The organism is Desulfobacter sp. (genome assembly GCA_028768525.1).
GTDB lineage: Bacteria > Desulfobacterota > Desulfobacteria > Desulfobacterales > Desulfobacteraceae > Desulfobacter.
The window spans coordinates 3,072,399-3,130,069 of the sequence record CP054837.1 but is presented as its reverse complement, the minus strand read 5'-3'; the positions used below and the strand labels follow the sequence as shown (position 1 = coordinate 3,130,069).

42 protein-coding genes and 1 riboswitch (2 of these 43 cut by a window edge) are annotated in these 57,671 nt (G+C 43.0%); of the genes, 35 read left to right on the top strand and 7 right to left on the bottom strand.

Annotation, left to right across the window (positions count from 1 at the left end; genetic code table 11):
* The 27 genes from HUN04_14085 to HUN04_13955 form a co-directional block, all read left to right on the top strand.
* On the top strand, nt 1–113 hold the 3' portion of the coding sequence (locus tag HUN04_14085; GenBank protein WDP90766.1) for a glycosyltransferase. 1,066 nt of this gene lie to the left of the window's left edge; only the last 113 of its 1,179 coding nucleotides appear in the window; its start codon lies beyond the left edge, outside the window; its stop codon occupies nt 111–113.
* A gap of 110 nt (nt 114–223) precedes the next feature.
* The gene (locus HUN04_14080) at nt 224–817 is read left to right on the top strand and encodes a hypothetical protein (protein ID WDP90765.1); all 594 of its coding nucleotides are present in this window, start codon (nt 224–226) and stop codon (nt 815–817) included.
* A 63-nt stretch (nt 818–880) separates the two neighbouring features.
* Nucleotides 881–3,526, top strand: a complete 2,646-nt coding sequence (locus tag HUN04_14075; GenBank protein WDP90764.1) for a hypothetical protein — start codon at nt 881–883, stop codon at nt 3,524–3,526.
* Between the two features lie 25 nt (nt 3,527–3,551).
* On the top strand, nt 3,552–4,121 hold the full coding sequence (locus HUN04_14070; protein ID WDP90763.1) for an acyltransferase: 570 nt from the start codon (nt 3,552–3,554) through the stop codon (nt 4,119–4,121).
* Between the two features lie 14 nt (nt 4,122–4,135).
* The gene (locus tag HUN04_14065; GenBank protein WDP90762.1) at nt 4,136–5,104 is read left to right on the top strand and encodes a glycosyltransferase; all 969 of its coding nucleotides are present in this window, start codon (nt 4,136–4,138) and stop codon (nt 5,102–5,104) included.
* Nucleotides 5,105–5,157: 53 nt separating this feature from the next.
* Nucleotides 5,158–7,020, top strand: a complete 1,863-nt coding sequence (locus tag HUN04_14060; protein ID WDP90761.1) for a hypothetical protein — start codon at nt 5,158–5,160, stop codon at nt 7,018–7,020.
* A gap of 40 nt (nt 7,021–7,060) precedes the next feature.
* Nucleotides 7,061–8,191 carry a glycosyltransferase gene (locus HUN04_14055; protein ID WDP90760.1) on the top strand — a complete coding sequence of 377 codons (1,131 nt, stop codon included), beginning with the start codon at nt 7,061–7,063 and terminating at the stop codon, nt 8,189–8,191.
* 22 nt (nt 8,192–8,213) lie between these two features.
* Nucleotides 8,214–9,143 (top strand): glycosyltransferase family 2 protein, encoded by a 930-nt coding sequence (locus tag HUN04_14050; protein WDP90759.1) that lies wholly within the window; start codon nt 8,214–8,216, stop codon nt 9,141–9,143.
* 115 nt (nt 9,144–9,258) lie between these two features.
* Nucleotides 9,259–10,380 carry a glycosyltransferase family 4 protein gene (locus tag HUN04_14045; GenBank protein ID WDP90758.1) on the top strand — a complete coding sequence of 374 codons (1,122 nt, stop codon included), beginning with the start codon at nt 9,259–9,261 and terminating at the stop codon, nt 10,378–10,380.
* A complete protein-coding gene (locus HUN04_14040; GenBank protein WDP90757.1) occupies nt 10,377–11,564 on the top strand; it encodes a glycosyltransferase family 4 protein in 1,188 nt (395 codons plus the stop codon). Before HUN04_14045 ends, HUN04_14040 begins: the two co-directional genes overlap by 4 nt.
* Nucleotides 11,565–11,635: 71 nt before the next feature.
* Nucleotides 11,636–12,934 carry an O-antigen ligase family protein gene (locus tag HUN04_14035; GenBank protein WDP90756.1) on the top strand — a complete coding sequence of 433 codons (1,299 nt, stop codon included), beginning with the start codon at nt 11,636–11,638 and terminating at the stop codon, nt 12,932–12,934.
* A 161-nt stretch (nt 12,935–13,095) separates the two neighbouring features.
* Nucleotides 13,096–14,586, top strand: a complete 1,491-nt coding sequence (locus tag HUN04_14030; protein ID WDP90755.1) for a lipopolysaccharide biosynthesis protein — start codon at nt 13,096–13,098, stop codon at nt 14,584–14,586.
* A gap of 286 nt (nt 14,587–14,872) precedes the next feature.
* Nucleotides 14,873–16,138, top strand: a complete 1,266-nt coding sequence (locus HUN04_14025) for a hypothetical protein (GenBank protein WDP90754.1) — start codon at nt 14,873–14,875, stop codon at nt 16,136–16,138.
* A gap of 66 nt (nt 16,139–16,204) precedes the next feature.
* Nucleotides 16,205–18,610, top strand: a complete 2,406-nt coding sequence (locus HUN04_14020) for a fibronectin type III domain-containing protein (GenBank protein WDP90753.1) — start codon at nt 16,205–16,207, stop codon at nt 18,608–18,610.
* Between the two features lie 38 nt (nt 18,611–18,648).
* On the top strand, nt 18,649–21,492 hold the full coding sequence (locus HUN04_14015) for a DUF4091 domain-containing protein (protein WDP90752.1): 2,844 nt from the start codon (nt 18,649–18,651) through the stop codon (nt 21,490–21,492).
* Between the two features lie 430 nt (nt 21,493–21,922).
* Nucleotides 21,923–22,666: a DUF4114 domain-containing protein gene (locus HUN04_14010; protein ID WDP90751.1), complete on the top strand. Its 744-nt coding sequence runs from the start codon at nt 21,923–21,925 to the stop codon at nt 22,664–22,666.
* Nucleotides 22,667–22,955: 289 nt separating this feature from the next.
* A complete protein-coding gene (locus HUN04_14005) occupies nt 22,956–24,173 on the top strand; it encodes a type II secretion system F family protein (protein WDP90750.1) in 1,218 nt (405 codons plus the stop codon).
* Nucleotides 24,174–25,898 (top strand): Flp pilus assembly complex ATPase component TadA, encoded by a 1,725-nt coding sequence (gene tadA, locus HUN04_14000; GenBank protein WDP90749.1) that lies wholly within the window; start codon nt 24,174–24,176, stop codon nt 25,896–25,898.
* Between the two features lie 10 nt (nt 25,899–25,908).
* Nucleotides 25,909–26,853 (top strand): hypothetical protein, encoded by a 945-nt coding sequence (locus tag HUN04_13995; protein ID WDP90748.1) that lies wholly within the window; start codon nt 25,909–25,911, stop codon nt 26,851–26,853.
* Nucleotide 26,854: 1 nt separating this feature from the next.
* The gene (locus tag HUN04_13990) at nt 26,855–27,403 is read left to right on the top strand and encodes a PilN domain-containing protein (protein ID WDP90747.1); all 549 of its coding nucleotides are present in this window, start codon (nt 26,855–26,857) and stop codon (nt 27,401–27,403) included.
* On the top strand, nt 27,387–27,917 hold the full coding sequence (locus tag HUN04_13985) for a hypothetical protein (protein WDP90746.1): 531 nt from the start codon (nt 27,387–27,389) through the stop codon (nt 27,915–27,917). Before HUN04_13990 ends, HUN04_13985 begins: the two co-directional genes overlap by 17 nt.
* Nucleotides 27,918–27,919: 2 nt before the next feature.
* Nucleotides 27,920–28,537, top strand: a complete 618-nt coding sequence (locus HUN04_13980) for a hypothetical protein (GenBank protein WDP90745.1) — start codon at nt 27,920–27,922, stop codon at nt 28,535–28,537.
* Nucleotides 28,527–30,668, top strand: coding sequence for an SPOR domain-containing protein (locus tag HUN04_13975; GenBank protein WDP90744.1), 2,142 nt, complete (start codon nt 28,527–28,529; stop codon nt 30,666–30,668). Before HUN04_13980 ends, HUN04_13975 begins: the two co-directional genes overlap by 11 nt.
* Nucleotides 30,652–31,116 carry a type II secretion system protein gene (locus HUN04_13970; protein WDP90743.1) on the top strand — a complete coding sequence of 155 codons (465 nt, stop codon included), beginning with the start codon at nt 30,652–30,654 and terminating at the stop codon, nt 31,114–31,116. The genes HUN04_13975 and HUN04_13970 overlap by 17 nt, the downstream gene beginning before the upstream one ends.
* The gene (locus tag HUN04_13965) at nt 31,091–31,495 is read left to right on the top strand and encodes a type II secretion system protein (protein ID WDP90742.1); all 405 of its coding nucleotides are present in this window, start codon (nt 31,091–31,093) and stop codon (nt 31,493–31,495) included. Before HUN04_13970 ends, HUN04_13965 begins: the two co-directional genes overlap by 26 nt.
* Nucleotides 31,485–31,940, top strand: coding sequence for a type II secretion system protein (locus tag HUN04_13960; protein WDP90741.1), 456 nt, complete (start codon nt 31,485–31,487; stop codon nt 31,938–31,940). Before HUN04_13965 ends, HUN04_13960 begins: the two co-directional genes overlap by 11 nt.
* A gap of 14 nt (nt 31,941–31,954) precedes the next feature.
* A complete protein-coding gene (locus tag HUN04_13955; GenBank protein ID WDP90740.1) occupies nt 31,955–32,263 on the top strand; it encodes a hypothetical protein in 309 nt (102 codons plus the stop codon).
* Nucleotides 32,264–32,267: 4 nt separating this feature from the next.
* Here the strand turns inward: HUN04_13955 and HUN04_13950 are convergent, their stop codons facing one another.
* Nucleotides 32,268–34,574, bottom strand: a complete 2,307-nt coding sequence (locus HUN04_13950; protein ID WDP90739.1) for a tetratricopeptide repeat protein — start codon at nt 34,572–34,574, stop codon at nt 32,268–32,270.
* Between the two features lie 448 nt (nt 34,575–35,022).
* A riboswitch (cyclic di-GMP riboswitch) is annotated at nt 35,023–35,135 on the top strand.
* A 19-nt stretch (nt 35,136–35,154) separates the two neighbouring features.
* On the opposite strand from HUN04_13950, the gene HUN04_13945 reads away from it, so the two are divergent.
* Together HUN04_13945 and lnt are read left to right on the top strand one after the other, a co-directional pair.
* A complete protein-coding gene (locus HUN04_13945; protein WDP90738.1) occupies nt 35,155–35,721 on the top strand; it encodes a PEP-CTERM sorting domain-containing protein in 567 nt (188 codons plus the stop codon).
* Between the two features lie 99 nt (nt 35,722–35,820).
* Nucleotides 35,821–37,323 carry an apolipoprotein N-acyltransferase gene (gene lnt, locus HUN04_13940; GenBank protein ID WDP90737.1) on the top strand — a complete coding sequence of 501 codons (1,503 nt, stop codon included), beginning with the start codon at nt 35,821–35,823 and terminating at the stop codon, nt 37,321–37,323.
* A 6-nt stretch (nt 37,324–37,329) separates the two neighbouring features.
* Here the strand turns inward: lnt and HUN04_13935 are convergent, their stop codons facing one another.
* The 3 genes from HUN04_13935 to HUN04_13925 form a co-directional block, all read right to left on the bottom strand.
* Nucleotides 37,330–39,270 (bottom strand): tetratricopeptide repeat protein, encoded by a 1,941-nt coding sequence (locus HUN04_13935; protein ID WDP90736.1) that lies wholly within the window; start codon nt 39,268–39,270, stop codon nt 37,330–37,332.
* A gap of 309 nt (nt 39,271–39,579) precedes the next feature.
* The gene (locus tag HUN04_13930; protein ID WDP90735.1) at nt 39,580–41,832 is read right to left on the bottom strand and encodes a M6 family metalloprotease domain-containing protein; all 2,253 of its coding nucleotides are present in this window, start codon (nt 41,830–41,832) and stop codon (nt 39,580–39,582) included.
* Between the two features lie 190 nt (nt 41,833–42,022).
* The gene (locus tag HUN04_13925) at nt 42,023–43,216 is read right to left on the bottom strand and encodes a hypothetical protein (protein ID WDP90734.1); all 1,194 of its coding nucleotides are present in this window, start codon (nt 43,214–43,216) and stop codon (nt 42,023–42,025) included.
* Between the two features lie 535 nt (nt 43,217–43,751).
* Here HUN04_13925 and HUN04_13920 point away from each other — a divergent pair.
* Both HUN04_13920 and HUN04_13915 read left to right on the top strand, forming a co-directional pair.
* Nucleotides 43,752–44,591, top strand: a complete 840-nt coding sequence (locus tag HUN04_13920) for a hypothetical protein (GenBank protein ID WDP90733.1) — start codon at nt 43,752–43,754, stop codon at nt 44,589–44,591.
* Entirely contained in the window at nt 44,588–46,918 is a 2,331-nt protein-coding gene (locus HUN04_13915) for a tetratricopeptide repeat protein (GenBank protein WDP90732.1), read from the top strand. Before HUN04_13920 ends, HUN04_13915 begins: the two co-directional genes overlap by 4 nt.
* 24 nt (nt 46,919–46,942) lie before the next feature.
* Here HUN04_13915 and HUN04_13910 read toward each other — a convergent pair whose 3' ends face one another.
* Both HUN04_13910 and HUN04_13905 read right to left on the bottom strand, forming a co-directional pair.
* Nucleotides 46,943–48,712, bottom strand: a complete 1,770-nt coding sequence (locus HUN04_13910) for an AAA family ATPase (GenBank protein ID WDP90731.1) — start codon at nt 48,710–48,712, stop codon at nt 46,943–46,945.
* Complete coding sequence (locus HUN04_13905) at nt 48,712–49,866, bottom strand: hypothetical protein (GenBank protein ID WDP90730.1); 1,155 nt, start codon at nt 49,864–49,866, stop codon at nt 48,712–48,714. Before HUN04_13905 ends, HUN04_13910 begins: the two co-directional genes overlap by 1 nt.
* 205 nt (nt 49,867–50,071) lie before the next feature.
* Between HUN04_13905 and HUN04_13900 the strand changes: the two genes are divergently transcribed.
* Nucleotides 50,072–50,299: a hypothetical protein gene (locus tag HUN04_13900; protein WDP90729.1), complete on the top strand. Its 228-nt coding sequence runs from the start codon at nt 50,072–50,074 to the stop codon at nt 50,297–50,299.
* A 79-nt stretch (nt 50,300–50,378) separates the two neighbouring features.
* Here the strand turns inward: HUN04_13900 and HUN04_13895 are convergent, their stop codons facing one another.
* A complete protein-coding gene (locus HUN04_13895) occupies nt 50,379–51,974 on the bottom strand; it encodes a Na+/H+ antiporter NhaC family protein (protein WDP93290.1) in 1,596 nt (531 codons plus the stop codon).
* A 483-nt stretch (nt 51,975–52,457) separates the two neighbouring features.
* Between HUN04_13895 and nifJ the strand changes: the two genes are divergently transcribed.
* The 3 genes from nifJ to HUN04_13880 all read left to right on the top strand — a co-directional run.
* On the top strand, nt 52,458–55,970 hold the full coding sequence (nifJ, locus tag HUN04_13890) for a pyruvate:ferredoxin (flavodoxin) oxidoreductase (protein ID WDP90728.1): 3,513 nt from the start codon (nt 52,458–52,460) through the stop codon (nt 55,968–55,970).
* Nucleotides 55,971–56,147: 177 nt separating this feature from the next.
* A complete protein-coding gene (locus tag HUN04_13885; GenBank protein WDP90727.1) occupies nt 56,148–57,329 on the top strand; it encodes a peptidoglycan DD-metalloendopeptidase family protein in 1,182 nt (393 codons plus the stop codon).
* Between the two features lie 129 nt (nt 57,330–57,458).
* Nucleotides 57,459–57,671 carry the start of a helix-turn-helix domain-containing protein gene (locus HUN04_13880; protein ID WDP90726.1) on the top strand. 399 nt of this gene lie beyond the right edge of the window, so 213 of the gene's 612 nt are visible here — the first part of the coding sequence; its start codon is at nt 57,459–57,461; its stop codon lies off the right edge, out of view.

The following is a 57,671-nucleotide window of genomic DNA, read 5'->3' as shown; positions in this document are numbered from 1 at the left end:
CGAGAATAAGACGATCGCTTGCCTTGAAGGCTAGAAAGGATGTTGAAATAAGATTTTCTGCCGTCAGGATGGCAAGGGAGTATGAAGATTTGTTTAAGAGACTAATTGCTTGAATCGTTTTAGGGGCTGTTTTATTGATCGAATGCGTCAACTGGCCTCAAATAAAGATGTGATATGATTAGTAATGCCTTTTTTTGATAAATTTGTAATGGAGGACTCGCTAATGTTTCGAACACCTGTATTGATTTTCGTTATGTTATTTTTTTTCAATAGTGGGACAGCTTTAGGAGATTTTATCGATAATGGAGGCTATTTGATTGATAATGTTTCCGGTAATGCCTGGTATACAAATATGGATGACTTCTGGAATATGGATTATGGCGAACAAGTGGCTGCTGTCAATAATCTGAATACAGGAAGCGGTACATTTGGCATCACCACTTGGCGGCTTGCATACGCATCAGAAGTGGTGCAGATGTTTTCCCATTGGGAAAATTTAGAATTCCCCTTGGAATACTTTTCCTGGACATCTAGTCATTTTTCCGGTCCATGGGAGAATTTCTTCTGGGATGCCAGGACCTTGGACCATCTGTCAGTATTGATAAAGTACATTGCAGATGATACCACTGGACAGTATCATTTTCAGGATCCAATCCTTTCTTCCTTACACGATAACATCAAAACCTATGAAGTTTCAGCCTGGATTATCGCCAGCGATGTTACGCCGGTGCCCGAACCCTCTGCAAAGATAAGTTTTGCAGTTGGCATTCTGATTCTTTTTGGGATTAGCCGCAAAAGGAAAGAATTATTTAGTTGATGGCCATAAAATCATATTGAAAACAAGTTTGTAGCAGTATGAGCCTGGATTTTAGTTTAACTTATGGATTTAATAACGACCGTCGTTTTTAACGAAACAGCAGGTATAAACCGGCATAAAGAACCTGTCACCTGGGGGATGCCCTTTCCTAAAGGGATGGTCAGGGACATTTCGGATATATGTATTATTGATGACGCTAAGGAGGTGCCTGCATTCTTTTCAACGCCTCTTGCCCATTGGGCTGATGGCAGTATTAAGTGGATACTGTTTGATTCCCAGTTATCAGTGGGCTCATATGATTCAAAGCCATTATATCTTTATTATTCCACAGAAAAGAGCGTTCAGCCCATTTTTTCCAAACTGAAATGTCAGGAGTCTGAAAAGAAAATAATCATCCTAACAGGGATAGCTGAGTTTCATATTGTTAAAAATCCTTTTATTCCGTTTTCAGAGGTTTTTTTTAAAGGGAAGCAGATCATTCAAAAAGATTCTGGTGGTATATTATTGGAATCAGAAAATGGGAGCCTTTGGGAGCCAAGTGTGGATGGGTGGCATATTGAGACGTACAATCCTTTGCGCTGCGTTCTTGCATTCAATGGAAAATTCCACTCTCAGTCCGGAAGCATCCATCCGTTAAGCTTTATCTGTAAGTTGCATTTCTATGCGGATAAAGCAGAAACTAAGGTTGAATTTACACTTTTAAACACAAGCCCAGCAAGGCACCTCGGGGGTGTTTGGGACCTGGGTGATAAAGGATCAATTTTTTTTGAGGCGTTGAGCGTCAATATCCAAATGCTAGGGGATACAGGTTTCGATTTGTATTATACCCGGGATAATTATTCTCCAGTTGTCAAGGAAACCCGGCCTGTTACAATTTACCAGGATTCGAGCGGAGGTAAAAACTGGTATTCGCGAAATCACGTGAATAAAAACAATAAGATTCCCCTTACATTCCAGGGGTATAAAATTACAAGTGACGGAGAACAGATTTTGGACGGCCTGAGGGCCAATCCATTCATGGCTATGGGTAGCGGGGAATACTGGGTTGGGGCAGGAGTCAGGAACTTTTGGCAGAATTTTCCCAAAGAAATGGCATTTTCCGATGGCCTTTTGAGCATAGGGCTTTTTCCAAAACAATTTAATGACTTATTTGAGCTTCAGGGTGGGGAACAGAAAACCCATATAATGGACCTTTATCTGGGGCACAGCAGAACGATCCGAGAAAACGTATTTCCAACCTTTTCCCCACTGGTGCCAGAAGTATCCCCAGACTGGTATTATAATTCAGGCGAATGTTCCAGACCGCTTCCGACTCAAGCCGATGATGATCCTTTTTATCAGTCTTATAACGAAATGATTCAGGCTGCGGTTAACAATGAAACGTCATTTGTTCAAAGAAGAGAAATTATAGATGAATTCGGATGGCGCAATTTCGGTGAATTATATGCAGACCATGAGGCTGTATTTCAGGACCGTCCGGAACGGTTTATCTCACATTACAACAACCAGTTTGATGTAATTATGGGCAGTTTGACTCAGTTTTTTAGGACAGGTGACAGAAAATGGTTTGACCTGGCCAGGGAGCATGCCGATCATGTATGTGATATTGATATTTACCATACACGGTCTGACAGGTTCCAGTTCAATAACGGCCTTTTCTGGCATACCGATCATCACCTTGATGCGGCTACCTGTACCCACAGATCAGTCTCCGTGAAACACAGGGATATGAAGCCCCCCCATCTGGTGGGCGGGGGACCGTCATACGATCATTGTTATACCACTGGCTTTCTTTATATGTACTGGCTTACAGGAGAAATTCGTTACCGAGACAGTGTACTTGCGCTTGCCGAAAATGTTGTTTATGGGTTGAAGGGCCCCGATACAATAAGCGAATTTTTATTTATTCTGTTAAGAAAAGGCCTTGCAAAACGGCACGCCGGCAATGACTCTCCGATTTTGGTTTACGGGTTGAAAGACGGCCCCGGAAGAGCTAGCGGAAATGCCTTAAACGTATTGTTAGATGCATTTTTACTCTGCGGTGATCAAATCTATCTTCGACATGCCGAATCCTTGATTCGCATTTGCATATCCCCTGATGATCTGATTGAGTCCCGGCAGTTTTGTGAGGTAGAACTACGGTGGATGTACACTGTCTTTCTCAAGAGTCTATGCCGGTATGTGGAATTAAAGGAGGAGACACAGGAAAAAGACGACATGTACAATTATGTTTGTGCCGTACTTTTAAAATACGGAGAATGGATGGTTGATAATGAATATCCATACCTTGATAAGCCTGAAATCCTTGAATTTCCAAATGAATCATGGGCAGCCCAGGAATTCAGGAAAAGCGATGTTCTGGCCTTTACCGCATGCCTGTCTCACGGGGAGATGAGAACCAGAATGATGGAGAAGGGGCGATTTTTCTTTGAGGAAGGCATCAAAGGAATGCAGCGGTTTGACAATTGGATACTTACAAGACCCCTGGTTTTGATGATGAGAAACGGTATAGACCACTTGGATTTATATTTTAAATGGAAAAAAGGTGAATTAACGGAATTTGCCGATTCCGAAAGAAGGCCTGTGGCAACCGAAGTGAACAAAGGCTCCAATCTAATTTCGCAATTGAAAGATATCTTGCGCCGTACAACCCCTGCCAAGGAACTGAAATGGATATGGTATCGTGTTGAGGATAAACTGAAAATATGAGCCGGCCATTGATATGAAATCAGTCATGAAACAGTGGATAGACCTGTTGATGCGTGTGGTTTCTTTCCCATTTTTTTTATTTTATCTGCTTCAACGAGTGTTTTTTGGCCCAAGGAAGGCCTTTAGTGCGATGATGCAGACTGTGTCATTGTTTCCAGGTGTCACGGGTGAGTGGTTCCGGAGAGGGGTTTTAAAATGGATCACTTTTAACCGGCTAACTGATTGCTGTATAAGTTTTGGAACAACTTTTTCCGACCCCAGGGTGAGTATCGGGAACGGGGTTTATATCGGCACTAGGTGTGATATCGGATTTGCTCATATTGGGCAGGACTGCATTATCGGGAGTGGCGTTCATATAATAAGCGGTCAAAAGCAGCATTTTTTTGAAGCCACAGATGTTCCCATCAGGGACCAGGGAGGAATGTTTGCGAAAGTTACCATTGGAGAAAACTCATGGATTGGTAATGGCGCGTTGATTTCCGCTGATGTAGGTAAAGGATGCGTGATTGGGACCGGTAGTGTTGTAGTGTCTTCTATTAAGGATTTCGCAGTGGCTGCAGGAAATCCCGCAAGAGTGATTCGAACCAGAAAGTAAAAGGTAATTAAAAAGTGTTGCCTAATGTTGATGTTGTTATTCCCGTTTACAATGAGGAGAAATATCTGGGCAGATGCTTGGCCGCGTTGACAAATATTGAATACCCAAAGGATAGGCTCAACATCATTGTTGCAGATAACTATTCCGAAGACCGGAGTGTTGAAATTGCATATGGACATCGGGTTTCTGTAAAACGGGTAAAGAAATATTCCATTGCAAGAACCCGCAATGTCGGAGCTAATGGCAGTTGTGCAGATATTATAGCTTTTATTGACAGTGACTGTGTGGTTGGACATGAATGGCTTAAAAAAGCAGTCCGCCACTTTACCGATTCCGAGGTCGTTGCGACTGGATCATACCCCACCGTTATTGAAGATGAGGTTAATCTGTTTCAGAAAACCTGGTCTAGGTTATGCCGGGGAAACCCGAAAAAGTCTTGTAAAGTAGACTGGCTATCTACTCAAAATTTAATTCTCCGCCGTTCGGCTTTTGAATGCTTAGGTGGATTCAATGAAAATTTGGTTACATGTGAAGATGTAGATCTGGGTTATCGCCTGTCTAAAATCGGAGCCATTGTTAATGATCCGAATATCATCGTATATCATCTGCGGGAACCTGAGAACTCAGTTGAGTTCTGGAAAAAGGAATTTTGGCATTCCATTGGTAATTTTCAAGGTGTATTCTCACATGGCATTCGAATTTCAGAAATTCCCAGTCTTTTGATGCCTGTGGTTTTCTTAATCGGGTTTTGGATCTCCGTTTTTGGAATCGCCTCAGTCAGCCCAATCACTTTGATTGCCGGTTGCCTTTTGATGTTTTGCCCTCCTCTTTTCTACAGCACAATCAAATATTCAAAAGGGATGAACAAAAAAATGGTTTTGTGGCTTTATTGTGTATATTTTTCGGCAAGGTCTGCGAGTTTGTTTTACGATACCTTAAAACTGTTCAAACATCTTCGGATCTGGAGGCATGTAACTGGTTGATTTTTTTCAACTTGTAAGATTGAAATATTCGGTAAAATTGATGGGGGGTATTTGTGGGAGCAATCTTTGGTTATAGTCAATTGCTGTTTCCCGGCAAAAATCAGGTAAATAATATGGCGGGAACACTCGATTTCAGGGGAAATCATGTCTCGACCCATTTGGATGATGATTTCGTCCTGGGCGTCACCTTCCATTCCAGGGAAGCCGACACAAAGCTTGTAGTAGATGAGGAGCGCTCAATCATTGCTGCATGCGAAGGTGAAATTTATAATACAGATCAACTGTACAATTCATTGAAAGATAAGGAATTGATCCCCAAGCCGAAATCGGGGTTCGACCTGATTCCTTTATTGTACGCTGAGAAAGGATATAAGTTTCCAAGAAATATCAATGGCAGTTTTACAATTGCCTTGTGGGATGGGAAATCCAAAACGCTTTTGCTAATCAGGGACCATTTGGGGTCTCATTCTTTGTTTTATACCCTGAAAAAAGATCTGATATGTTTTTCCACCAGAATAAAATCGATTCTTGAAACCGGCTGCGTAGAAGCAAGGCTGGATTATGGGAGTTTAACTCAATATTTAGCCTCCCTGGCACTGAGCCCCCCAAAGACCATGTTTAAAAACATATTTGCGGTTCGTCCCGGTCACATGACTATTCTAAACAAGGGAAATATATCTGAATACGCTTACTGGCCGATTCACGAAGTGAGTGAGGACAGAGATGGGTCGCGGGAATATTTTTCAGAGAAACTCAAAGAACTTTTTATAGATGCTGTGTCCATTCGAATCAGGAAAGGAGAAAAAACCGGCGCTCTTGTGAGTGGGGGGGTTGATACCAGCGCTATTGTTTCGGTTCTGAGCCGCCATTCCCTGGCAGATAATTTAAAGGGGTTTTCCATTGCCTTTGAAGAGAGGGAGTACAGTGATGCATCCTTGCAACATTATATCTACAAGGACTATGATCTGGAACCCTGTGAGATCATACTGAATCCGGTTGACTTTTCCAGAGCTCTTTTAGAGGGGGTAATTCATCTTGATTCCCCGGTTAATGATGTCGCCTATGCCGGGATGTACGTGGCAATGGAAAATGTTTCAAAAGCTGGATGCAGTGTCGTATTCGAAGGCGAAGGATCTGATGAGATTTTTTGCACCGGGCATTCCATGGGAGAGTTGTCTGTCCAGAAGTTTATCTCCTTTCCTTTTGTTTTACGGCAGTTGTTGTTCGGATGGGCGGTTCATCATTTCCCGGATGGTAGCACCATACCCGATAAGGTTATCAGGCTGCTGGGACGTATCGGGATGTCGGATCTTGAGAGAAGATCTACATGGATCCCGGGATTTACTCCAAAGCAAAGACGGTTGCTTCTTGGCGACCGGGAATATGGGACACCTTTTGAAACCGCGGAAGAGTACTATGGAAGAACCCGACTAAATGATTTTATAAATATATATCAATATGGATTGACAAAGCTCTTTCTGCCCGATGATCTTCTTTTTAAAAATGAGCGAATGGCAGCGGCACAAGGAATTATCAACAGGACTCCCTTTATCGATTATCGGTTGGTGGAACAGGCGTTCCGTGTCCCCGGGAAATTTAAACTTGCTCGCCCTTCTGCAAAAAGTGACGGAACCAAACTCATTTTTAAGAAGGCCATCCAGGGCATGATTCCCGATGAGATACTTCATAGAAAAAAAAGCAGAGGGTTTAGCCAGCCTTCCGGCATATGGTTTAAAGGGCCCTTGCGATCATTCGTGACGGATCATCTTTTTAGTTCAGACACAAAAGTCACAGATCATCTTGATCCGTCTGCGGTCAGGAGGATCTATGAAAGACAACTAAAAGGTGAACTCAGTGGTGATTATTTTTTAAATTCCCTTCTAATTCTTGAGTTGTGGATGCGTCAATACTTATAGAAAATTAAGACACATATTATGCTTTTTGGTGATATTTATTATGGATAACAAAATACCGCATATTCTACATGTTTTTGATGGGTTTCGTTGTGGAGGGACGGAATTGCGTACTTGTAAAATTATTAATGGGCTTGGAAATAAATTTCATCACACTATATGTTCAATTAATGGTAATTTTGATGCTGCTGCTTATATTAATCCCGATATAGAATATTCTTTGATTCATTGTCCGCAAAAAGGCATAATTTATCCAGTACAAATTATAAATATTTATAAAAAATTAAGGCAAATAAAACCAGATTTACTTATAGCGTATGCTTGGGGATCAATAGACTGGTTGATTGCCAACTTGTTTGATCAGGTCTGTCCATCAATCCATGCCGCAGAAGGATTTGACGATTCTGAAATTAGATCAGAAAAATATCATAGGAAATTAATACGGGGATTTGTTTTTAAGCGGTGCTGCCTAATCGTGACATGCTCTCGCCTTTTAAAAGATATGGCAACTGATTCGTGGAACGTAAAAAAAAAAAATGTTATTCATATAGTAAATGGTGTGAAGGTTAGTCATTTTAAATTTAATCGGGTAAAGAAAAGCCACTCCGATCAAACTGTAAGGCTTGGAATAGTTGCTTCTTTGATAAAGCTTAAAAATCATGCTCGCCTGATTCATTGTTTATCCCAGTTGCCAAATGAATTAACATACAAACTGTATGTCGCAGGAGATGGTCCTGAGTTGGGGGCTCTGGAAAAATTGACCGAAGAACTCAACCTTACTCAAAAAATAAAATTTTTAGGTTATTTAGAGGATCCTACTGAGCTATTAAGAAAAATAGACATTTTTTGTTTTTCTTCCGATATTGAACAAATGCCAATGGCTATACTTGAGGCCATGGCTTCTGGTTTGCCAATCGTTAGCACAGATGTTGGCGATATTAAACAAATGGTGAGTCAGGCAAATAAAAAGTTTATTGTGAAAAAAAATGACGAGAAGACTTATGTCTCAGCTATGTGGGAACTAATAAAAAATCATGAGTTAAGACAGCAGCTTGGCCTAAACAACCGTTCAACTGCATTTCAATTTTATTCTGAACATAGCATGATAGAAAGCTATGCTATGATATATTTAAAGGCGATTTCTGGTTCGCTAAGCATAAAAATTAAAAATTAAAATGAATTTAAAGGATACTGCAATGGCGAAAAAATTTTCTATTATTATTGCTACTTACAATAGAGCGGCTATATTGGATCAAACGTTAGAACATTTTGTCAATCTTGATTTTAATAAATCGGACTATGAACTCATAATTATAGATAATAACAGTTGCGATGATACAAAACATATAGTCGAAAAATTTAGTAGCAAATTACCAATTGTATATGCATTTGAAAAGCGACAGGGACAAAATTTTGCTAGAAATAAAGCAATAGAGATTGCTAATGGTGAGTTATTTGTTTTTACTGACGATGATATTACACCCCAAAAAAATTGGCTTCAAGAAATTCTATCTGTAACTAACAGATGGACACATGTGAGTATTTTTGGAGGCCGAGTGTTACCAGTCTTTCCTAAAGAATCAAAATTGAGAATTACGGAGGCATCGTTTTCTGATTTTATTTTTACTAACTTTAATCCATTAGGTTGCGAAGGTGAGCTTTGTGATCTATATCCTGTTAGTGGAAATTGTTGGGTAAGAGCCGCATTATTCAAATCTGGAGTCCATTTTAACACAACTTTTGGGCCTAAAGGCCGAAATCGTATATCCGGAAGTGAGCAGGAATTTTTTCATCGTATGATCAAAAGAGGTGAAATAGCTGTGTTCGCTCCCTCAGTTATTGTTAAGCATAGAATCCAAATGTCACAGCTTAAATTAAAATATTTGATAAAAAGGGCAATCGCAGGAGGTCGGGGATGGGTTCGTATTCGCAACCCGTTTAGAAAGACACCTTTTTTATTGGGGGCTCCTCGTTTTTTATATAAAGTTTCTTTAGTTTCTTTTGGTAGAACAACGTTTGCTTTACTAACTGGGAAAAATTATTTGGAACCTTTGCTTAAATTATGCGAGTATGTTGGATGTATTTACGAGTATCAAACAAACAAAAATCTTTTAGTTCAGGACTAATGGAAAAACGATGTATGGGAACCGGACTCTTTCCAATTGTTATGCAGGGTTCCGGACCGTCATAAGAAAAAGTACACATCAATAGTGCGAACCAAATATTTTCATAGGAGAAAAAATGAGAATTGGTCTTGATGCCAGAGTTCTGACACTTCCTGAAATGAGAGGGATCGCAAATTATATATTGGAAATTTTAAAGTTCTGGCCCAACATGGATGATCAATTTTTCTTTTTTTATGAGAGTGGTCATATAAAAGGTAATCTAAATATTAATGTTAAATATAAAACCATCTGTGTTCCCGAGCCACCCGGTACAAGATTCAAAGTATGGCAATGGTTAGCAATGCCACATGTTTTAGATCAACTTAATGTCGATGTTTTATGGTGCCCCGCAAACATTCCAATATTTACTAGAAAATGCAAACAAGTACTAACGGTTCATGACACGTTGTTGCAAGAATCGTTCAGAACGCATAACCTAATTGATAGCGTATACTTTAGAAAAATTATTCCATTTTGGGTGAGGCATTATGTCAATAGAGTAATAACAGTAAGTTCCTTTTCAAAAGACAGAATATATGAATTGTTCAAAATCCCAAAAAGAAAAATACGAGTAATTCATAATGGTCTTCCTACAATTTCTCCCATCTATAAAAATAAAAAAGAGGCTCAAGAAAACCTTTGGCAGACTGGAATTATTTCTAATAAGTATTTATATGCATTAGGAGCTGAAAGCCCTTGGAAAAATACAGAAAACTTAATTTTATCTTTTGCCTCTATTGTCCGGATGGGAGTTGATATTGATTTAGTTTTAACAGGGATTCAAAATAGCATTCTTAGTAAGTTGCAAATACTTGTGGCTCAACTCAATATAGAACATAGAGTGAAATTAGTATCTTACGTAGATAATGTAACCAGAGATGCTTTATATCAAGGGGCTGAACTGTTTATTTACCCATCTTTGTTTGAAGGATTTGGTTTTCCTCCTTTAGAAGCAATGAAATTAGGATGTCCAGTAATCGCTTCTGACAAAGCTAGTATCCCAGAGGTTGTCGGAACTGGTGCCATTTTGGCGGATTGCACAGACCCCAATGATTTAACAGACAAGGTTCTATTTTTTTTAAATAACCAGAATCAAAAATATAAGCTAATTGAAAAAGGCAATAGAAACTCTAATCGATTTGATTGGAAGAAGAGCGCTACAGCCCATCGTTTAGAATTACTAAAGGTAATAACATGAAAAAAGTTTTAATTTTAGAGGAAGGGCCAGGATTTGGCGGGGCTTTAATGAGTTTAAAGTGTTTATTAGACAATTGGAAAGATCGTAATTATATTTTTTATGTAATTACCAATTATCCACAAAATTATATCCAATCCAATAATTATATAAAAAAAGTTGTCCAAATACCTAGAAAAAGAATATATGGGCCAAATTCAAAACTGGAATTTTATTTATATAAAATGATTGGCAACAAGAGTGGACCAGTAGCCTATATCGTTGATCGGGTAACTTTTTGCAATTCCTATGTGAACAAACTTGTTCGTTTTATTCGTACCAATAAAATTAATCTTGTTCATTTAAACAATTGGCCATTATTGAACGATGGTGGGGTTTTTGCCGCAAAGAAGGCAAACGTACCTGTTTTAATGCATGTTCGTGGTATGGAGTATAAAAGTAGATTAATCTCATGGATAACTAAAAAAGCTGATCATATTATTGCCATATCAGAATACATAAAAAAAGAAATAGAATCTTTGGGTGTTAAAGAAAGAAAAATATCAGTGGTTAGAAATGCTGTCGATTTTGATTTCTTTTCTTATAATTCAGATGGGAGTAAATTTAAAAAACATTATGGAATAAATGATGATTTTTCATTAATTGGAATTGTCGGTTGCTTAGTGGACTGGAAAGGGCATATGTTTTTTTTAGAAGCTTGTGCCGAACTTTTTAAAAACGTTCCAGTTCGGGCAGTTATAATAGGCGATTCACCTGATGGTAATCAAAGTTATAAAGCAAGACTACTAAAGTATGCTGAGAAATTAGGAATTTCGGATAAAATTTATTTTGTTGGCCACGTCAAGAACGTGGCTGAGGCTATGGCTGCCTGTAGTGTCCTTGTTCATGCCTCAACCGAACCGGAACCATTTGGTAGAGTTATTATAGAAGCGATGGCTTTGTCAAAGCCGGTCGTAGCAACATCACCTGGAGGGCCGAGTGAAATTATTCAAAACAAAGTTGACGGTTTACTGATAAAACCTCGTGATTCATTAGCAATGGCGGAGGCAATAAATTCGATATTGAGCAATAAGCAATTTAGTAAACAATTGGGGTATAATGCACATTTAAAAATTGTTAATCAATATAACGCTGATATATACGTGAATGGCGTACTAAAAGCATATCAAGAGATTCTGAATGCATAGTAGGTAATGATAGATAGTTAAGAAATATATGTTTTAACTGGCTGGATTATTAATAAAAAGATGTTATAAGATTGGGAAAACTTTTACTTTTAATTACATTGGTATTTACGGCCTTAAAGGCTATTTTACATCCTTGGGCAGGCATTGTTGCATATTATTTGTTATCTTTTCTTGGCCCTCAATATATCTGGTATTGGAATTTTGAAGGCCTGCGGGTAACATTAATTACTTCAATTTTTACTATGATAGGGGTTTTCATTTCTATTATTCGTGGGAAATATAATTATAAGTTTTTAATGAATGGTCATAATCTTGTAATTATGTTCCTTTGGTTATTTATTTTTATATCTTATTATTGTGGGCCGTATGTTTCTGCTGATAGTTCATCAGGATTAAGCTCCCAGAGGATATTTTATATAACTAATATAATATTTTTGTTATTTTTCTTTGCTGTTTTGGAAATGAATACAATTTCAAAATTGCGATATTTAACTATCGTACTATCAATATCAACAATCTATCTGATTTATTGGGCAAATCTTCAATATTTTTCTCAAAATTGGAAACAGTTTTACTTGGGGCGCCTCATGGGGCCATCTAATATTAATGGGAGCGGGATGTATAAAGATGAAAATATTTTTGCAGTATTATTTGTGGTCGGGCTTCCATTTATATTTTATTGGGGAAAAGAATTAAATAAATGGTTTCAATATGGTTTATGGGCAATCATTCCTATGGGGTGGCATGCTGTTTTTTTAACCGGTTCAAGAGGAGGATTGCTTGGAATTTTGACCGTTATTTTCTGTGAGTTGGTTCTGTCTAGAAAAAAGGTCTTCGTGTTACCTATTATTTTGTTCTTTGTTTTATTTTATCATTGGCAAGCAGGGAATGTTCTTAGCGAAAGAACTACTACTATTGTTAATTTTGAAGGGGAAAGTTCTGCTGAAAACCGACTATATGCTTGGGCTGGTGGATTGAGAATGGCATTAGCATTTCCTTTAACGGGTGTTGGCTTGGGGGGATTTGCAAATGCAGGGCCTGAATTTTATGGAAGATCGATGGTTGCCCATAACACATTTGTGCAGTATGCGGCCGAATCTGGGATTGGGGCTGGAATAGCATATATACTAATAATAGTATTTTTTTTTAAGCACTCTTGGAAGCTTCATTATTATTGTTTATTGTACAAAAATGATCAGGTGTTCCAAAAAATTAATTTGTATAACAAAGCAAGCACTACTTCTTTTTCCGGATTGGTTGTCTGCTCCATTTTTCTAAGTTTAAACATATATGATTTGTTTTTTATTTTAGTTTTGTATAATAATGCTTTGTATAATATTGCACTCCGTCATAAACTCGCTATATCATAACCAAGCATCGCCTTATTTCAAAAACCCCTTATGGCCTCCGACGGGTTAATTTGTTGATGCGGAAATAAGCGTACTTTATGATTTTATTGAAAAAATGGTAAGCGAGTTCTGTATGTTAGGGGCCCCAGTGCCCGATTATTGAGAAAGGGATAATTTTATAATTGAAGAAATACGATTACATTTTCAATACTGATAATGTGAAATCAGATTTAAAAAGGAGATCGCTAAAAAGTGGTGCTCTGACAATGGGATCCCAAATAATTCAATTCTTTTTGCAGTTGGGATCTACAATGATTCTTGCCCGAATTTTAAGTCCGGAAGATTATGGTATCAATGCCATGGCATATTCGTTAACTGGATTTGCAGCCCTTTTTTCAAACTTAGGTTTATCAACTGCCACAATACAGCGCTCTGAAATCAATCATAAACAGGTAACCAATTTGTTTTGGATTAACGTTGCTATTGGGGCATTAATTACATTTATTATTGCGGTATTTTCACCATTAGTTGCAAAATTTTATAAAACACCAGAAATGTTAGAAGTCACATTAGCTTTATCTGTTATTTTTTTTATTGGCGGGTTGGCAGTTCAACATCTCGCGTTATTAAATAGACAGATGGACTTTTATTCAATTACAAAAATTCGTGTTATTTCCTTGTTCTCCGGTTTTGTTGTCGCAATTATTGCGGGTTATTTAAGTTTTGGTTACTGGGCATTGGTATTTAACAGTATTACAAATGTTACTGTCAATACGGTTGCTTGTTGGATATATTGCAAGTGGAGACCCGGAAAACCAAATTTTAAAACAGAAGTTCGTTCAATGGTTAAATTTGGTATAGATCTTGTTTCGTTTGACGTAATAAATTATTTTTCACGAAATTTGGATAATATACTATTAGGTCGTTATTGCGGTAGCTCTATTTTAGGTTTATATAGCAAAGCTTATCAATTATTAATGTTACCGATTACTAATTTACGTGACCCTATGGCACGTGTTGTTTTACCCGCTTTGAGTAGTTTGCAAAACAATCCCGAACAATTTACGAATTACTACTTAAAATACATTGGGTTATTAGCATTTATATCGATGCCGTTAGTTGCTTTTATGTTTGTTTGTTCTGAGCAACTAATCATTTTTTTACTTGGAAATCAGTGGATTGGTTCGAGTGACTTGTTTAAGATTCTGGCGATAGCCGCTTTTATTCAACCGGTGAGTAGTACGACAGGGATATTACTTGTTTCTCTCGGAAATAGTAAATTATACTTGAAGTTAGGCGTATTAAATGCAGTAGTCATAAGTTTATCATTTATACTTGGTTTGCCATGGGAGGCAAAGGGCATTGCTGTTGGATATACATTAGCTAATTATGTGCTTTTGTTTCCAAATTTTTTTTTCGCGTTTAAAAATAGTCCTGTAAGTATTAGAAATTTTTATACAAAATTAAAAAAGCCGGCAATGATAAGCATAATAATGGCAGGAAATTGCTATTGGATGGTTCAAACAATAACTGTGACCCCCTTCATTTCTTTGTGCATTTTTTTCATATTTTCTGTAAGTTTTTATCTAAGTACGTTTGCTATTTTTTCAGAAGGTAGAAAAGAATTAAAAGAGTATTGGTCTTATTTGATTCAATTACGAAAAAAAGTTTAATTCACTGTTGTCCAAAATTAATCCTTTCACCCGATAGAAAGGTGATCGCCTTTTTGCCTATCTTCAAAATTTCTGGCGTATGGTTGTAGGATGTTAACATCATGCACAAATTTTTATATCCATGGTTCAACTCGGTTGCTCCATTATTTTGTTGATATTATTTTGAGATGGCTTGTTGGATATACACCAATTTTGGTATTCTGGGAGAAAATTTCGTGGCGCATTTGTTGCATGAATATTACGTTAGGCTCGATGAATACTTTTAAATTAGTTACAGGAGGTATGAATGTTTAATAATATTTATTTCAAGCATTTAACCATTATTCCGCTATTGATTTTTGTAACTGTGTTGACTTGTAGTTCTGAAGAACGATTAGATTTCACAAATGATTTTGAATATGTTGGTGCTTTTAGACTACCAGATGTAAATACTACTTATAACTGGGAGCATAGCGGAAGAACATTAGCTTTTAATCCGATGGGAGATTCAAATGGTGAAGCAGATGGTTATTTAGGCTCATTATATTCTGTTAATTACAAAAATAGAATTTCCCAATTCACTATTCCGAAACCAATTCTGTCAGAAAATTTGAATAACTTAAATACAGCAACGACACTATCTCCTTTTTATGATGTAACCGAAGGGAAATTATGGGAAACATTATCGGAAGCACAAAACAATCAACTGAGGGGGTTAACATATCTCTCTCCACAAGGTTCGCAAACCGAAGGGAAATTATATTGGACTTTCTGGTCGTCATACAATGTGGCAGATATTAATTACCCAAGTCATGGATATTCAAATTTGGATGAAAGTAGTCCAAATGCTCAGGGCCCTTGGAATGTGCAAAACTATCACAGCATGGAAGTTGGTGGATATCTGTTTGAAATACCAATAGACTGGGCAAATAAGTATCTAAATGGGAAAAATATTGCGTCTGGTGTTGTTAGGGAGGGGGGAACTTATGCTAGAGGCCCCGTTTTAATTGCCACCGCGCCATACCAGTACAGCGATAACTCCCCCCCTCCAAATAAAGAATTAGAGAGTGTTGCTTTGATTTATTATGATACAACTTATAATAATTATCCAGACTATGTAGAAAACGATGGCTGGGGTGGAGGCGCGTGGATAACAACTGGGGATAAGGCCGCTGTCATATTTGTTGGGTCAAAATGTATGGGGCTTTCTTGTTATGGTGACAACACTAAATGTTATGATCCCTGCGATAATGACAAAGGATATCATTGTTATCCTCGACAACCGCAGATGATATTTTACGATACAAATGATTTGGCAGACGTGGCTCAAGGATTGAAAAAACCTTGGGATATAAAGCCTTATCAGATTATAAATTTGTTAGAGCATCTGTCCTATTTTAAGGAGTGTACAGCCATTCCTGGAGTGACTTATGATCGGAATAGTAATCTTTTATATATACTCCAATACAAAGGTGATGATTCAAAGCCACTTGTTCACGTATTCAGAATAAAGTCAGCAGAAGCAAGTGCCCCCCCTTCGGCGCCTCAAGGGCTTATAATTAAAGAATCGTAAAACTATATTGATTGTATTTCGCTATAGTGTTTGGGCTTAAACTTAATGCCAAGAGGAATATTTAATATGAAAAGTTTTATTATAGGTCTAATAAGTCTATTTTTAATCCCATACCTTGCAATGGCTGAATCGATGATTTCGTGGGCTCCCTCCTCAGGGGTAGTGGATGGATATAAATTGTTCTATGGAACAGAATATGACAATTACAGTTCGGAGTTAGATGTGGGATTGTCAACACAATATCCGATGTCTCAACTCCCTCTAAAGGAAACGACAACTTACTATTTTGTTGTCAAAGCTTATAACTCAACTGGGATGAGTGAAGCCAGTAATGTAATATCATGGACCTCAGGGGATATGACTCCACCTCTGCCGCCTTTAAACCTAAATTTTGATCAAAGCACTTTAAAGATGTCCTGGACTCCAAATGTTGAAATGGATTTTGCTGAATATAGATTGTATTATGGCACACAATCAAGAACGTACGGCTCCTATAAGTCTTTAGGAAATGTCTCAAATTATACTTTAGATGGATTGGGTACAAATATCTATGTTGCACTAACAGCGTTAGATACATCAGGAAATGAAAGTGGTTATTCAGAGGAAATTTTCTATGGTGTTGAACAAACCCAACCCTCTGATTTATTAATATCAAATCTTAGCGTTGCGACGGGAAAGTCATACAATGTATCAACAGGGCTCGATAACGGTACTACTTCTTATATTGACAGAAGCTACACATACAGCAATGTGCCGGATATATTGAAAAATTCAAACTATATACAACCGGCTAATAACGATAAGAATGAAAAACAAGATACCTTTTTAAGCTTTTCAGTTAGTAAAAGCGCAATTGTCTATATTGCATTTGATAGCCGGGCGACAACCCCGCCTACATGGTTGAAAAACTATACGGATACAGGTATGGAAATCGTTTCTGCTGATGTCCCAATGAAGATATATTCAAAGGAAACGGCTATTGGCGATGTGGTTCTTGGCGGTAATGAAGTCGGATTCAATATGTATACTGTTATAGTCTCGGAAGCAGAATCTGTTTCTCTACCTGATAATGAGGCTCCAACGATTTCTATCCAGATGCCAACAACAGAAACCACCTATGAAACAAAGTCTGATAAAATAACGATATCTGGTGTTGCCTCTGACAATACAGAAATTTCGGAAGTGACATGGTCTAATTCTTCGGGAGACTCGGGTATTGCATCAGGTACTTTAAACTGGGAAGTATCCGACATTCAATTGGCTGAGGGTGAAAACGTCATTACGATTACAGCACATGATGGAGCAGGCAACAAACTGGATAAAATATTAAAAGTAACTTATACTCCACCAGATTTATATCCGCCTGCAGTATCAATACAATCGCCAACAAGCGACACCTCTTATGAAACCAAGTCCGATAAAATAACGATATCAGGTGTTGCCTCTGATAATAAAGAAGTTTCGGAAGTGACATGGTCCAATTCATCGGGAGACTCGGGTATTGCATCAGGTACTTTAAACTGGGAAGTATCCGACATTCAATTGGCTGAGGGTGAAAACATCATTACTATTACGGCGAGTGATGGGGCCGGAAATCTTGAAACAGCTACGATTAATATAATTTATTCATTCACGGAACAGGAAGAAGGAGATTATATTAATAGTTTATCCGTTGGTAGCGGTAAAGATTACGAAATTTTGTCTGGATTGGATAATGGGAGTTTTTCCTATATCGATAGAACATATAAGTATACAAATGTGCCAGAGGAACTGAAAAATGCATATTATATAAAGGTGGCAAACAACGATAAATATGAAAAAAGTAATTCTTTTTTAAGTTTTTCGGTAAATAAAGATGTCGTCGTTTATATTGCGTTTGACAGCCGTGCCAAAGTATTGCCTTCATGGTTGGGTGAATATACTGACACTGGTATGGAGTTAGTCACTGCGGATGTCCCAATGAAACTTTATTCAAAAAAGGTTGCTGTAGGAGACGTTGTGCTTGGTGGTAATGAAGTTGGCTACAATATGTATACGGTCATAATTGTAGAGCAATCAGTGGATCTGTCAATATCAAGCCTTACGGCAGATAGCGGTAAGGCATATAGAATTGTATCGGGGTTGGATAATGGCAGCACTTCCTACATCGATAGAGATTATATTTATAAAAATGTCCCTGAAATTTATAAAAATGCTTTTTTTATTCAACCGGCGAATAATGACAAATATATTAGTGGCAGTTCTTTTTTACAGTTCTCGGTAAATAAAAGTGTGGTAGTAAGCGTGGCTTTTGATAGTAGAGCAAATAATATTCCATCGTGGCTAACAGATTTTGTAGATACAGGATATGAACTTGTTACCGCCGATGTCCCAATGAAGCTTTATTCAAAAGAATTTATTTCAGGACAAATAGTACTAGGAGGAAATGAGGTTGGATATAATATGTATACTGTGATTATCACGGAAAAATAATATGTGAAGGGGTATAGTATAGCATTTCGCTAAGATTGATGACAAAGAATCATCAGATCAAACAGATTTATTCCTTACAAAAAAAATCAGTCATGAATTTGTGGCTGATTTTTTTTGTTTTATTTAGTTTGTTAATTGATATTGAGCCTCTCTTAGCAGGATTCGTTTTACCAAATAGCAACCAATCTAAGTTAAAATTGAAAGTACCAATTGTTAGAGATGTTTCCATATCTTCAGTCGGAAAGGAACAGTATAGAAGTAACGGAGGAAGTGAAAAGCTCAAGCTCAAAGGAATTCAGGAATCTGTTCTTTTTGATTTAGACGTAACCTGCCTTAAGGGAACGCTGGTTCAAAACGCATGGCTTTGGTTTAAATCCGCATCCCCTTATGATGCCCCGATGAGAAAAAGCGGTATATCAAGTATTTCCAGTGAATGGCAAGAGGGCGGTTCTTGGGGTGGGAAAGGGGGGCCCTGTTTTGCCCAGGCGGAATATGGGAAAAAAGACTGGTCATATCCCGGCTCAACTTTGATGGATGTGGTGTTTGGAAGAGGCAATACAATTTGGCAATCAAATGAACCTTCCGGGCCGGATAAGGAAGGTTGGCAGAGGTTAAGAATTGGACCGGATATTATTGCAGCCAGAATTGCCGGAGTATCGAAGGGATTCTGCCTCTATGATGATGTGGGAAACGAATGGGAGGAAAAAGACGGACAATTTCAGTATCGATATTTCCCAAATCGGTTGATATACAGCAGGGAGTGCGGAGATAAAGGCCCCTGGGTTGAGATTGAAATCAAAGGAAAAGATCATATTCATCCAGAAAGTATTGAGGATATAAGGACTAAGACAGAAGGGCTTCACTCTGGTGAGGCTTTTTTATTCTGGAAGACGCCCAGGGATTCCGGCGGCGGCAGGGTGTTGGGGTTTGATGTTTTCTGGAAAGACGGCAGGAGTCGGAATGCATTTCCAAGGTATTTGATCCCCATGGCAGAGGATGCGGATAAAGAGGTGATGATGCATATTCGGGACATGGGGTTTAGCCCCGGAAAAGAGATTGAAATTCATGTCGTCAGTGTGGACAGTGCCGGGAACCGGAGTCGAGCCTTTAAAAGAAAGGTTGTTCTGTCTGAAGGATTCGGCGGCCTTAAAGTACGCCGTCCCGAGATTAAAGCGTTCCCCGGCAGTGAGTCCTCTCTTTCATTAGACAGTATCAAAGTGTCTGTTGTCGATCTTCTGGACAAATATGTTCCAGAAACAAATCGGTTCATTCCGGACCGTGACAGAAAATACTGGGGCGGAAATCATCTTTTTTCAGAAGCAGACCGGATAGCCCGTCTTCATGGTGCAGGGAATGAGGATGTCTGTTTTCAGGTGCTCGTCCGGGGGAAATCGGATGATTTGTCATTGGAATTCTTTTTTGACAATAATCCGGATATCGTTACGTCAATTTATAAAGCTGAATGCGTCAGGGTAGAGCGGTCATGGCTGGGCAGTGAAATGATTCCGGACCCCCTGGTTCCGGTTCAAAATGGAGATCGGATGAGTCTGGATGGTGGAAAATCTTTTGTATGTGAGATCTACATTCCCCCTGATCTTTCTCCCGGGATCAAGAAGGGGCGGCTGAGCATTAAATCAGGGAATAGTAAAATCGAGATGGATGTTCAACTTAGGGTATGGAATTTTAATCTGCCGGACAGGCTTTCTTTTATCCCGGAAATGAACGCGTATGCCAAAGTGTCTCCTTTTAAAGGATACCAATATTACCGGCTTGCCCATAGGCACAGGACCTGCCTGAATCGCTTGCCTTACGGCTGGAACGGTTTGCCTGAATTTGCGCCTAAAAAAGGAGAACAGGGGTTTCAATGGGAAGAGTGGGATAAATATGTCGGCCCCCTGCTGGACGGTTCCGCATTCAAGGATCTTCCCAGAAAGGGAGAACCGTTGGATGTGTTTTATCTTCCTTTCAGTGAGAACTGGCCGGTGAAGATATCAGATCACTATACAAAATCATGGTGGGCGGATCAGGCTCTGTCAGGTAACTACCGGCAAAGCCTTAAAAAGGCGTTTCAAGATTTTGCCCTTCATCTAAAAGAAAAACAATGGGACCGGACCCAGTTTCAGTTTTACCTGAACAACAAAGTTTATTACCGGAAAAAATTCAGAGGGTCTTCGGCTCCGTGGATATTTGATGAACCAGTGAATATCCAGGACTTCAAAGCTCTGGAATGGTACGGCGGGTTGTGGCATGAGGCGGTAGATCCATTAAAAGGTGGCACGGATGCGGTCTTCCGATGCGACATTTCCTATTCTCAATATGGCCGGGATATCCTTTGGGATGTCACGGATATCGAATATATAGGGGGCAATACCCTCCAGAAGACCCGGATGAAGCGGGACGAACTGGTATTGAATCCGGATAAGCAGTTTGCCGAATATGGTACTGCCAATAAATTGGAGGATCCCAACCTTCAGTCGGTGTTGTGGCAGCTTTCTGCCTGGTCTAAAGGGGCCTGCGGAGTCCTACCCTGGCAAACCATTGGCAGTGACAAATGCTGGGAACAGGGTGAGCAGACGGCTCTTTTTTATCCTAAGGGGGAATACGTATTTCCATCTATCCGGCTTAAGGCATTCCGTTATGGTCAACAGCTTGTGGAGTATCTTGAAATTCTTGGAGAAGTGCTGGGGATTCCGGACGATGCAGTAAGACATTGGGTTGCTGGACAACTGGGTTGGACTGAAGACCTTAGGAAAATTTCGATACAGGGTGCTGGAACATTGGTGGTAGATGGTATAACAATAACCGATTTATGGAAATTTCGGCTATCTGTTGGGATGACTATTCATGAGGTCCTTAAGAAACGAGGATCAGCAGGTTCATAATTCTCCAGCAACAAATCCAGAACAGACTGCCTGAATCGTGAGAATATTTCATGAAATAAATTCTCTAATATTATAGATTTTTTTTCTTATATAATAGATGATTCGCAATCATAAATAGAGCAAAATTGAATCAATTTGTATATAAATATTAAAAAAATAAACAGAGAAATTGCCTTTAATAGTCTTAAATATATGGATATTTTTTCTCAAAGAATCTTTTTTTGACGTCGTATAGTTGTGTGGTGGTGCGGTTGTTGCAAATTAGTCTTGTCAATAAAGTCTGTATCATAACTTATAGACAACACTACACCCTAATTTCATATTAACAAGATTGGTGGTGACAGTGAAAGATTATTTACAGCTTTAAATTTACCGGATCTCGTGGTGAGATATGAGGTGAATTGACAAGCAAAACATGAAAGGAACGGAAATGCGAATTAAGGTGATCTTATTGTTAGTTCTGGGATGCTTTCTTTGGGGGGGGACTGCCTCGGCTCTTCCTGTGGGTACGGCACTCCAAGATGCTCTGAATGAACGCACCAAAGACGGCCAATCTGTTGATGTGCAGAATGACATGATTGGTGATAACAGTGATTCTGCATGGAATATTACTGCTTCTACCGGTTCTGTTAATACCATGCTGTTTGAGTTTGCAGGGTATGCGGAAAATACCTCTTTCGGTATTTATGATCTTGCTGATACGACCAAGAGGCTTGAACTGTTTGCCGGGGAAGACAGTAATGATGGAACCCCGTATGATGGAGCCCAGGCAACTTTAGGGGTCTTTGGAAATAGTTTTACCGCAGATAATTGGACAAATTCAGTCACTTTCAGTTCCTCAACGTTTGGTTACTATATCAGTGTGGGGGATACGGGGAATGTTTGGTACAGTGACAGTTCTTTGAACTCTGATGAATCGGATCATATGCTCGCCTATCAGGGGGATGGTACTGATGAATTCAGCGTGTACAATGATGGTAATTTTCTTACTTGGTCAGACAATGAGTTTATCTTGGCCTGGGAAGACCTTGCCGCCACTTCAGCGGACTGGGACTTCACAGATTTCGTAGTCATGGTTGAATCGGTTGAGCCTGTACCCGAGCCAACCACAATGCTGCTCTTTGGTATGGGGCTCCTTGGATTGGCCGGGATTACACGCAGAAAGAAAAATTAATTTCTGCAAGTAGTATTATGATTTGGGATTGAAAGATCTCATCCAGATTCTTGTTGAGAAAGGAATTCGGATGGGATCTTTACTTTTAGCATACATACTTAATTCGTGGTCCATAGAATGAAGCGGGGAGGTTTCCCTCCTGCTTCATTTTTTAACTACATTATCTACCTGCCGTCAAAAAAAAGCCGCTTCCGGTCAGGTTTTTTACGTCTGGAATCAGTATTTAATAAATGGTATACTTTTACCGATATCATTTGCAGTCAAAAGGCTCTTTTAGGAGACACCCTTCATGCCGGCATACAGATGTAAGATTGTTCAAAGAAATGGCGAAAATATAGAACGGGTCATTCAATCCGATTCCGTTGCCGCACTCAAGGCGGAAGTGCAAGCTGACGGCGGTTTTCTGGTGAAATACCAGCGAACGGGGGGAAATGGTTCAACACTGTCGTTTTCTACAAAGAGCCGGAAAATAAAACCCAAAGAGATTTACTCATTTAATCAGGAATTTCTAACCCTCATCAAGGCGGGCCTGCCTGTTGTTTCAATTTTAACCGGTATTATTGAAAAATTGAAGCCCGGCTATCTGCTTGAAGTTCTGACAGCCATTAGGGACGATATCAAAGAGGGTAGCTCTCTATCTGACGCATTCGGCAAATATGAAGATACATTTACGCCTTTGTACATTGCCATGCTGAGAGCCGGTGAGGCCGGGGGGGATGTACCGGAGGCCGTATCTGCATATTTGAAGCATTTTGAAAGAGAACAAAATATTCGCCATAAGATTAAAGCAGCGTCCACCTATCCTGTCATCCTTGTCATTTGCTCCGTGGCAGTCGTCTTTTTTCTGCTGACTTACATTGTTCCTTCAATTACCGGATCTCTTATAGAAAGCGATGAGGGGTTGCCTTTTCTAACCTCTGTTTTGCTCTCTTTCAGCGGATTTGTGAAATCATACGCCATATTGATTATCGCCATGATCATGGCATGCGCATCAGGCGTCGTTATTTATTTGAAAAAATCTGATAAGGGACGCCTGCTGTTTGACCGATATGTGCTGAAGTTCCCGTTTTTTGGAAATTTATTGATCATTTATACCGTAGGGCTTTTTTCCTCTTCGTTGTCGGCGATACTTAAGGGGGGAATACCCCTTGACCGGTCTCTGCATGTGGCAAAAGGATTGATTAAGAATAAATATATGCAGAAAACACTGGATCATGTCATTGGTTCTATTCAGAAAGGAAACACTTTTGCCGATTCTTTACAGGAGGCAGGTATTTTTCCGGATATGGCGATACGAATGATTACTGCAGGCGAGGCAAGCGGTAACCTCGAAGAGGTGCTCATGGAGGCAGCCAAATTTTACGAAAGAGATGTTGAATCCAGACTGACTGTTATCACATCTGCAATTGAGCCTGCCCTTATGGTCATTATGGGGATCGTTATCGGGTTTATTTTATTGGCTGTTTATATGCCGATTTTTCAAATGGCCCAGACAATAGGATACTAAATGGCAGCTTTTAATTTAAAAAAGAAAAAAAGAATTGGTGAGCTTGCCGTTGAGATGGGATTTATCACAGAAGAGGAAATGGAAAGAATCCTGTCTCAACAAAAAAATATTTCCAGACGCATGATTGGCCGCCTGATGGTTGAGGACAGTCTGATTACGGATGAACAGTTGGCCAAACTGGTTGCAGAACAGTTTTCCTGCCAATATGAGCGGATAGACAGCATGGCGGAGACTGAGGTGCTGAAACTTCTGTCTGTTGATTTCATGGCAGAACATAAGATTGTACCGTTCAAGCTGGCAGGGGAATATTTGGTTTTTGCCGTGGCAGACCCCCTAGATTATTTCCGGGCTGTTGAAGAAATTGAAATGATGCTGGATTATGATTTTGGGTTTGTTATTGTGAGTGAGAAAAAATTGACTCTGCTCATTCAAAATCTTGAGAAGTCCAGGGACCTGATCTCTGTTTCGGATGAAATGCGGCTGTCCGTGGTGAAGGAATCCGTTAAAGGGGAATATGAAATATCCCTTGAAAGGATGGATGAGGAAAAAAGCCCTATTGTCAAACTTGTTGACTCCACCCTTCTTGACGCCATCAATAAAAATGCCAGTGACATTCATTTTGAAGGATCGGGGGATGGGATGATAATCCGGTACCGGATTGACGGTATGATGCACCAGATTACCGATTCGCTTGATATGAGCAACATGAATACCGTGATATCGCGGCTAAAGGTAATGTCTGAGCTGGATATATCTGAAAAAAGGATCCCCCAGGACGGGCGTTTCAAGCTGAAAATCAAAGACAGGTTTGTTGACTTCCGTATCTCGATTTTACCGACGATATTTGGTGAGGATGCGGTTATCCGAATATTGGATCAAAAGCGGATGTCTCCAATGAAAGGCCAGCTTGGACTTGATTCACTCGGCTTAAATGAAGGGGAGCTGATGAGGTTGCGGCGCCAGGTTGCCGCTCCTTACGGCATGTTTCTGATCACAGGCCCCACCGGCAGCGGGAAAACAACGACACTTTACCGGGCATTGGCCGAGGTGAATAAAAAGGACACAAAAATCGTAACCATAGAAGATCCGGTTGAGTATCAGCTGGACGGGGTGACCCAAATTCCGGTGAACCCCAAAAAAGGACTGACATTTTCCCGTGGTTTACGGTCCATACTGCGTCATGATCCTGACAAAATACTTGTGGGAGAAATCAGGGATACGGAAACCGCAGAAATTTCTTTGCAGTCTGCATTGACCGGGCACCTGGTTTTTGCAACCGTTCATGCAAATTCTTCCTTTGAAGTGATCAACCGGTTCATCCACATGGGAATAGAGCCCTATAACCTTGTTACAGCGCTGAATTGCATCGTTGCCCAGCGTCTGATCCGCGTCTTATGTGATTGCAAAATTGAAAGGACTATTACCAAAGAAACGTTGATGGAATCCGGGCTTGATCCTTCAGACTATAAAGATGTTACTTTCTATGAAGCGTATGGGTGCGATACTTGCAGCGGGACGGGATATAAAGGCCGAAAGGCAATTATTGAGCATGTTGAGTTGACTGAAGAGATGAAAGAATTATTCATAAATCAGGTATCAACGGCAGCATTAAAAGAATATGCCCTAAAGCAGGGCACCATTTTTTTACGACAGGCAGCCCTCATTGATATGACCGAAGGCAGGACCACCCTGGAAGAGGTAAACAGGGTAACATTTATCAGCTAGGATCGTTTTTATGTTTTTTTTACCGGGCAAATATGTGTCAACAGGTATAGAAATATCGGCGGGGAATTTAAAAGCCGTCAATGTTTCAAGAACCGGTAGGCATTATATTGTTCAGGATTCCCAGAACGTTAAGATTCCAGCGCAAGCGTTTAAATGTTCTTTTAAGCACTTGAATATTCTTGATCCTGATTTATTTGCAGATTGTATTGACCAGTTAAGCATAAAGAATAAAAAGAAGCGGCTGTCCATTGCGTTACCAGACGGATGCTGCAGAACCGTTATCAGAAGATACAACGAACTGCCCGAATCCGAGGACAGGGTCACTGAAATGATCATGTGGGATATGGCGAATCAGGTTAAAGTAAACGATATTTCCGAGTTGCGATGTGCCTGGGAATATGGGCGGCAGAAATCAGAGAATGGGGAACATGTGTTTATCATTGCGGTTTTGCTGGAAAAGGTTATTGAACAGTATGAGAGCCTGTTTCAGCGCCAGGACTGGAAAATAGATCGGATACTGCCGGCAGGGGTCGCCCGGTACAATTTTTATGCACCCGATTTTTCTAAAGAGGAACGGCTTGCCTTTTTAGGTCTTTTTGATGAATCTATTTCCATATTCATTTTTGAACAAGGTATCCCCCGATTATATAAAATTCTCCGAAAAGGGCTTTTGGGAGACAGCAACGCCAGCGCAATGAATGATTTGGATCTTTTACTGCAATACTGCCATAGCGAATTGCCGGAGAAAAAAGCTGACCGGATCGTTATTGCGTCGGATAAGGCGGTCAGTGAAGATGTAAGGCATTTTTTGGCAACATCATTTTCGGCAGACGATTGCCAGATTGCAGATGAGAACAGTTTAATGGACTTTTCAAGGATAAAAGGCTTAAATAAGGAAATAAACTCATTTTCGCAGTTTTCGGCAGCGTTGGGAGCCGCCAAAAGGGGTGGATAATATGAAGCCGATCCGTATTAATTTATCACAGAAAAAGGATGCCAGGGAAAAGACAATTCTTGGCGTTATATTTCTTTTTATTGCGCTGGCCGTTGGCATGACCCTGTCAAATATTTATGACTATTATTCCAATTGGAAAATAGTTGCTGAATATCAGCAAAGGCTGGCGGCTATTCAGCAAAAATCGAAACAAATGGAGATGAATTTATCCCGGACATCCCCCGGGGAACAGGAGGCTATTCGTAAAGCAACCCAACTGCAGCCTGTTTTAGAAAAGCATTTTGTGTCGCTTCCCGCAGTGCTAACGGAACTGGAGAATTTAAAGCCTGAAAAATTAAAGTTTGATGAAATTAGTTTTTTTGAATATGATAAAAAATATGCGATTTCAATTAGCGGTTCCTCAGACAATACAGAGGCGGTGTTCCAGTTTTTAAGCCAATTGAACAGCTCTCCGAAGTTTACCCACACGCTTTCACAGGAAAAATTAACCGGTCGCAAGAAAATAGAATTCAAACTTACTGCCGAGTGGCTTCATGAAGCGAATATATAAAAAATACAGGTTGTTGATTTTTCTGTGTATATTTTGTATCGCTGCGAATGTGCATGTAAAAACCTATCTTCTCGACAAGCAGTTACAGCGGATTGCTTCATTGCAGAAAATGACTTCAGAATCCAGGTCGAACAGCAAAGATGCTGTAAGCATAACAGCCAATGCAAAGACGGGCGTTTCCATACACCTGGCAAAGATTCTGTCAGACATTGGGACAAAGCCCTATTTAGGGCAATACATTGACCAGGTTGCAAAACTCATTGATAAAAACCGCGTCTCGCTCGATAAGGATTTGGTTTTTGAGGCGAAAGAAACAGACATTCCTGTTTTGGTAAAGTATGACAGCCTGTTCACAGTAAAAGGAAATTATGAAAATATTAAACAGTTTCTTGCAGACATGCAGAATATACGGGCCTTGTCATCTGTTCGTTCTGCAACAATTTCCCCGTTAGAACCCGGAACCAACAAGCTGGCCCTGCATGTGGGTATCAGTGTTTATTTTAAAAAAGGATAGGCATGAAGCTGGAGAAAAAGCATATTATACTGGCCAGTGCAGTCCTTGTTTTAATCATTGTGCTGGTTTACCGTATGCTAAACCCCTTTAAACAGCAGGAGGTGTATATCCTGACCTATGGGGCCGATACCGGTTCCGTGACCCAGAAAAACAAAACGGACAGCGTTGGGCTGTCTGACAAAAAAAATGAGAACATTGGCTTTGCAAAAGCTGTGGACCGCTATTTTACAGAAAACAAACATAGCGGGGTTGCCCATAAAAATTTGTTTGCAGCAGGTGCCAAATTCGTTGAGAAACAAAGTGTGCCTCCCTTGAAGAAGCCTGTAAAAAAGGTAGTGTCGCCGGTTGTAAAACCACCGGAAATACAAAAAGATCCGGTTCAGGAAGCCAAAGCAAATCTTACAAAATATCAATTCTACGGCAGTTATGAAGTTGGTGGCACCCGGGCGGTTTTCCTGGGTAAAAATAAGATGATTCTGGTCGCACGTGCCGGTGATCGTATTGACGGTAAATATCTTATCGATAAGATTGACGCCAAGGAAATCAAAATTCAGGCATTGGATATTAATAAAACCTTCCAGCTTGATTTAAAGGAGTTCAGGAATCAGGATGATGAATAGACGCCTATCGGTTATTTGGTTTATTTTTTTCGTTGTCGTTGTGATGTTTGCTTTGTCAGGCTGCAGTAGTAAGGACAGTATACAAGTTATTAAAGCAAACGCACCCATTGCGGAAAACGACATTGATGCCGCTGTAGAGTATTATACTAAGGCGTCTGCCGAGCATCCTGAAAATTTGGAAATTAAACTGATACTCAAACGCCTTAAGGAAAAAGCCTCCATTGTCCATATGAATAATGCCCGGGAATTGGTATCAAAAAAATATTTTAAAAAAGCCATTGAAGAACTACAGATGGCCATTGCATTTTTTCCTGACAATCATCGTGCCGTTGAATTGATTACCGAAGCGAAGCGGATGAAAGAAGCGGATTATCATGCAAAGAAAGGGCTTCGGCTGGTAGAGATCGGCGACTTGGAAAATGCCAGGACGGCATTCCAGAAAGCCGTTGAAATTGATCCCCAAAACCAGACGGCCTTAAATGCATTGGAAAAATTCAAGGAATCTTCCGAGAATTTAAGACGTTACCAGGTTGAATGGAAAGAGAAAAGACCGATATCTTTAAAATTCAAAAAAACGCCTATTTTAAACGTATTTGAGTTGCTCGCTAGACTCACCGGCGTTAATTTTATTTTCGACAAAGATATGAAAGAAAGCAAAGTGACGCTTTTCATGACAGATGTTAAATTTGACCGTTTTTTGGATGTGCTTTTGCATACCAATGCATTAAAAGCCAAAACCGTCGGTCCGACCACTCTTCTCATCTATCCGGACACTCCGCAGAAAGCAAAAGAATATGATGAATTGTATGTTAAAACTTTTTATCTTTCCTATATGAAGGCAAAGGACATCACAGCGGTCTTAACTAAATTATTGAAAAGTAAAGATGTCATTGCCAATGAAAAAATGAATGCCGTAACTATTAAAGGAACCAGGGAAAAGGTCGGAATTGCTGAGAAAATTATTGCCGCCAATGACAGGACCCCATCTGAAGTTATATTAAATGTTGAAATCATGGAAGTATCAAGAACCAAGGAAAAAGACTTGGGATTGTCGGTTTCAGATACCATCACCTTCGGTGTCAGTGAAACCAGTTCAGGAATTGACTATGATACGGATTTTGGATTTGCTCCACTGGGCTCAATATATGATGTCAGCAGATTGACAAGTAAGGAGCTTTATCTCTCCCTACCCACCGCCACCTTGAAATTATTGAAAAAAGATGGCGATACCAAGGTTCTGGCCAAGCCACAGCTTCGGGTCAGCAGTTCTGAAAAGGCATCCATACTGATCGGCGAAAAGGTCCCGCTAAGGACGAACCGCAGGGTCCAGACCGACGGCTCTATTACCTATGATTTCCAATACCAGGATGTGGGTGTAAAGCTCCAGGCGGAACCGATAATAAACATGTTTGATCAGGTCACCATGAAACTCTCCGTTGAAATAAGTTCCCTTGGCAACAATGTGGGGACAAGTGATGATCCGCAATATGCAATTAACACCCGTTCCACCAGCACGGTGTTGACGGTGCTGGACGGGGACAGCGTTATCATCGGCGGTTTAATTCAGGATCAGGACCGGTCCACCCTTCAAAAAATACCCGGCTTAGGAGAAATACCAGCGGTTGGAAGGCTGTTTTCTAGTGAAATCAGTGAGGTCGAAAATAAAGATATCCTGATGGCCATCACACCTGTGATCATCCGGAATCAGGATATCCCCAAACGAGTTGAGAAGGGATTTTGGACCGGCACTGACAAGCAGGCCTCTTTAAATATCCCTCAAGAGGAAGTGCTGAAAAATGAAAAACAGTATAAGCCGATACCTGACCAGGACTTTATAATGGCTGTGGCCGACGATGTATTTTTGCCCAATGATAAGTATTTTAGTATTCAGGTATATTCTTCCAAAGATGAAAAAGACGCCGAACGCTTTTCTGAGCTGCTTGAAAATCAAGGGTTTCAAGTTTGGGTCAGACCGGCGGATATAAAGGGGAAAGGAACGTATTACAGGGTGTTCCTGGGACAGTATGCGTCATATCAGCAGGCAGAGTCCAGGCGCCTTGAGTTGTTAGAAAATGACACCTTTGAAAAAGATATTCATATCGTAGACAGGTTATATGTATACGGAGAATAGATCATCTGGATTCACCTTAATTGAAATGATGGCCGCATTGGTCATTATTTCAATTCTGGCGTCCGGTATTCTTCCGCTTTCCCAGGTTGTCTCCAAACGAACCAAAGAGATGGCGCTTCGCAGTAATTTAAGGCAGCTCCGGACCGCATTGGATGAGTATAAAAAACTTGCCGATGAAGAAACAATTCCTGTAACGGCAGGCGGCAGTGGATATCCCGAGTCCCTTGAAATTCTGGTATCCGGGGTTGATTTAAAAACGGCAGCCGGAGAAAAACGGAAATTTTTAAGGCGAATTCCAAAAGATCCAATGACCGAGGATGGGGAATGGGGGCTCCGATCATATGCGGATGAACCGGACAGCAGGATCTGGGGCGGGCAGGATGTATATGATATCTATTCTTTAAGTGAGCAGCAGGCAATAGATGGGACATATTATAAAGATTGGTAAAAAAACAGGGGCAAAAAAGGGATATACCCTGATTGAAGTGATGACCGTGATCGCGATTATCGGTATCCTTGCCACACTGGCGGTGCCGACCTACAGGAAATCTGTGATACGGGCTAAGGAATCTTCGCTAAGGCATTCGCTGTTTGTTTTAAGGGATGTGATTGACCAGTATTATGCAGACCACGGCCAATACCCCGATACTTTGGAGGATCTCTCTGAAAAGAAGTATATCCGTGATATTCCTGAAGACCCCTTTACCAAAAGCCGGGATACATGGATCATCATTCCGCCGGAATCAGGTGAATCCGGCGGCATCTATGATGTCCACAGCGGCAGTAAAAAAATAAGTCTGCACGGAACGCCGTATAATGAATGGTGAAAAAGGTTTTACCTATCCTGCTGCCCTGGTGATGATACTCATCGTATCCTCCAGCCTGATGGGGGCCCAGAAGTATTGGAGTACCATCACGAAAAGAGAAACGGAGAAAGAACTCCTCTTCCGTGGGCACCAGATTTACAGGGCCATTGAATCCTACTACAACAACTCCCCCGGCAGCAGCCGAACCTACCCGAAAAGTTTTGACAGCCTGCTCAAGGACAAAAGATATCCTGTGAAAAAGCGGCATTTGAGGAAAAATTACCTTGATCCTGTAACAAAAGATGCCTGGGGCATTATTTACGACGGGAAAAGCGGGATCAAAGGGGTGTACAGCAAGAGTATCAGGGAACCCCTCAAAAAAGCCAATTTTAAAAAGGAATTCATATCCTTTGAAAACAAGAGGCGGTACAGTGATTGGAAGTTTTTGTATGAACCCAAAAAATGAAAAGAGAGTCCATCATGAAACAGATTGCTGCGGGCATTTTTATCTTATTGTTTTTTACTCATATCCACGCATCAGAATTATCGGACACCTTCTCAGATAAATACCAGGCCCTGTTTCCGCCGGATAACAGTTCTGTCCACTCGGATTATCTTTTTGAACAAATATCACTGGGCAGCCGGTATACCGTTTTAATGCTTGAACGGCTCAACAATACCAACAGCGAAGTTTCCCAAAAAACCGATGAGGTGATTGAAAAGCTTGATATCCTGATAGAGCAGAATAAGACCATTATTGAATTGTTGAAAAAAGAACAAACAAAATAAGGGGTCAGATACCTTTTTGCTCCAGTTCTTCAAGAACCGATCTGGCCTCCTGTGCACCGGTAAACCCTTTATCTATCTCCAAGGCCCGCAATAGTTCTTTTTTTGCAAGGTCGAATTGTTCCTTCTTATGATAGGCAAGCCCCAGGTGGTAATGGACATCCGGGACGTCAGGGAGCTTCTTCAACACGTCCAAAAATTCATTCACGGCATTGCCGTAAAGTCCTTTCTTATAGTAAGTCCATCCCAGGGTGTCCATGATGTGCGGATCTTCCGGACGCTGCTCTTTTGCTATTTGGGCATATTTTAGCGCTTCATCATATTGGGAGGTTCTTTCTGTCAGAAGATAGGCAAGATTGTTGGCAGCAGCGGCAAATTCAGGATTGATCTCAAGCGCCTTCCTGTAATGGCTCTCTGCTTTGGTGAAATCGTTTTTCCCTTCATACAGACTCCCCAAGATCAGATGGGGGGCTGCAAGATTTGGATTCTTTTCAAGAATGGTGTTGTATTGGTGGATTGTTTCGTTTGGATTCCCTTTAATCATATAGATTCTGGCGAGGGCCCCGTATGATGCCAGCAGATCCGGATCTGAGTCAATGGCCTTTTCGTAAAATGTTTTTGCCTCATCCAGTTTCTTTTCCCTCATGTAGACTGAGGCGGTGAGGTTGTAAGTATAGGCCAATAATCGGCTGTTCTCCTTGTATATCTCAATTTGTTTCCGGCAGAGATTGTGGGCCCTATCGTACTTTTTTTGAACCACGCTGTTTCTTAACATTAATGCAAATATTTTTATGGACCTATTGTTTAAGGCGTAGGCTTTTTTTAATAACTCAGTAGAAGTGTCGTATTGCTTCAATCCGGATTTAATGGTCGCCAATAGGAAATATCCCCTTGGGCTATCCGGATTCAGGTCAATCAGCTTTTGATATGCCGCTTCCGCCTCATTTATTTTTCGGGAAGCCAGGTATGCATTACCCAATATTCCATAGGCATCTTCCGTGGATGGGTTCAATTTTACGATTTCTGATGCCTCTTTTGCTGCCAAGTCAAATGAACGGCTTTGAAGATATAGGTTGGCCAGCAGCAGGCGGGACTTGAGATGGTCCGGTTTCAGTTCAACAGCCTTGGTCACGAAAGCCGTTGCCTGATCAATGTTGCCTAATCCAATATGGCATAGTCCAATGAGATACTTGACCTGGGCGGAATTGGGTTCTTCTTTTTCTAGTTCTGACAGTATTCGAATGGCCGGGTCAAAATCTTTTTTAAAAATTAGAATCTCACTTTTAAGTTGCCTGGCAGGGTAAGAATTAGGCCTTGTCTCCAGAATTTCAGTGATCAGCCTTTCTGCGTCCTCCACTTTTTTATTTTTTAAATAAAATTTGGCCAGAATTTGTTTTGCATTACCTTTTTCATTATCAATTTCAACCGCTTGCTTTAATAGTGCCAGCGCTTTTTCATCCTTGTCGTTTAAATCGTAAAATCCTGCAAGGGTAAGGTAAGGTCTGAGAGAGTTCGGCTCAAGCGCCAATGCTTTTTTGTAGGCGCCTTCGGCTTGAAGATTTTTCTGGTTTTTTAAATAGAAATTTCCTAGTGTGATCAGGGGCGCCGCTTTGTCCGGATTCTCTTTGGTAATCAGTTTAAGCTGCTCTTCAGCTTTTGGGTGGTCTTTTCTGGCCATATAAAAACGAAATAGAGCAAGCCTTGAGGGGGTTTTATCGGCATCGGCGTCCAGTGCTTTGAGCAAAAGGGTCTCAGCCCGGCCATAATCTTTTTTCATGTATTCAAGCCTGGCCAGTCCTCGTAAGGAAGGAATGTGATGTTCATCTTGTTTCAGTATTCTTTTAAATAGTAAAGCCGAGTTTTCATAATCTTTTTCGCTGCCTAAAAGCTGTGCTTTCAAAAGCAGCGCCTCTTTATTGTTCTCGTCTTGCTCAAGGATCTTTTTTACCCTTGCCTTTGCCCCCTCCGGCCGCTTATTTAAAAGATAAAATTTAGCCAGAATAGCCAGTGCTTTTATATTTTCAGGAGAAATTGCCTCAGCTTGCGAATAGGCCTGGAATGCATCCTGTGCCTTTCCCAGTTTCATCATCGTGTCGCCAAGCCTTAAGAACGCATCTGTATACTTGGGGTCAGCCTGGATAGCGTTTTTAAATTCTATTTCAGCCTTTTTATACTGTTTTACTTCAAAATATGCATTCCCTGCATTGAAATGTTTGACTTTTTTTTCTTCTTTATTTGAGCATCCGGTAAACATCATGAGAGCCACTGCAAGCGTAACGGCTGTAACAGCAGTCAGTTTTATACGATATCTCATCAGGTATAATCTCCGTTATTGGATAGAAGCTTCATGTGATTAAAATGGCCCTTGATTGTTAGTATAATAATTTCAAAGAGTTAATTGGTAGCTGCGTTTGAGCCGGGGGCATTGTATTATGGGATGTAAGCCATTGTCAATAAAAGAAGGCCGGGTTTCAGCCGAAGTACTCACCTTGTATAAAAAAAGTCATATCATTATGTAAAACAGGTAATGTTTATGTGAAAAAAATAACACAGCTATCAATCGAACAGGCCGACTGAAAGGTGTGCAATAAATAAAATATTAAATTTATTCAAGAAAAGATGAAAATCTCCTGTGTGGTATTGAATAAAAATAGAATCAGACTTGTATGTTATTGGCATAGTAGTTGCTATAACCTTTAGTGATGTTCAGTAATCCGGAATTTCATCGGGTTGAAATTTTCAGGATCATTTAATTCTAATTTTCAAGAAAAGGCCACATCGGCCGAAAGGCCGATTCGGAAAGCCAAAGGGTTCTGTTTCTATAAAATTCAAAATTAGCCAAAAATTTTATATTTAAGAACAGCCGGTTGCCTTGGAAAAGAAAAGGAGGTTTTATGAAAAAGTTATTGGTGTTATTATTAATCGGGATGATTTGTGTATTCTCCAGCAATGCCTTTGCTGGCGCAGATTGGGCAGGCGAATACTATTTAGATTCCCTCTCTGTGACTCCTGTGGGAACAACTGATTGGACGACTTCTCCTGCCGAGCTCGTAGTAGGGCAAACTTATCAAGTTGATATTACAGCAGTATATGATGATGATAATCTTTCAGATGATTATCCTTATGTTGGTACAACAACCTTAGCATTGTCTATCGGTGCAGCAAGCTGGACTGATACTGCAAGCGCTTATGGCGTTATCTACGGTTCCGGTTCGGAAGAAAATGATGTTGACTGGGCTTACTATGACTTCCAGTTTGATATTACCATAGAGGCAGATATGCTGGATGAAACATATGCATCTTTTCTTTTAAGTGGCTCCGGTTGCCATGGTAATCTGAGCCAGGATATGGGTGATTATGATATAAATGTTTCTGCACCCATTCCTGAGCCAGGGACAATAATGCTTTTGGGACTTGGTCTTCTTAGTGTTGCTGGCATTTCCAGACGCAAAAAAGCATAATTCTTACGACGAATTGAAAGCACAGATCTAACGGGGGCTTGATATTTATCAAGCCCCTTATCATTTGTTATGCCTACAAAATCGGTTAATTATTGCATCTTGTCTGGAATTTTACTCGGGTTGGGAACTCCTTCCATAGGATTATGGCAGTTCTCATTTTTTGCATTTATTCCTCTTTTAACAGCCATTCAGTATCAATTTGACAAAGAGCGGATCTCTTTTTGGGCCATGTATGGGCTGGGGGTTCTGTTCAGTTATATTTATGCATCTTTTTGTTTTTATTGGCTATCAAATTTGAGCCTTTCGGCAATGTTTGCCGTTCCGGCTATTTATGCTGTAGTCTGCGGTTTTTTTGTTCCCGGTGTCATTTTGGGGATGAAATCCAGATTAAAAAATGTTGGGCTGTATTTGTGGATGGTCTTTCTCTGGGTTTCCCTTGAAGTTATTCTTTCCGACACTTTTTTTGCAATTCCTTCAATTGCTTTGGGATACCTTTTGTGGCCGGTTACTCCAATGATTCAGACGGCCGATATAACCGGGGTGTTCGGGACCAGTTTCTGGATCCTATTGGTTAATGTTTTGATATTGAGTCTTTTCCAGAAGGGGCTAAAAAGGAGTCTTATCCTTTTTAGTATTGTACTGTTGATCACTATTGTGATCGCAGGATACGGACAAGTTAAAATTAATCAGAAGAAGATACCTAAGTGCCCTTCAATAACTATCAATACAATTTACACTTCGGTCAAAACAAAGGATAAAGAAAAACGGAAATCTAGAAAAAGAATATTTAAACTTTTAAAACAAAAAACAGTCCAATCAATAGATACCTCTAATGATTCTCCGGATCTGGTTATCTGGCCTGAGACAAGTGTCCCGGTTTATCTTCGCTCTTTTCGCGAAAAGGAGTTCATTGAGGATTTAATCGGACTTGCAAGAAAATATCGATTGTCTATACTGATTGGTGCTCTTTCATTCAAGGTGAGAAAAGATCAACCTGTCAAACAGTATAATACTGCATTTCTAGTTCCTGATGAAAGTTATATCAGCCAAGAGTATCATAAAAAAATTCTCGTGCCCTTTACAGAAAAAAATCCTTTTGAGAAATTTTTACCACATAAAATATCGACAAAATTTAAATCCGAGTTTGATGCGGGAAAACATGATGGGATTATCAATCTTTCAAATGGAATAACATTTGGGACCATCATATGTTATGAAGCGTTTTTTCCCGATTTTGTAAGGAAATTAGCCATAAAGGACATTGGTTTTATCGTTAACATCACGAATGATCACCATGCGTTCAAGACATTGATGCCAGCATATGAAATACCATTATCCCATCTAGTCTTTAGAGCAGTGGAGAATCGGAAACACCTTGTAAGATCTGCTAACTGGGGATATTCACTAGTTGTCTCCCCTATGGGTGAACTAGTACAATGTTCATCCATAGGTCAGGATGGGTACTTTACTTCAAAGATAATCCCCCCAAGTTGTAGCACTTTTTTTTCAAAACATGGCTTTTTGTTTGCAAGGATACTTTTAATTTTAACCATGGTATGGTTGATAATAATTTTTGTGAAAGTTAAAAATCTGAATAAATAAGACTTTTCATAAAAGTGCATTCGGTATGGAATCTTTATATAATTTTCTCTGCTTTTCAAATAAGAAACTCTGTTTTAATAGATTTTTAGCAGTGTCTTGCTTACCGGTTTGTATCATCGTCATTCCCAAATGGTAACAGATTTCGGGGTTACCGGGTGCTTTTTCAATTGCTTTTTTCAATAGTTTTTCTGCCTCATCAAAATTGTCGGTTTTAAAAGCAAGCCATCCTTTTAAGTGAATTATGGACAAAGGTGCTATCTTTTCGTTTTTTTCAATTATTCGGAGCAGACGGTTCAGATTGTCGAATTCATTTAGATTGGCCAAAGTCCATGCCAATGACATCTGTAGACTTGGAGAATCAGGTTCGAAATTTAGGCCATTCTCATAGTTTTCTTTTGCGTGACTCCATTGCCCAAGCTTTTCAAGTAATTTACCATATACAAAATTGGCCATTATAAAATCAGGGCGTTCATTAGTTAGCGACTTATAGGCTTCTCCTGCTTCATTTATCATTCCCGCCTTCCCATAGGCCTGACTTAAATAAAATCGAATAGCATAGCTATTTTTAAAGGTTTTGTTTATCTTAATAAGCTCATTAATGGCAAGAGAATATTGTTCGGATAGAAGGTAAGATTCGGCGGTAATAAAACTTAGTAAAATGTTATTCTTTGAATCGTTGCTGTTTCTTTTTGCAATTGAGAGTGCTTCTTTATAAAATTTTTGGTCTAAACAAAAAAAGGCCAAGCCTATATCTGGCCCCATGGATGGTTGTGATAAGAGCTTTTCAAAACCAGATAAAGAAGCTATTTCGCTATAGGGTAGAGGGCCTTGCTTCATTTCTTTGACGGTTTCCGTTTTGTTATTCATTGAAAGATAAGAAATCGCTTTAAGTATGTGAAAATGTTTTATTTTGTCCGGGTGACTTATGCTATTCAGTATTCTTAAAGATTCGCTTGGTTTTTTGTCTACCAGAAATGCCAATGATTTTGTCAACATCAGGATATCGGCTAAATCACTCTTCAAAAGAACCTTGTCCATTTCATTCAATAAATTAATAGCTTTTCGAGGTTCCCGGTTGAGAATTAGTAGTTGGGCTTTAGTTAAATTAAGCTCAATATATTTTGGAGAGTTCCCTCTGTTCTCAAGTACTGAAAGGGCTTTGTTGATATCTCCTTTTGAGGCGTTGAATTTGGCTTTGATCATCGAACGAATCTCAGCATCGTAACCTTCTGCGTTTTCAATTGAAAGCGTTTTTTCTGCGTTTTCATAATCGTTTAATTTATAGTGAGCAACGGCTATCGAAATCTTAATTTTCGTTCGATTAATCTCATGTGATATGTCATTCGCATTTAGGGCTGCTTGATAATAAATAAGAGCGATTTTAGGTTTTCCAACCAAATCGTATGCATGCCCCATTTGATATAGAAGGCGAGCTGAATTGATATTCCGCATAAGGCCTGATTGACAAACTTTCATAGCTGCAAAAGGTTTTTTTTTTACCAAAAGCATATTCGTAATCAAAGAAAAGGATTGAACGGAAACATTTTCCTGGTTTTTTAATTTATCATATTCACTCATTGCTGAACCGAAGTCGCCTTTTCCAATAAGTACCGCCGCTTTGATGCCCATGATTTCAGTATCGTTTTTTTGGGAGGGAGGGAAAGCATTGATTGTTTCTAGGGCTCTTTTATGCATTCCATTGTTCAAATAATAAATCAATTCTTTTTTAATATCTTGTTTGTTTTCACTAAATTCCTCTTCTATGGCATCTTTAAGTTGAAAAAGAGTATTGCCATCATTATTGCTACTTTCCATTGGGGTGGTTTGAAGGCCCTGAGCATAATTGGGGATAAGGATGAATAAAGTGCCTACTACTACAGTGAATGTAAACAATTTAAAAGATTGATATATAGAGATAGAGGACTTTGCTAAATTAATCATCTTCATAATGATCTCCTAAAAGCGTCTATTTTATATGTTATCAATATTATAATATGAAAAAGCATATGGATTAGCATTCAATTCATTTAAGAGTGTGTAAAAATTCGATTAGAGGCATGTTAAAAATTAAGCACCCATAAGGTTGATATATAGTTTACGACAACACAGATATTTTAACTATAGAAGCCACCTCAAATACAATTCAATAAAACATATAATAATAATAAACTCCATAAAATTTCTATATCAATTTTGAAAAATGAGTAATGCGATAACAATTAGTCTGTCTTTTGATATTTTTGTTCCTTTTGGCAATTAATGACATTCCAATTCAACCCCCCATTTTTTCAAAGCGCCGGTATCCGCCTTCCAATTGTCACTGATATGCAGGGTCCAGTTTCCCTTTATATCGTCTTCGAGAAGGGTTGCAAGGGATGGCTGCGAAGCCAAGGTGAACTCTTTTTGAAGGATGCCTCTCCCAGAGCCCAGGGAATTAAAGGGCACAAGAATGGCTGAATGGCCGGCCGGGGATATCAGGGTGACGCTGAGGTCGCCATGGTAGGTGTGGGTGAGTTCACACCAGACCCGTATGTTTTTCAGGGCACCGGATTCAGTGACAGAGAGTACGGACCGGATGCCGGCCGGATTTTTGTCCGGAATGGGCAGATCCTCAGTCTTTTCTTTTTTGATGATATTTTTGCCTTGCTGGCAGACTGCTTCCACGGACCATTTGTTCAACCGGCCGGTATCTGCACCGGACAGATCACAGACCGTAAGCTCCCATGCCCCGGAAAGGGAGGTGCCTTTTAGGGATGATAACAGGACATCCGAGTCAAAGGATGCTTTCAAATCACTGCCGCCGGCGTTTTTACGGTTGATCAGGTTGATGCTGTCGCCGCCCGGTGCCTTTAAATCCACTTTAAGGTCCTGAATATAGGTGTGGGTAATATCGATACGAACCGCGATTTTTTCTATCATTCCCGATACCGGGAATACGATGGTATCTGTAATCCCCGAAGGATTATTGTCCGGGATCAGCCGCGAGGGTCTGGATTCTTTTGTCAGCACTTCCCCTTGTCGCCCCGAATCCCCCGGTATTCCGGTTTCAAAGGTGATGACCTCGCCGGCAGCGGAGATGTTAAAGAGGCTGAGGCCGGATTCCATGCCGCCCCAGGCCTTGGAAGAGGGAATGGTGTCCCTGGACAGTGCCAGTCCTTGAATTCCCTTAAACAGGTCAGCCTCATCCCCGCTGTTACGGTTGTTTTCAAGGTTCCGGGCGCCGTCGGCCTGGATCAGCGCGCATTGGTAATGCTTGTCAGCGGTCCCCCCCTGCCATTCATTGGATCCCTGGGTGTCACAATGGTAAACGGCCAGGCCGCTGGATTTACAGTGGCTGTCCAGGTTCAGGCGGCTGCGGTTTTCAACGATAAAATATTCATTGGGTTTGTCGGAAACCAGATATTTGTGAATGGTGTTGTAATCCCCGTGTCTGGCCTGGAACCGGCCCGGTGTGTTGATAAGGATTTCATTGTCTGCCCATCCGGCCAGGTGCCGAAGATAGCCGCACACCGGCGCCGGGGACCGGCCCTGGTTGAGATGGCTGCCTGAGGACATCAGGCAATATGCGCCCAGGCCTGCGCTGGGATCTGTATCCCCGTCCCTTTTCCCGTAATCGTAAAGGTCAGGAAAACGGCAGATCAGATGGCCGGCTTCATGGCAGAAGGTGCCGATTTTCATGTCCACGGGCCGGCGCCCCAGGCTCTGGATCGTATACAGGTTGCACCGCATGCCGTTGTGGGAATAATTCATAACGTGGTTATGGGGCCACAGCCAGTTTTGATAAAGGGTCTGGCCGGCATAGAGAAAATTGACCGCATCCACCACACCCCTCTGGCGGCAGTCAAAACGGGAGAGGTCCACGCCGAAATCGTTGATGGCGATATTCAGGGCTTCCTCCATCAGCGGGGTCTGGATATAATGGGTCCTGTTTTTGCTCAGGCGAACCGGGCCGACCACCGCATTGGTATATTCCAGGCGGTTGCTGGAAATGGTCTGGTAATAGGTTTTCACAGAGCAGGCATTGCCGTAGGCATTGAAATTATCGCCGTTCAGCAGGTCCTCAACATGTCCTTTCTCTATATCAGAAGTGATGTCCTGAAAATCCACCAGGATGGTCAATCCCATGACCCTGGGCTCCATGCTCAATTGGGTGCCGGATAAAAGCCCCTGATTTCTTCCCAGGGTAGCTGAAACCCCAGGCGGCGGTGAGCCTTCTGGTCTCATGGCCTGGAATTTTTTTTCAAAATTTTCGTTTCTCAATTTTTTGTCTTCCTGGATATGGCGGACAAGTCCCAAGGGAACGGGTTTATATGTCGGGGCGCCGCTGGAGACCAGTTGCCCCTTTGCCGGCAACGCATAGCAGTACAGATCCAGGTTGGTGTCGTATACCACGGTATACCCATCCAGTGTTTCATACCTGGCATAAAATTCGTCACCAAATACCCTGAGTTGAATATCGTTCCCGTTTTTCTGCGGGAAGGTTCTAATTTTACCTAGAACTAAACACATAGACGGTCTCCTTATTTGTATTAAGATTTGCAGGGCTGCAGCCATTGGGCGCTGGGTGGTAGAAGTGTCCCACAAATTCGGACCATAGAACCAGGATCTGTGTGCTGCAATCAAAGCAGGAGAAGACTGCAGATATAATCTGATTAGGACGGACGTTGTTTTTTGTCAAGGAGAGTGTGAAAAAATTATATTATGGACACATGTTTTCTTCATCCATCATGAGCGGTGTTTCCCAATAGACATCTGTGTTTTTTATATCAAGGATATAAAAAGGATAATAGCCCATTCTAATGTATTGCCGGACGGTCCCGTTCAGGACAACCCGGCCGCAGTTATGAATAAATCCCCCGTCGTTGTAGATATTCCCTGTAATATAAAGCACCCCATTGGCCTCGGGCATCATCAGGCCGTCGCTGGAAATATAACCATTGCGAATTTGTGATTGTGTGCCAGGGATAAAAATACCTGAATGAACAGAGAGTTCTTCCACATGGATATTATCCGTGGCGACCTGATACCTGGTATCAATTTCAAGGGAATAAAATGAGGTGTCCCCGCTTATTGTCTGGGGGCGGTCGCCGTCGAAAATAACCTGCCCTGAAAATGTATCAAACTCGCCTGAATTATCCCAGTCCCCTGTTATGCGAAGCACGGCATCATCAACAAGCCTGAATCTACCTTTTTTATGTATTTTCACATCCCCCATAATATATTCGCCAGGGCCCTTTAAAATCAACGTCCCTTCAATAATGGAAACTGAATCAATGGGGGATGAACCCGGAAGAAGAATGACTGAAGAATTGTTGGAAATATGAATAGCCGGGATGGGATTCTCAGGGCAGATTTCATAAGTATGGGCATCATTATAATTTATCACGCTTGGCTCTGTATTCCCTGTGACTGTGAGGGAATCTGATTCAGCGGAAAATATCCGGTACCTGTAATGAAGCCCGGCACTATCAATTCTAAGGAACTCAACAGCACCTGTGTGGTTTTTATAGTGAAAAATCAGGATGCCGCCGAATGTTTCTGTTGCAGGTTTTGTTTCAGAGCAGGGGAACACAATCATATTGGGGGATGAGAGATTAGAACTGGGCAGATCATCCATTTGGTCCCAGGAACTTTCTCCCTTGTATGAATTGTACCCCTTTGTTTTCCATGTTTGGGGACCGGTATCGATATTGGCAACAGACAGTCCATTGACCGGGTAAATATAGCCGAAATAACTATTGGCCCGACTCCATGGAATTGAAACAATTCCTAAATCAATGTGCTGGCCAATTGCGGCAATGTTTTGTTTTTCTATGGAATCCCCCAACGATTGGGGCACCGGACATAACAGGCACATCATGATAATCATCACTCCGCAGACAACAGGTTTCATTAATAGAGTTCCTTACTAATCGCAAAAAAACATGTTTAGCCCAACATGTTTTAACACGGGATTGCAATACAGCCGGGCAGAAATCAGTTCACTGACGGCTAATCGCAAATTGTGAGCCAGGGGATAAAATTCTATTTGTTGCTGTTTAAAAGCCTAATAGATTAAGTGGGTTGATTGATATGGGCGATTTCGACGGGGAAATAAAATTAAAATATATAGAAAAAAGTGAAGGGGTTTCAATACATCCATTCAGAGAGAAACAGAGGCCGGTCATAAAGAATGGCTTGAAACATATTTAATTATAGGGATGATATACATATTGTATGGTATTTACTACGGTAGAGGAAACACATCCGTGATATCTCGTTTTTTATGCACATGATCGTTTATTCCATAGAAACGCTTTTTCCTAGATCAAGGGGCTTGAAATTTGTCGATAAAAACGCTTGATTTTTAAGCTTGTTTAATACTATTGGGATGTAGGGACTCATCAATTAAAATTTCGTTGGTTTAGAGGAAGCGGTAAAAGGAGGTAATGGTCCATACTATTTTGAAAGTAACGGTCTTGTCATTGGTGGTTACCCTGCTGGTCTGCACAGGAACGGCCTATGCCTGGTTTCATCATCCTGCCGAGCAGGAGAGTTCGCCGGCCTTTGACGGTGCCAGAATCCATAAAAGCCCATTTGGCCGTTATGCCATTTTGCCAAACAGGGGCACGATGGAAGGCGAGCTTCAGGGCTGGGACTTTTCCGGTGATGGAACAAGGGTGAAAACCGGAGAACTCAATATTGATATTCCGTTTAATTTATTGAAGAAAATGGTGGTCAATACCGAGGCCTTTCTTGACCGCCAGATAGCTGCCAATCTGAAGGTAAAAAATATTCTTGAAGAATACTTGGCGGCCAAGAAAAGGAATGCTGAGCTGTTGAAAGATTTAAGTATTCCGTATCTTGAACGAAACGACACAATTAAAAAGAAAATTTCCCCGCAGGTTGCTGAGGCCCTTGAGCCCGCCCATGAAATAAGAAAGAAATTAGCGGATGTTATTTTGTTTCAAAAAGAAGGGAAAGAGAAACTGGTGGTCCAAAAAAGTCTTGATTTTCAGGAAGCCTGGTATGGGGAAAAAAAGGAGGATTTAGATGCTTTACCCAATGGGGAACAATTATCATCAGCCTCAGAAAACGGATACGCTAAAAAATCACAGAGAGCGGGAAGGTATGCCACCAACTATGGCCATGAAACAGAGTTGCCATGGATTTTCGCTTTTGGATTGAAATTACTACGATATGTGATTGAAAATAGAATTGCGATTTTTGCTTGGGCGGCTGTTATGGTCATTGCCGGCCTGATCGGTATGCTGGTGGTGACACGGTGAAAAATAAGCGGAAAAAGGTTGCCGTTATCGGTGCCAGTTTTTTGATCTCTGCGATGATAGCCGGGCTTCTGGTGGCGGGCCTGGTGTTTTGGCAATTTTCCGGCTCAGATCAATCCTTTGAAAAATTGGGGGATAAGGCATTTGAACGGGGAGCATATGCCGAGGCCCTTCACCATTGGCGGCGTGCCAAAGATCTTACCGAATTTGCGGGACGGCTATACGAAAAGATGGGCACGGCTTATTTGAAATTATCAAATTTGGATCAGGCCGAGAACCTCTTTAGAAAAGCGTTGCAGGCGTCGCCTGGGAAATTAAGCATTCAAATGCAGGTGATTCGGATTTCGTTGATCAGAGGCGATCTCGGACAAGCTGAAAATCTATTATCTAAATTGATGGAAACCCATGGGGCCTCACCTTTGGTAATGGTGCTTTCCGGGGATCTATCCATGCTGAAAGGGGAATTGGCAAAAGGGGAAACTGCATACAAAAAAGCCGTAGCCCTTCTACCCGGTCAGATTCGGCCCCGGCTGAAATTGGCCATCTGCCTCCGGGAACAGAAAAAAGGATTTGAGGCCGGCAGAATGGTTACCCGATGCAGGGAGGAGGGGGTTACGGCCCCCATGGATCTGATGCTGTTGGCGGATTATTTTATTCTGGCAGATGATAATGCAAGGGCCGAGAGTACAATGTTACGGGCGATTAACGCCGCCCCTGAAAACCTTGAGTTCAGAATCCGGCTTTGTCTGTATTACCGTTCACTTGGAATGAAGGAAAAGGCTGTTACCTGTTTAAAATCCCTTGTTCAGGACTGGCCGGATAATGATGAGTTCAAGATGCAGCTGGCGGATATTTATCTGTCCATCCAGGATATGGCCGGAGCTGAGAAGTTACTGGATGAATTGAAACAACGGGATATGGACAGCCTGGGGTATAATCTGCTCATGGGAAAGTACTGGCTTCTCAAAGGACGGTATTCCCATGCTGTTTCTTTCCTGAAAACAGCGTTGGAAAAAACATACAGCCTTGTGTCTGCCCATTATCTTTTGGGGGTGGCTTATCTTGCAGGGAGCCAGACCAAGCTGGCTGAACAGGCTTTTATTGATGCTTTGATGCTGGACCCTGGCTACGGAGAATCACTTTTGGCACTGGCAGTACTGAATTATAAAAACAGGCATTATATGCTCGCCTCCCAATATATAGACAGGTTTTTGGGGATAGACTCTTCCCATGCCGATGCATGGAAGGTCAAGGGACTTTCTTCTATGGGAGAGGGAAATGTGGCCGCTGCCTTGTCTGCTTTCACCAAAGCCTGGTATCTAGGAGATATTTCGGCATTGATTTTCCTTGGACAGGGGTTTGAGGCTTCGGGCAAGCGGAAGGAAGCCCTGGAAAGCTACGGGGACGTCATTGAAAAAATGCCTGGCATGTATGAGGCCCTGTTTGGCTATGCACGTCTTATGGTTGATGCGGGTCAAGGCAGCCAGGTGCTTGCCAAGATTGACAGGATGGCGAAGGTCAAGAAGAGTTCTGCAGTGTATTATGCAGGTGCCAGAATCAGCCTGGAACTAAAAGAGTATGACCGGTGCCGGGCCTATCTTGACCAGGCAATGGGTCAAAAGCCGGTATCCGGTGCCTTTTACTTATTGCAGGCCGAATTGTTCCAGGCCACCGGGAACCCGCAGGATGCTGAACGGGTGCTGATCCAGTGTACGGTAGAACACCCCCGGTTTCAGGACGGCTGGCTCCGCCTGTCGAGTTATTATGTGGAAAGAATGAATATTGACAGGGCGGCGGAGGTGTTGGAACTGGCCCTGAAATCCTTTCCAGACCATCCCCAGATTATGGGGAATATGGCCTGGCTGCTGTTGGAAAAGGGGGACGATCTCGACAGGGCGCTCGATTTGGCCAGAACGGCCTATGACCGGATGCCGGAGCAGGCCTGGCTCATGGATACACTGGGGTGGGCCTACTACCATAAGAAAATTTATTCCCAGGCGGAGTGGATGCTGGCCCAGGCGGAAGAACTGGTGTCTGGATCGGGGATGGTCCAATATCATCTTGGAATGGCTTTTTACCGGCAGGCGAAACTTTCGGAAGCAAGGGATAAGTTGGAAGCCTCTTTGGCATGTGATGATCTCAGGGCAAAGGACCGGGAAGCTGCCCGAAAGGTGTTGGCCGGGTTGAATGGAAAACCGGATCCGGAAGAACAAAATCCATTTGATCCTGATAACGAGTCTGTTTTGGATCCCATGAAGATGCCGGGAATGTCTGATGAGGTTGAAGATATTTTACAGCCGGATTGGAGCAATCTGAATCCGGAAATGTAGCTTTGAACGGAAATATGAGTTTGATTAATATTTTTGAGGGTTTAATACTTTAATTTCTACCCGGCGGTTCATTTTTCGGCCCCAGGGCGTTGTGTTGGATTCAATGGGGTCCCGCCCTCCCCTGCCTTCTATTGTCATTTGATTTTCTTTTACGCCCCGGCCCAATAGAAAGCTTTTTACGATATTGGCCCGGAATTCTGAGAGTTTTAGATTATAGTTGTCGTATCCTTGGGAATCGGTGTGGCCGGTGATGCGGACCTGGGCTTCGGGGTAGAGGCTTAGCGTTTTTGCGAAGTGTTCCAGATCTGATAGGCCTTTGGGGGTAAAATCGTTGGTGTTGTATTGGAAACGAATGATGATGGTTTCTTCAGGAAGCGGCGGGATTGGGCGGGGGGGAGATTCTTTTTTTTCTGGAAGAGGGGCGGTGGGCGTTTTCTGTACCGTTGTGACCAAGGGGGTCGGTGCTTCGTCTGGGGGGGCGGGAACTTCTTTTTCGATGATGACAGAAACGGGTTCTGGGGTTTCATCCGACAGAGACCCGGGCGCCGCTTTTAAGGGGACTGGTGCTGGTGAAGGCGTCGGTTCCGGTGGGGTATGAGTTTGGGATTCTGTTTGCCGGGGAGTGGGGTCTGTTCCGGATCCGGGTTCCTGGGGGGTTGTGGGCTGTTTCGGAGATTCCGCGGGCAGAGGGCTGCCGGTTAAGACCGCCAGGCTGTCGCCGGCCCTTTTTTTTATGGTGGCCAAGGTGGCATTGAAATGGTTCGGGAACATAAATACCCATATCAGGAGCAAGGCTGAGGCAAATACCAGGACGCCGGTCCAGGGGAAGCGGGATGCGGGCCGGGCCGGTGGTGCCGGATAGGGATATGGGGGCGGCTGTATGGGGTATACAGGCGGTGCCGGCTGGTGTGGTCTCTTGGGGACGGCCGGACGGGGGGGCTGCGGTACTTTGGATTCGGTAAATCCGTTAATGTCCCGGTTGCGCACGTAGGCCGGGATTTTCAGCTCTTTGGCGCATTCGCTGATGATTGAGGCGTCGATGAGCCGTTGTTCTTTGACATACCCGGAGAGCAGGGCATGGTCGCATAGGATGTTGATTCGCCTGGGAAAGCCGCCGGAGTATAAGAATACTTCCTGAACGGCCCCGTGGTCGAAAAGTTTTTCTTCGGTGCCGGCCACCTTGAGGCGGTGGCGGATATAGGCCTCTGTCTCTTCCGGGGTCAGGGGATCAATGTTGTAATTCAGGGTCATGCGCTGGCGGACGGCACGATTCTGGGGGCGATTGAGGATTTCGTTGAATTCGTTCTGTCCGATGAAAAATATATTGATCAGTTTGGTGTCGGTCTTTTCGATGTTGGAGAGCAGCCGGATTTCTTCCAGCATTTCCTGGGTGAGGAGTTGGGCCTCGTCGATGATTAGAAGTACCTTTTTATTGTTTTCATTGGCCTTGATGAGAAAATTTCTGAAATGACCTAGAAACGCCCCCTTGGAATTGAATTCCCTGTCCATGCCGAAGGCGGCGGCAATGTAATTGAGCAGGTCCAGCTTGTCCAAACTGGGATCGGGTACGGTGGTGCAGATCACATCGGGCCCCAGGCTCTGGATCAGGGCGTTGATCAGGGAGGTTTTGCCGGTGCCTACGTCCCCGGTGAGCAGGAGGAAGCCTTTATTGTCCAGAATACCGTAGCGGAGGGTGGCCAGGGCTTCTTTGTGCTTTTCGCCGAACCACATGAAGGCTGGATCGGTGCTGATCCGGAAAGGTTTTTTATTGAGGCCGAAAAACTGGGTATACATTATAAATTTTGGAGAAACTCCATATCCTTATTCTGGGTGTTTTTAGTGCCGATGACCACGACTTCGGTCCGGTTCTTTTCCTTTTTAAAATAGAGTCGGCCATTGTATGCGAAAAGGACTTCAAAGCAGGTGCTTTTATGCTTTTTACCTGAAAACACCTTTCGCTTAATAATGACTGAATCCGGATCTCGGTCCAGGTGGTGGATGGTTTCTTCTGCCTTGATCTGTTGTTCGTCGGTAAGGCCGATGAATCCGGTCAGGGCTTTGCGGTTCATATTTACATTTTTATAAAGGGCGGTTAAACGCTTGGAAAGAAACTCAAATTCATTACGTTTGGATTTGCCGCTTTTGCGGCGTTCGTATTTTTCTAATGTGGTTTTCAGTTCAGTGATTTCTTCATCTTTTTCCTTTTTCATCATAATAAAGGAGTTGAGCTGGTCTTCCAGGGAGAGGATTTCCTTGAACATTTCTTCTTCATTGATTTTGGCCTTTTTTTGGGATTTTTGGTATTTCTTATTAAGTTCACTGATATTCTTAAATAAGCCCTGGCGTTCTTCACTTAGGTCTTTGAGGATTTTTTCATGGTGTTTTTCTTCTTTTTTCAGGTCGCTGATCAGGGCGTCCTGTGTTTTTCTGGCATGAAGGGCTTTTCTGGCCCCTCTTTTGTAAAAGATGAAAAACAGGGAGAGGGAAAGGGTGGAATAAAAGGCCAGTATGATGTTGGCGATGAGGGCACCGTGGTCCAGGTTGAGGCTGATTTTGACCTGGAGATCTTCGTTTAGGATTTTTAGGTTTTTGTCGGCAATGAGCTGGGCATCGTACTGGACGGCCGGAGATGCAGCGGGAAAGTCCGTACCAATGTATATGGGATAGATAATTTTGCCTTTGGCTGTGATGATACGGATATCCAGGTTGAGGCCGGCTCTGGCAGTAAGGAAATCTTGATCCAGAAAATTTTGGATGTTTTTGGCAACCTGCTCTTCCAGGGGCATTCTTCCGTTAAGCAGGTCATCGGCATTTCCTATAAATATATTCTGGATTTTCCGGGTGTAGCTTTTTTCCAGCGCATGGTCGCAGCCGGCGAGGGTGACAATGTAAAATACCGGGGTGAGCAGGAGGCAGAGAATGGCAATTTTAATGGGAAAAAATCTCATGGCATTTGTCTTAATCCGTCAGTCTATTATATCCGGATGATACACCGGTTGGCTGACCATACCTTAGGTAGGTTAAGTTTTCAAGATACCATACATTATCTGCTTAGGAAATCTTGTGGCATTGAATAAAAATTTGTGGTTTACTGGAATTCTCAATAAATTTTATGAAACTTTAGTTCAGGAGAGAATTTCAGGGGGAAAGGAAATGACAGAAGAAAAAAACAAAAAGACGCCCAGGCCGCCGCAGATGAGCCCCTATGTGTTTACGGCCCTGTTAATGGGGTTCGGCCTCTGGTGTTTCTGGGACGGATGGATTACCACGGATCCGGAGATGCAGAAACATGCCTTGTTTAACAAGGTGCTCAGCGGGGTTTTGATTCCCTGGGCGGTGTGGGATTTTTTTAAAGTGAAGAAAACTTACAAAAAAAAATAAGTGTTTCATTAAAATTGCTCAGGCCGGTTCATGTTCCGTGAACCGGCCTGAGCTTTTACTATCTTAGATTATATATAGATTATATCTGGTCTATTTTTTTGCCGGCAAGGTGGACGGTTGCGGCCACAGCCGCAAGGCCCAGGGGCAATACGAAATAGACCGGCAGTCCAAGTCCCACCGGGATATATCCAAATATGATTGTCAGTGCGCCCACGCTCAAGGCGTAAACGATCTGAGTTTTTACATGGTCGATATGGTCACAGGACGCCCCCATGGAGGAGAGGATGGTGGTATCCGAGATGGGCGAGCAGTGGTCGCCGAAAATAGCGCCGGTGAGGACGGCCCCAACATTCATAAGCAGATATCCATAATCCGGGGAAATTGAATACGCCAGGGGAATGGCCAGGGGCATGAGAATGCCCATGGTGCCGTATGAGGTGCCCGTGGCAAAAGAAATAAAGGACCCCAGAATAAAGATGATGGAGGGCAGGATAAAGGTCGGAATCTTATCCGAGAGCACCTGGATAAGGAATGCGGCGGTGCCAAGTTCCTTAATTACAGAGCTCAACGACCAGGCCAAAAGCAGGATGACGCCGGTGATGATCAGGGATTTTACCCCCTGTACCCAGTGGCCCACTGCCTCTTCAAAGGTGAAGAGTTTTCTGACAACCCCCATGAGGATGGCCACCACCCCGGCAAAGAGGGCGGCCTGGAAGAGTACGATGGAGGCGTCCGAGGCACCGAAGGCTTCCCGCATGGCCGTGAATGAAAAAGGGGAATCGTTGAGCAGGGCGATGAGCGCCTTGTCTTCTCCGCCCATGATAGCACCCTTGCCGTTGAGATAGAATCCCAGGAATGATCCGACGATGAGCGTGGAAATGGGGATGATGGCGTTCCAGACGCAGAGTTTAATATTCTCATCCGGCTCCATGGCTTTCATGTCATGGGAGGCCGAAAGGTTGGAACCGGGGGCGGCCACATCACCGGTTTTCCTGGCCCGCTGTTCCGCTTTGAGCATGGGGCCGAATTCTTTCAGGGCCACGGCGGTCACGACAATGAAAAACAATATAAAAATATTGTAAAATCTGTAGGGGATGGTCTCGACGAACACACCGTAGGCGTTGGCGTCAATGCCGACACCTGCCAGCCCGTCCTTGATGAGCCCGACTTCATAGGCGACCCAGGTGGAAATCAGGGCAATACCGGCGATGGGGGCGGCGGTGGCGTCTATAATAAAGGATAATTTTTCCCGGGAGATTTTCATCTTGTCCGTTACCGGCCGCATGATAGGGCCCACGGTGAGGGAGTTGGCATAATCGTCAAAGAAGATGAGCAGGCCCATGACCCAGGTGACCAGCTGGGTGGAGACGGCGGTTTTGGCCCGTTTGGCCAGGGCTTCGGCAATGGCCTTGGTGCCGCCCATTTTTGACACCACGGCGATCAGGCCGCCGATGGTCAGGCACTGGAGTACGATGCCGGCGTTCCAGGAATCGGCCAGGGAAGAGATGATGTTGCCGGTGAGCATGGAAAAACCGCCCACCACGGCGTTGAATATATCAACGCCTTTCAGGGAAAGCATAAAGGTTCCCGAAAAAATCCCCATGAACAGGGAGATCACCACGTTTCTGGAAATGAAGGCCAGGGAAATGGCCACCAGGGGGGGCACCAGGGTCATCACCCCGAATCTTTCTGCATTGGCGGCCGCCACGGCCGGATCTGCAGCAAACAAGGCGGCCGGGGCCGCCAGGCATATGAGAAATGCGGCCAATATCAGCCGCAGGTTAGGTCTTAAAACAGGCACAATTCAACTCCGTTTTTTGGGTCTGGTTTTTATAAGTGTTGCTACTTGGGTAACAACCTAATTGTCTGTATTTACAACAAATACGACAGAGGCATATGCCACATTTGCAAATGGTTCTCAAGGATTTTATTTATTATTTTTCATCTTGACCTTGGGGGCGGATTATGTGATACAGGGATTTTGTTTTTAAACAATAGATTGCTTATTTATTAAATAAATTTAATTTATTTAGTTTGCTCTATTCATAAACAAATGCTTGTTTTTTCGCCATGTTTACAAGTCCTGCGATATGTTGTATATGTGGCGGGTTATATTGGGATTAATGTCGTTCTCATTATTTTACGAGAGGTGAACACTATGAAAAAAAGAATGCAGACCATTGACGGAAATACTGCGGCGACCCACGTGGCTTATGCCATGAGCGAGGTGTCCGCCATATATCCGATCACCCCTTCAAGCCCCCTTGGCGAGATTGCCGACTCCTGGGCCGCCAAGGGTAGAAAGAATATTTTCGGTCAGGTCGTTGATATCAAGCAGATGCAGTCCGAGGCCGGTGCGGCCGGTGCGGTCCACGGCGCCCTTGTCGCCGGAGCTATGACCTCCACCTTTACCGCATCCCAGGGACTTCTGCTCAAGATCCCCAATATGTATAAGATATCCGGCGAACTGCTCCCCAGTGTGTTTCATGTTACCGCCCGCTCCATTTCCGCCCACGCCCTCTCCATTTTCGGTGATCACCAGGACGTGATGGCCGCCCGCCAGACCGGTTTTGCCATGCTGGCCTCTTCTTCCGTCCAGGAAGCCCAGGACCTTGCCCTGGTCGCCCATCTGGCCACCGTGGAAGCCCGGGTGCCCTTCCTGCATTTCTATGACGGCTTCAGGACCTCCCACGAGATCCAGAAGATTGAAATGATCGAATATGAAGACATGGCCAAACTGTTCAACTATGAGGCCTACAGGGAATTTAAAGACAGGGCGTTGAACCCCGAACATCCGGACACCCGCGGCACCGCCCAGAATCCGGACATATATTTCCAGGGCCGTGAGGCTGCCAATAAGTATTATCTGGAAGTGCCCTCCATTGTTAAAAAGTACATGAAAAAGGTGGGGGAACTCACCGGCCGCAATTACAAACCCTTCGACTATGTGGGCGATCCCGAAGCCGACCGGGTCATCGTGGCCATGGGGTCTGGCTGCGAAGCCATTGAAGAATCCATTGAAAAGCTGAACACAGAAGGCGAACGCCTCGGCCTCATCAAGGTCCGGCTCTACCGCCCCTTTGATACCGAAGCCTTCCTCCAGACCGTTCCCGCCACCGTGGAAACCGTCACCGTCCTCGACCGGACCAAGGAGCCCGGCGCCATTGGCGAACCCCTGTACCAGGACGTCTGTACCGCTTTCATGGAATACGGCGAAGGCCCCCAGATCGTGGGCGGCCGCTACGGCCTCTCCTCCAAGGAGTTCAACCCCTCAATGGTCAAAGCGGTTTATGACAACATGAAGGCCATTGCCCCGAAAAACCACTTCACCGTGGGCATTGTCGATGATGTTACCCACACCTCCCTGGACGTGACCACCGGTTTTGATCCCGCCCCCGCCGGCACCATCGCCGCCAAGTTCTGGGGCCTGGGTTCCGACGGTACTGTCGGCGCAAACCAGTCCGCCATCAAGATCATCGGCGACAATACCGACAAGTATGCCCAGGGTTATTTCGCCTATGACTCCAAGAAGTCCGGCGGCCTCACCGTATCCCATCTGCGGTTCGGTGATGTAAAGATCAAATCCACCTACCTGATCGAGAATCCGGATTTTGTTGCCGTCCACAAGTCAAACTACGTGGAGCTTTACGATGTGCTCAAGGGCATCAAGGAGGGCGGCACCTTCCTGCTTAACTCCGAGTGGGCCACCATTGCGGACCTGGAAAAGAACATTCCGGGCGATGTGCGCAAGACCATCTGCGATAAAAAACTGAATTTCTACAATATTGATGCCGTGAAGATTGCCGGTGAAGTGGGCTTGGGCAACCGGATCAACATGATCATGCAGACCTGCTTCTTCAACCTGGCCAATGTGCTGGATGTTGAAAAAGCCATCGCCCTGCTCAAAGAAGACATCAAAATGAAGTTCGGCAAAAAAGGCGAAGCCATCGTCAACATGAACATCGAAGCCGTTGACAAGACCCTGGACAAACTGGTCAAAGTCGATGTGCCCGATTCCTGGAGCGGTGCCGTTTCCGAGCCTGTTGAGGTAGAATCCGCCACTCCCTTTGTCGATAACGTCATGCGCAAGATCAACGCCCAGGGCGGCGACGACCTCCCGGTCTCCGCATTCTCCGTGGACGGTGTCTTTGAAAACGGCAGCGCCCAGTATGAAAAACGGGGCGTGGCCATCAACGTCCCCGAATGGATCCCTGAAAACTGCATCCAGTGCAACCAGTGCTCATTTGTCTGCCCCCATGCGGCCATCATTCCCATTGTGGCCACCGAGGAGGAACTGGCCGGTGCTCCCGCAACCTTTATTACTGAAAAGGGCAAGGGCAAAGGCATGGACCAGTTCAAGTTCAGAATGCAGGTTAATCCCCTGGACTGCCAGGGCTGCGGCAACTGCGCCGACATCTGCCCGGCCAAGACGCCTGCCCTTGTGATGAAACCACTGGCCACCCAGGTGGAGGCAGAAGCGGTGAACCATAAGTTCTCCCTCTCCGTGCCCTTTAAGACCGATGTACTTAAACGGGAAACCCTCAAGGGCAGCCAGCTGTGGAAGCCCCTGCTGGAGTTCTCCGGCGCCTGCTCCGGCTGCGGCGAGACCCCCTATGTGAAGCTGATCACCCAGCTCTTCGGCGAAAGAATGACCGTTGCCAACGCAACGGGCTGTTCTTCCATCTGGGGCGGCTCCGCCCCCTCCACACCCTATTGCACCAATGCCGACGGCGAAGGTCCGGCCTGGGCCTCTTCCCTGTTTGAGGATGCGGCTGAATACGGGTACGGCATGATGCTGGCCACCAATTCCAGACGGAAGACCCTGGCCGCCGCCATGCAGAATGCCATTGACGCCGGTGTCTCCGACGAGGTGAAAGCGGCCATGGACGGCTGGCTGGCCGGCAAGGACGATGCGGCAGAATCCAAAAAGTATGGCGATGCCCTGAAATCCCTGCTCAAGGATGAAAAAGGGGGAATGCTCAAGGAAATTTATGCCGACCGCGACCTGTTCGTGAAAAAATCCCACTGGATCTTCGGCGGCGACGGATGGGGCTATGATATCGGCTTCGGCGGCGTGGACCATGTCCTGGCATCCGGTGATGACATCAATATCCTGATCATGGATACCGAGGTCTACTCCAACACCGGCGGCCAGTCCTCCAAGGCCACTCCCACCGGTGCCATTGCCAAATATGCCGCCACCGGCAAAAAGATCGGCAAAAAGGATATGGGGCGGATGATGATGAGCTACGGCTATGTCTACGTGGCGCAGATCTCCATGGGCGCCAACAAGAATCAGGCTCTGAAGGCCATTCTGGAAGCGGAAGCCTATCCCGGACCCTCACTGGTTATTGCCTACGCTCCCTGCATCAACCAGGGCATTAAGAAAGGCATGGGAAAATCCCAGCTGGAAGCCAAGCTGGCCGTTGAATCCGGTTACTGGCCCATGTACCGCTTTAATCCCCAGTTGATCAAGGACGGAAAGAATCCTTTCACCCTGGATTACAAGGCGCCGGACGGCACCCTCCAGGAGTTCCTGGGCGGCGAGGTTCGTTTTGCAGCCCTTGAAAAGAGTTTTCCCGAGGAATCCAAGAGGCTCAGAGCCAAGATCGAAGATGAAGTGAACGATAAATACACCATGCTCAAGATGATGGCCGACGCAGATAAATAATTCTGCAGGCCGGATCAATTAACCCGGAAAGGGCCGGAAAATTCGTTTTCCGGCCCTTTTTGCGTAAAAATACTTTACTATTGCGGCCGGGTTTATTATTTTGCCTCGGATTGGCCTGCACATGCCAGGTTGAGTTGAATTGGGTTGAAGTTGAATAAGACAGTTAATAAGGGATATATGAGATCAGGCAGTACCTTCAGGTTAATACAGGCTATAATTGTATTTATTGTTGTAATTTTTTTATCGGCCGGTTCCGCAGCCGCCCTGGAACGCGTTTCCGGGAAGGTGCAGCGGGGCGCCACGGCCTCCTCTCTTCTTAATGATTACCTGCCCCTGAAGACCATTCTGTCCCTTGAAAAACAGGCCAGGGACGTGTTCCCCCTGACACGTATCCGCCAGGGCCGGCCCTATAAAATTTATCTGGATGATAAACAATTTGTTTCCTTTGAATATGAAATAAACGCCCGGGACTGCCTGGTGATCGAGAAAACCAAAGCCGGTTATGCCGTTTCGAAATCACCCATCAAATACGATCTTAAACCCGAAGTGGTGGCGGTGGAAATCCGCACCTCACTGGCTGAAGCCGTTCAGCGGGCCGGGGAACGCAATACCCTGACCTGGCGGCTGGCCGACATTTTTGCCTGGGATATCGACTTTATCCGGGATATCAAGCCCGGTGACCGATTTGAGGCCCTGGTGGAAAAGCGGTTCAGGGAGGGAAAATTCTGCGGATACGCCGATATCAAGGCCGCCTTCTTTACCAACCAGGGCACCGTTTACAAGGCCTTTCTCCATGAGGATGAATCCGGCCGGAAAAGATACTACGACGAAACCGGAGGTTCCCTTGAAAAAGCCTTTTTAAAGGCCCCTCTTAATTACTCCCGGATTTCCTCTGCGTTTTCAACCCGTCGCTATCACCCTATTCTGAAAAAGTACAGGGCCCACCCCGGGGTGGATTATGCGGCCCCCAAAAACACCCCCATCAAAGCCGTGGCCGATGGGGTGATCACCAGCATCTACTACAATAAAACCACCGGCCGCCAAATTACTCTCCGCCATTTTTCAGGGTATGAAACCTCCTATTTCCATATGAATAAATATGCCAGGGGCATGAAAAAGGGCAGAAAAGTGGTTCAGGGCGAAGTCATCGGCTATGTGGGGAAAACCGGTTTGGCCACGGGATACCACCTCTGCTTCCGCATGCGGAAAAACGGGCGGCCGGTAAATCCGCTGAAACAGACGCCCAGCGCCGGTAAACCGGTGAGTAAAAAGAATTTGCTGGGGTTCCATCTTTTGGCGGAAAGATATTCCCAGCAGATCCAGGCCCACAATAAGCTTGCCGGGTCCGCCATTCAGTAGCATTCAACCGACAAAATCTATGGCTTTTGACGGATGGTTTCTCCTATGCCTTGATCTGAAAGTTTCATCGTGCTAAACTTTTTTTTAATTTTTTAAATGTGATTAAAAATTAATACAAGAGGCTGACTGATGTCCCCCCCCCAGATGGAAACCAAGGTCAAGGAAGAAGTGGCTGCCCTGAACCTGGGCAATAAAATCCGGAATCTCAGAAAACACAGGGCGTTAACCCTTCAGGAAGTCTCAGATCTCACCGGCCTGTCAAAGCCGCTGCTGTCACAGATTGAAAACAATATTGCCGCACCGCCCATCGCCACCCTGATAAAGATTTCCACGGCCCTGGGG

What these genes read in the sequence shown, in the direction of transcription:
- HUN04_14080 (WDP90765.1), top strand. Translation starts at nt 224, where the DNA reads ATGTTTCGAACACCTGTATTGATTTTCGTTATGTTATTTTTTTTCAAT.
- HUN04_14075 (WDP90764.1), top strand. Translation starts at nt 881, where the DNA reads ATGGATTTAATAACGACCGTCGTTTTTAACGAAACAGCAGGTATAAAC.
- HUN04_14070 (WDP90763.1), top strand. Translation starts at nt 3,552, where the DNA reads ATGAAACAGTGGATAGACCTGTTGATGCGTGTGGTTTCTTTCCCATTT.
- HUN04_14055 (WDP90760.1), top strand. Translation starts at nt 7,061, where the DNA reads ATGGATAACAAAATACCGCATATTCTACATGTTTTTGATGGGTTTCGT.
- HUN04_14050 (WDP90759.1), top strand. Translation starts at nt 8,214, where the DNA reads ATGGCGAAAAAATTTTCTATTATTATTGCTACTTACAATAGAGCGGCT.
- HUN04_14045 (WDP90758.1), top strand. Translation starts at nt 9,259, where the DNA reads ATGAGAATTGGTCTTGATGCCAGAGTTCTGACACTTCCTGAAATGAGA.
- HUN04_14040 (WDP90757.1), top strand. Translation starts at nt 10,377, where the DNA reads ATGAAAAAAGTTTTAATTTTAGAGGAAGGGCCAGGATTTGGCGGGGCT.
- HUN04_14025 (WDP90754.1), top strand. Translation starts at nt 14,873, where the DNA reads ATGTTTAATAATATTTATTTCAAGCATTTAACCATTATTCCGCTATTG.
- HUN04_14020 (WDP90753.1), top strand. Translation starts at nt 16,205, where the DNA reads ATGAAAAGTTTTATTATAGGTCTAATAAGTCTATTTTTAATCCCATAC.
- HUN04_14015 (WDP90752.1), top strand. Translation starts at nt 18,649, where the DNA reads ATGACAAAGAATCATCAGATCAAACAGATTTATTCCTTACAAAAAAAA.
- HUN04_14010 (WDP90751.1), top strand. Translation starts at nt 21,923, where the DNA reads ATGCGAATTAAGGTGATCTTATTGTTAGTTCTGGGATGCTTTCTTTGG.
- HUN04_14005 (WDP90750.1), top strand. Translation starts at nt 22,956, where the DNA reads ATGCCGGCATACAGATGTAAGATTGTTCAAAGAAATGGCGAAAATATA.
- tadA (WDP90749.1), top strand. Translation starts at nt 24,174, where the DNA reads ATGGCAGCTTTTAATTTAAAAAAGAAAAAAAGAATTGGTGAGCTTGCC.
- HUN04_13995 (WDP90748.1), top strand. Translation starts at nt 25,909, where the DNA reads ATGTTTTTTTTACCGGGCAAATATGTGTCAACAGGTATAGAAATATCG.
- HUN04_13990 (WDP90747.1), top strand. Translation starts at nt 26,855, where the DNA reads ATGAAGCCGATCCGTATTAATTTATCACAGAAAAAGGATGCCAGGGAA.
- HUN04_13985 (WDP90746.1), top strand. Translation starts at nt 27,387, where the DNA reads ATGAAGCGAATATATAAAAAATACAGGTTGTTGATTTTTCTGTGTATA.
- HUN04_13980 (WDP90745.1), top strand. Translation starts at nt 27,920, where the DNA reads ATGAAGCTGGAGAAAAAGCATATTATACTGGCCAGTGCAGTCCTTGTT.
- HUN04_13975 (WDP90744.1), top strand. Translation starts at nt 28,527, where the DNA reads ATGATGAATAGACGCCTATCGGTTATTTGGTTTATTTTTTTCGTTGTC.
- HUN04_13970 (WDP90743.1), top strand. Translation starts at nt 30,652, where the DNA reads ATGTATACGGAGAATAGATCATCTGGATTCACCTTAATTGAAATGATG.
- HUN04_13965 (WDP90742.1), top strand. Translation starts at nt 31,091, where the DNA reads ATGGGACATATTATAAAGATTGGTAAAAAAACAGGGGCAAAAAAGGGA.
- HUN04_13960 (WDP90741.1), top strand. Translation starts at nt 31,485, where the DNA reads ATGAATGGTGAAAAAGGTTTTACCTATCCTGCTGCCCTGGTGATGATA.
- HUN04_13955 (WDP90740.1), top strand. Translation starts at nt 31,955, where the DNA reads ATGAAACAGATTGCTGCGGGCATTTTTATCTTATTGTTTTTTACTCAT.
- HUN04_13950 (WDP90739.1), bottom strand. Translation starts at nt 34,574, where the DNA reads ATGAGATATCGTATAAAACTGACTGCTGTTACAGCCGTTACGCTTGCA.
- HUN04_13945 (WDP90738.1), top strand. Translation starts at nt 35,155, where the DNA reads ATGAAAAAGTTATTGGTGTTATTATTAATCGGGATGATTTGTGTATTC.
- HUN04_13935 (WDP90736.1), bottom strand. Translation starts at nt 39,270, where the DNA reads ATGAAGATGATTAATTTAGCAAAGTCCTCTATCTCTATATATCAATCT.
- HUN04_13930 (WDP90735.1), bottom strand. Translation starts at nt 41,832, where the DNA reads ATGTGTTTAGTTCTAGGTAAAATTAGAACCTTCCCGCAGAAAAACGGG.
- HUN04_13925 (WDP90734.1), bottom strand. Translation starts at nt 43,216, where the DNA reads ATGAAACCTGTTGTCTGCGGAGTGATGATTATCATGATGTGCCTGTTA.
- HUN04_13920 (WDP90733.1), top strand. Translation starts at nt 43,752, where the DNA reads ATGGTCCATACTATTTTGAAAGTAACGGTCTTGTCATTGGTGGTTACC.
- HUN04_13910 (WDP90731.1), bottom strand. Translation starts at nt 48,712, where the DNA reads ATGTATACCCAGTTTTTCGGCCTCAATAAAAAACCTTTCCGGATCAGC.
- HUN04_13905 (WDP90730.1), bottom strand. Translation starts at nt 49,866, where the DNA reads ATGAGATTTTTTCCCATTAAAATTGCCATTCTCTGCCTCCTGCTCACC.
- HUN04_13900 (WDP90729.1), top strand. Translation starts at nt 50,072, where the DNA reads ATGACAGAAGAAAAAAACAAAAAGACGCCCAGGCCGCCGCAGATGAGC.
- HUN04_13895 (WDP93290.1), bottom strand. Translation starts at nt 51,974, where the DNA reads ATGACCCTGGTGCCCCCCCTGGTGGCCATTTCCCTGGCCTTCATTTCC.
- nifJ (WDP90728.1), top strand. Translation starts at nt 52,458, where the DNA reads ATGAAAAAAAGAATGCAGACCATTGACGGAAATACTGCGGCGACCCAC.
- HUN04_13885 (WDP90727.1), top strand. Translation starts at nt 56,148, where the DNA reads ATGAGATCAGGCAGTACCTTCAGGTTAATACAGGCTATAATTGTATTT.